Genomic DNA, 56,327 nt, shown 5'->3' on the forward strand with positions numbered 1-56,327 from the left:
CTGACCATGGACGGCGTGAAGGGGATCGCGACCGCCGCCGGCATGGGCCTGGTCTCGCTCGGCGCGGCCGGCGGCCTCATCGCGAACCGCCGCAAGCCGACCGCGGCCGGGGCCCCGGCCGCGGCCCGCCACCGGGCCTAGGACCTGTATGCGCCGTCTGCCAGGAGTTCGCCGACTCCCTGGGCGCGCTCCGCCGTCGTACTCCGCGGCGCCGACACCGACCCGAGCGACCAGGTCCGCCGGCCACGGTGAAGATCCGGTCTTCCGCGCACCGGATGGGCCGCCCGTCTAGGTTATGGGGTGACATCCGCCCAACTCGGAGAGATCCCATGTCAATTGAGCGCCCGGTCATCAACAGCGGCGTGCCGCACTCCGCCCGGATCTGGAACTACTGGCTCGGCGGGAAGGACTGCTACGAGATAGACCGGGAGGTCGGCGACCAGATCGCGAGCGCCAATCCGGCGATCCTCGACATCGCCCTGGCGCAGCGGGCGTTTCTGGTCCGGACGGTGGAGTACCTCGTCGGCGAGGCCGGCATCCGCCAGTTCCTCGACGTGGGTACCGGCCTGCCCACCGCGAACAACACCCACGAAGTCGCGCAGCGACTCGTCCCCGAGGCCCGGATCGCCTACGTCGACCACGACCCGGTCGTCCTGGTCCACGCCGAGGCGCTCCTCACCAGCACACCTGAAGGGGCCACGGACTACATCGACGCCGACCTGCGCGATCCTGAGTCCATCCTGGAACAAGCCGCAAAGACAGTCGACTTCACCCAGCCGATCGCTCTGATACTGCTGGGCATCACCGCGCACATCACCGACGACTCCGTCTACGACATCGTCGGCCGCCTGGTGGACGCTCTCCCCTCCGGCAGCTATCTCGTGCTCTGCGACGACACCGAGGTGCTCAACCCGCAGCAGATGCACGAAATGATCGAGCAGTGGAACGAGGCGAGCGACAACCCCCGCGTCAACCGCAGCCCGGAAGAACTCGCCCGCTTCTTCGACGGCCTGGAGCTGCTGGAGCCCGGTCTGGTCTCCGTCTCCCGGTGGCGCCCCGGCGGGTCCGGCGAGCAGGCGGCCGAGGTCGACGACTTCGGCGGCGTGGCGCGCAAGCGGTAGGACCGAGGTCTGGCCGGGGGCCGGCCAGACCTCGATGGCGACAGGGCCGCTCTAGACCGCGCAGGCCCTCACGAACGCGTCGGCCAGTTCGGCGGGGCGGGTGAAGAGGGCCTCGTGGCTGCCCGGGGTCTCGATGACCAGCGGGTCCTTGAGCCGTGGCAGGAAGCGGTTGGCCCAGGCCCACTCGCCGGGAAGAGCAAGGTCTTCGGTGGCCAGGATGTAGGCGGTGGGGATGTCGAGTGCGGCGAACGCCGTCGTGTCCGGCTTCTCGGTGAAGGTGCCCAGGGGCTGCGGGACGAGCAGGGAGTGGACCAGGCGCTGGGTCTCCTCACTGGCGTCCTGCATGAACGCCTGCTGAAAGACCTCAAAGGGAAACGTCACCGTGTCGTTGCCGGAGGCCGCCGCCACGGCGTGGAACATCTCGCCGTAGTGCGGCGGGCACGCGTCGATCAGGGACTCGCCGTCCTGCGGGACGAACGCGTTCCAGAAGACCAGGCGCCGAATCCGGGCGGCGAGCCTCGGCGCCGCGCCGGCCAGGACGTATCCGCCCCAGCTGTGGCCGACCAGGGTGATGTCGGTCAGCCCGGCCCGTTCGACGTAGTCCACGAGGCTGTTCACGCAGTCGGTGAGGGTCACGCCGCGCGGGTCGTCATCGGCGCCCAGCCCGGCCAGGGTAGGGGTGTGCACCTGGTGCCCAGCGGCTCTCAGCTCTGTCGCGACCGGGCGCCAGGCCCATCCGCCGTGACAGGCTCCGGTCACCAGGACGAAGGTCTCGCTCATGTCGATCTCCTTTGATCGATAGGTCATGTCGGTTGTCACAACCAGCGTGGAATGTCGGGGAGTTCACCCGTCACATGCAGCTTCTCGGTGCCGCCCCGGCCGGTGAGCCAGGCGGCAAGGGCGTACGGCGGTCCGGTGACCGTGACACCGGGGGCGGGCGCGCCGAGTACGGCGGTGCCGTGGCCGTCCGCCACCAGTTCGGCGCCGGCGCCGATCCGTGGCGTCATCCACCCGGCGACATCCCGCACCAGAGCCCAGGCGAAGTCGGGTGGCAGGACGTCCACATCAACGCCGACGCGCAGGTCCACCAGGTGGATCCACACCTCGCGCGCCCTCAGCCACAGCACCTCGGACGCCGGGATCTCCCGGCCCTGAGCGCTGGTGACGGTGGCCGACCAGTCGTCGACGGTCAGCGCCCCGGCGGCTTCCAGGAAACGGGCGGCGGACTCTCGTACATCCGCCAGTTGTTCGGCGAGCGGCCGCCCCGCACCCTCCTCGATGTCCAGGGCACGCTGGTCCGGCGAGGCGTACATGGGCGTACGGATCCCCGTCCGGGCCCAGTTCAGCAGGTTGACCAGGGCGTCGGCGTTGCGGGCGAGGTGGGTGAGCAGATGGCCGCGGGTCCAGCCGGGCAGGGCGGACGGCTCGGTCACCGCATCGGCAGGCAGCACGTCGACCGCCCGCTGCAGCGCGAGCTGCCCCTCTTCCACCCAGTTCAGGACCTTCACGGCTTGTCCTCGACAACGGTGTTCACGCACTCCCCGACGCCCTCGACCACGGTCCGTACGACCTGACCGGGCTTCAGGAACACCTTGGGATCGCGGGCCGCGCCGACCCCGCCCGGCGTACCGGTGAGCACGAGGTCGCCCGGCTCCAGCGTCGTGAACGTGCTGAGGTACGCGGCGATGTCCGCCGGGCTGAACAGCAGGTCGGAGGTGCGCGAGCGTTGCATGACCTCGCCGTCCACCTCGAGGCGGATCTCCAGGTCGGCGGCGTCGTCGATCTCGTCCCCGGTCACCAGCCAGGGCCCGGCCGGGGTGCTGGCCTCCCACGCCTTGCCCTGCAGCCACTGCGGGGTACGCCACTGCCAGTCCCGCATGGAGATGTCGTTGACGACGGTGTAGCCGGCGATCGCGGCCGCCGCCTCCTCCTTGGTCGCCCGGCGGCGCAGCTGCGAGCCGATGACGAAGCCGAGTTCGGCCTCCCAGTCCAGCTCCTCCGTCTCGCCGGGGTGGACGATGTCGTCGCGGGCGCCGAGCAGGACGTTGGCGAACTTGCCGAAGAGGGCGGGGTACGAGGGCATCTCGCGGCCCATCTCCGCGATGTGGGTGCGGTAGTTGTGGCCCACGCAGAAGATCTTGGACGGGGTCGTGACGACCGGGGCGAGGTCGAGGGCGGCCACGTCGTGCGTCGGCCCCTCGGCGGCGGCCGCGTACGTACGCCAGTCGGGGCGGCGCAGGAGGGCGGCGACGTCGGCGGCACCGGTCTCCACGGCCCGGTCGCCGTCGAGACGGACGGCCGCCGTGCCGTCGGCGGTGCGGATGGTGGCGAGCTTCATGCGAGGGTGCTCCCGGTGTTCCCAGCCGTTTCCGGCTTCTCGGTCGTTTCGGTGCGGGCGAGGTTGAGCGCCTCGTACAGGGGCGCGTCGCTGAAGGTGAACAGGTCGAGCTGCGTGTGCGCGGCGATGGTCAGCGCACACCAGGAGGGGACGGCGATCAGGTCGCCGGCGGTCACCTCGATCACGCGGTCGTCGAGGGTGACGGTGCCGCTGCCTCGGAAGACCTGCCAGACCGAGGAGCCCACCGTGCGGCGGGTGGCGGTGGCCGTGCGCGGGCGCAGGCGGTGCATCTCGGTGCGCAGGCTGGCCAGCGCGTCGCGGCCGGTGGCGGGGTGGGTGAAGCGGATGCCCGCGTGACCGGGCTCGATGACACCGGGGTGCCCCTCGTCCGCCAACTCCAGCTGGGCGGTGAGGGCGTCGTCGGTGTCGGCCCAACGGTAGGCCATCAGCGGGGAGTTGACGCTGTCCGGCGCCCCGATCGGGCGCAGCCCCGGGTGCCCCCACAGCCGCTCGTTGCGCGACCGGGACGGAGTCGAACGGTCCGACACCCCGTCCTCCCCGAACTCGAAGAACCCGGCGTCCAGGCGGTGCACGAGCGGGATGTCGAGGCCGTCGAGCCAGACCATCGGCTCGTCGCCGACGTGGTGGTGGCCGTGCCAGTGCATCGACGGGGTGAGCAGCAGGTCGCCCGGCCGCATCTCCACCGCGTCGCCGTTGACGACCGTCCACACGCCCTCGCCCTCCAGGATGAACCGGAAGGCGCCCTGCGAGTGCCGGTGCGCGGGAGCGACCTCGCGCGGGCCGAGGTACTGAATCGCCGCCCACAGATTGGGAGTTGCGTACGGCCGTCCGGGCAGACCGGGGTTGGCGATCGCGATCGCACGGCGTTCACCGCCGCGCCCGACCGGCACCAGGTCTCCGGACCGGCGGGCGAGCGGCAGGAGCGTGTCCCACTGCCAGACATGCGGGACGGCCTCGGGCTGCGGGGTGAGCGGCATGAGGTTGCCGATCTCGGTCCACAGGGGGATGAGGCCGGCCGCCGCGAAGCCGTCGTAGAGCTTGCGGAGTTCGGGGTCCGTCTCCTCCGGGGCTATGACGGGCGCCATGCCGTCGGTGTCACTGGTCATCGGGGGTTCCTTCGGCGTCGAGGCGGCGCGCGATGTCGGCGCGCAGGGCCTTCTTGTCGATCTTTCCGACCTTGGTGGCGGCGAGTTCGGGGACCGTCACCAACCGGTCCGGGAATTTGAAGCGGGCGATGCCCTCACGGTCCATGACGTGGTGGACGTCGTCGAGGGTGACCGTGTGCCCCGGTTCCGGTACGACGTAGAGGCAGACCCGCTCGCCGAGTTGAGCGTCGGGCATGGCCACGGCGGCGGCGCGGGCGACGCCGGGGACCTGGTAGGTGAAGTTCTCGATCTCCTCGGCGGAGATGTTCTCCCCGCCCCGGATGATCATGTCCTTGTCGCGGCCCTCGACGACGAGATTGCCGTCGGGCAGCAGCCGCACGATGTCACCGGTGCGATACCAGCCGTCCTCGGTGAAGGCACGGGCGTTCTGCTCCTCGGCGCGGTAGTAGCCGCGCGGGGTGTACGGGCCGCGGGTGAGCAGCACGCCGGGTGTTCCGTCGGGGACCGGGTTGCCCAGTTCGTCGACGACGAGGAGTTCGTCGTCCTCGCACATGGGGCGGCCCTGCGTCGTACAGATGACGTCTTCGGAGTCGTCCAGGCGCGTGTAGTTGAGCAGGCCCTCGGCCATCCCGAACACCTGCTGGAGGGTGCAGCCCAGTTCGGGGCGGACGCGGCGGGCGACGTGGTCGGCGAGCCGGGAGCCGCCGACCTGGAGGACGCGCAACGAGCTCAGGTCGGCCCCCGGGTGTTCCCGGTGGTGGTCCAGCCAGCGCTGGGCGACGGCCGGGACCAGGGCCGAGGCGGTGACGCCCTCGCGCTCGACGATCGCGAACGCCTTCTCCGGGTTGGGCGAGCCGAGGACCACCCGGCCGCCGTTCAGCAGCACACCCAGCAGGCCCGGGCAGGCGAGCGGGAAGTTGTGGCCGAGCGGGAGAGCGGCGAAGTAGACGGTGTCGGGGCCGAATTCACAGACCTCGGCGCTGCGGCGGGCGTTGTAGACGTAGTCGTCGTGCGTGCGGGCGATGAGCTTGGGCAGCCCGGTGGTGCCGCCGGAGAGCAGGAAGACGGCGATCGAGCGGCTGTCGGGGCGGTACGCGTCCACGGCGGCCCGGTCCGCCGGCGTGCCGGGAGCCGCGCACAACTCCCGCAGGTCCACGGCGTCGTCGCCGACCTTGTCGCCAAGGACCAGGATGTGCTGGAGAGTCGGCGATTCCTCGGCGATCTCGAACGCCATCGTCTGGTGATCGTGGTCCTTGAGGAAATCCGGCACCGCGATGCCCACGGCCTCGCTGTGCTCGACCAGGTACCCGACCTCGTGCCTGCGGTGCCCGGGCAGCGCCATCACCGGGATGACGCCGAGGCGCAGACAGCCGTAGGCCAGGATCACGAACTCGGCGGTGTTGGGCAGCTGTACCACGAGCCGGTCGTCCGGACGGAGGCCGAGCGCGGCCAGGCGCAGGGCCACGGCGTCCGCGTGCTCGGCGAGTTGACGGTACGTCAGCCGCCGTTCGCCGTCGACGAGTGCGACAGCGTTGGGAGTCGCGTCGGCGACGGCGTGGAGCCGGTCGCCGATGGCATGGCCTTCCCAGTAGCCCTTCGCGGTGTAGCGCTCGGCGTGGTCCGCGGGCCAGGGCACAGCGCCATTGCTGCTCGGCCTAGGCATGGTCGGTCTCCTTGGTGGTGGGCACGATCACGGCGTCCAGGGCGATGAGCCCGTCGGCGGTGAGCCGCAAGGGGTTGATCTCGATCTCGGCGGTGTCCGGACTCGCGGCCAGGGCGGCGGCGAGTGCCGAGACGACCCGCCCGAACTCGGCGCGGTCGAGCACCGGCCCGCCGCGCCAGCCGTCGAGCAGGGCACGGGCGGCCAGGTCGTCGGGCATCCCGGCGGCCTCCGCCGCGGACAGCGGGGCGAGCCGGATCGCCACGTCCGCGAGGGCCTCGGCGGCGGTGCCGCCCAGCCCGGCGAGGACGATCGGCCCGAACACGGGGTCCCGTCGCACACCGAGCACGAGGTCGACTCCGGCCGGGGCCATGGCCTCGACCAGGTACCGGCGGTCGGAGCCGATGGCGTCCAGCGCCGCGTCGAGTTCGTCGGGGGTGCGCACGCCCAGGTGGACTCCGCCGATCTCCGTCTTGTGGAGGATCGCGGCGTCGAGCACCTTGACGGCGACGGGCCCGCCCAGCAGGCGCAGGGCGTAGTGGGCGTCGGCGCGGGTGTCGCAGGCGACGCGGTTCGGGGTGCGGATGCCGAGCGAGGCGAGGAGGGTCTTGGCGGCGTCCTCGTCCAGCGGGCCGGACGGCACGGAGGCGGCCGTCTCTTGCACAGACCCGTCGGTGTGCAAGGCCCGCTGTCGCGCATGCGTCACCAGCGCCCGTACGGCATTGGCGGCCGAGGCAGGTCCGGTCAGCGCCGGAATCCCCGCCTTGTGCAGCCGCGCCCGCTGTTCGGCGACGTCCTCGGGCAGGCCCCCGACGACCACCACGGCCGGGGAGTCGGCCCCGAGGCCGGCGTCCTGCGCAGCCGAGGCGAGGTCGACACTGTCGGGCTCGGTGAGGGCGTAGACGGCGAGCAGGTCCACCTCGGGATCGGTGGCCGTCGTGTCCAGCACGCGCGCGAAGGTCTCGGCGGGCCGGCCGGTGTCGACCGGGTTGCGCTGGTACGTGAGCGGGGGCAGCAGTTCGCCGAGCGCCCGCTGCGTGCTCCCGGCCAGCTCCGGCATCCGGATGCCGTCGGCGCCGGCCCGGTCCGCGAGCAGCAGCCCCGGTCCGGCCTGGGCGGTCACGATGGCGAGTCCCGGGTCCGGGGCGGGGCGCAGCTGGATGCGGGAGAGCGCGGTGAGTGCGTCCACCATCTCCCGTTCGTCGTCCACGACCACCGCACCGGCCTGCCGGAGCGCGGCACGCGTCGTACGCCAGGAGGTGGCGAGCGCGCCGGTGTGGGACCGGGCGAAGTCACCGACGTCGCTGCGGCCGACGACCAGTGCCGCGACCGGTTTAACGGCGGCCAACAGGCGCACGGCCTCGACCAGCCGTGGTCCGTCCGGCACCGTCTCCAGATGCAGTGCGACGGCTGTCGTACGGCCGTCCCCCGCGAGGTGTTCCAGAACGTCCGCGGCGGTGACGTCGAGGCCTGCCCCGATGCCGACACCGAGGCTGATGCCGTTCCCGGCGGCGACCAGGTCGAAGGAGAGCGCGTGGTTGACGCCGCCGCTGGCCGCGACCACCGCGATGTCACCGGCGGGCAGTTGACCGGCCGCGGGCACGAAGCTGGCCGTGAGTCCGAGATGGGGAGCGAAGAAGCCGGAGGTGTTGGGGCCGAGCAGGCGGATCCCCGTTTCCTGGGCGACGCGGAGCAGTGCCTCCGCGTGCTCCTCGCCCTCCGGGCCCGCCTCTCCGAAACCACCGGCGCAGACCAGTGCGGCACGGCAGCCGGCGGCGGCCGCTTCGGCGAGCGCGTCCGCGCAGCCGGCCGCGGGCACGCACAGGACGGCCAGATCGAGTCGTCCGTCGGTGTGCGCGGCGGCTTCGGCGACCGAGGCGCACACGCCCTCGTCGGGTTCCGGGCGCCGTGAGTTGACCAGGGCGCGGGCGCCGGGGAAGGTCGCCAGCGAGCGGGCCATGGCGGCGCCCAGCTTGCCGCTCTGCCGCGAGGCGCCGATCACGACCACGCCCTCGGGCGCGAACATCGGCGTCAGGTCGGTGCTCATGCCTGCTCCCCCGCCACCAGGTCGGCCCGTCCGGACAGCAGCAGCGTCTCGGCCCGGTCGTCGTTCATCCCGTCCTCCACGATCAGCGCGGGCACGCCGTGCACCAGCCGGGCCTGTTCGGCTAGCAGCGACCGGGTGAGCGGGGTGCCGCCCTGTACGGCGACCAGGTCCGGGGGCGTGTCACCACTCAGGGCGTCGGCCAACTCGTCGTAGAACTCCGGCAGTTGAGCCTCGCCGTCCGGGGCGGTGAGCCACAGGCACCCTTCGGTGCGCAAGGCCGCGAGCTCCTCGGAGGTCAGCCGCCGTCCGCCGAACTCCCGGAAGGGAGTGGCCAAGGGATCGAGCCCCTCGTGTTCCGCCCGCCAGTCCCGTACGACCTGCTCGACGAAGTCCGGGTCGCGGCGCGCGATCCGTTCCTTGCCGATGCTGCGGGAGATGAAGTGGAAGGCGAACTGCGTCGGTTCGAAGGCGTCGTGGTAGCGCCCGAAGTGCTCCCACCAGGACAGGCTCGGCCGGGCGGAGCCCTGGATCTTCGCCACCGAGGGCTGCCGCACCGCCTCGTACGCGCCCAGGGCGGTCGGCAGGTCGTCGCGGTGGGCGAGGAGGCTGTCGGCGAGGGCGACGGCGTCCTCCATGGCCATCTTGGTCCCGGAGCCGACGGAGAAGTGCGCGGTGTGGGCGGAGTCGCCGAGCAGGACGACGTTGCCGCTGTGCCAGCGCTGGGTGCGGCGGGTGCGGAAGTTGCCCCAGCGGGAGTTGTTGACCAGCAGTTCGTGTCCGTCGATCTGCTCGGCGAAGAGCTTCTCCAGGTACGCCTTGGTCTTCTCGTCGCTCGGGCCCGGCGGCTGCGCGGTGTCGAAGTCGTCCAGCCCCGCCCGCCGCCAGGACTCCTCGTCGGTCTCGACGATGAACGTGCTGACGCTGTCGTCGATCGGGTAGCCGTGCACGGCGAAGGTGCCGTGCGGGCCGTGTTCGTGCACGAAGGTCAGTCCGTCGAAGAGGTAGTCCGTGCCGAACCAGATGAACTTGGCGGTCGCGACCTCCACCTCCGGCACGAGCACGTCGGCGAGTCGGTCGCGGAACCGGGAGTTCGCCCCGTCGGCGGCCACGATCAGGTCGTAGTCGGCCAACTCGGCGGGATCCGCGGGGACTTCGTGGCTGAACCGGAGTTCGACCCCGACCTCCTCGGCCCGCTCGTGCAGCAACTGGAGCAGGGTCTTGCGGGTGATGGCGGCCATGCCGTTGCCGCCGCAGCGGATCCGCTGCCCCTTCAGCCGCACCTCGATGTCGTCCCAGTGCCGGCCATGGTCCGCGAGCGCGGTGCGCAGGACGGGATCCGCCTCGTGGATGACGGCCAGCGTCGCGTCCGAGAACACCACACCGAAGCCGAAGGTGTCCTCCGCGCGGTTCCGCTCGAAGACCGTCACCTCGACCGACGGATCGGCCTGCTTGATGAGCGCCGCGAAGAACAGCCCACCGGGGCCGCCTCCCACAACAGCGATCCGAGAAACCATGGCTTCCGCCTCCACGTCGAGTACAGGCCCAGACTCAGGCCCGGACGCATCCTGTGTCAATAGATACACGGGCGTCAATAATTTGTTGCGCTTTATCGAAGTCGCTTATCCAGCAGGGCCATGAGTTTTCTCGGCCCAATGGCTCATCCTCACGACGGCCGTCCGTGTGACATAGTCGATTCCGTGAAGCCTCGATCGATCGTCTTCGACCTGTTCGGCGACTACGTCCGCTACCGCGGCGGCGCCGCCCGGCTGCGCACCCTCAGCACACTGATGGGCTGCTTCGGTGTCGGCGAGAGCACGGTGCGGGTGGTCCTCGCGCGGCTGCGCAAAGAGGGCTGGTTCGACGTCCGGCGCGAGGGCAGGGAGACGCTCTACGCGCTCAACAAGCGCAGTCTCCAGTTGCTCGACGAGGGCCGCTCACGCATCTTCGACCGGGCCCCGTCCGAGTGGGACCGGCACTGGTACATGGTCATCTACTCGGTCCCCGAGACCGAGCGAGGCGTCCGCGACCGCATCCGCAAGGATCTGGCCTGGCTGGGCTTCGGCCCCCTGGCCCCGTCCACCTACGTCTCCCCGCACGACCGGCTCCAGCAGGTGAGGGAGAAGTTCGCGGACGAGCCAGCCATCCGCCTGCACACCCTGCGCTGCCAGTCCGGAGGGCTGCCCGTCGACCGCGAGATGGCGGCGCGGAGCTGGGACCTGGCTGCTCTCAACGAGGACTACCGGGAGCTGCTGCGCACCTATCGCAGCCGTATGCCGTCGTACCGGGCCGGGCACCTCAGCCCCGAGGAAGCGCTGGTCGAGCGCATGCGGCTGACGTACGACTACCGCAAGTTCCCCTTCCGCGACCCGGACCTGCCGACCGAACTGCTCCCGGCGGGCTGGGTGGGCCATGAGGCGCACGAGATGTTCCTGGAGGCCCACGAGATCCTCGGCCCGTCGGCCGAGACCCACTTCGACGAGGTGGCCGGCCCGCGCCCCGTCGCGTAGGGCACCAAGCGCTCCGCCGGTTGTGCGGTTCGTCTACCGCGGGCCGGTGGGGGCTGGTCGCTCCCCCGCTCGTGGGGGTCCTCCATCGCGGCGGAGCCGCATATCGATACGGCCCCGCGCCCCGTCGCGCAGGGCGCTACGACAGGTAGCCCAGCTCGTGCGAGGCCGCGGCCACGGTGTCGTGCAGTTCGCGGGTGACCTCGGCGAGGTGGTCCGGGGTGCCGAGGCTCTCGGGCAGGACGACGGAGACGGCGAGCGGCAGCGGGTCGTTGGCCGCGAAGACGGGCGCGGCGACCGAGATGATGCCCGGGATGACGCCGCTGTGCGTCACGACGTGCCCCTCCTCGCGGATCTGCGCCCTGGTGGCCGCGAGGCGCGCGCTCGTCCACTCCGTCTCCTTGCCTCGGAGCTCGCCGCCGAGCACCTCGTCGGTGAGGCTCTCGGGCAGGTGGGCCAGGAAGACCTGGCCCACGGACGACGTGAGCAGCGGAAGTGTGGCGCCGACGCGCACCGTCAGGGGCAGCGGGCGGGTGCCGTACGCCCAGCTCACGACGATCGGGCCGCGGTCGCCCCAGACCGCGAGGTTCACGGAGTGGCCGGTGCGGTCGCGGAGCTGCGTCGCATGGCCGCTCACCACCGCCACCTCGTTGGTGCGGCGCAGCGACTCGGCACCCAGGCGGCGCATCGCGGCCCCGAAGTCGTAGAGGCCCGAGACGGGATCCTGCGAGGTCAGGCCGATGCGACCGAGGCTGACGAGGTAGCGGTGCACCTTGCTGGGCTGCATTCCGCTCGCCTGCGCGATCGCCGACAGGCTCAGCGCACCGCCGCCGCTCTCCAGCGCCAGCAGGACCCGCATCGCCATCTCGACGGACTGGATGCCCTGCCGTTCCCCGTTCTCCTTGGGGTCGGTCTCGGTCACAGCGCAGCTCTCTTCCCGCAGGTGAATGACGGTGCTCAGCCTATCGACGGGCCGAGGGCCGGCCGCCGATCAGGAACAGATCTTACATTCACTATTGCGGAACGCGTTACGTTCTGGTGAACTGCGAGAGCGGTGGCGCTCTCCTCCCCGGACTGCCCCGCCCCCCGGCGGCCCGCTTCACGACCGCCCCGAGCCGCTCGTCCTTCGGCGCACACACCCGCGCATCTCATCCGCTCCGGCCACTCACACCGAGCCGGGCATCGCCGCACCCTCGCACACGAGACATCACGTGTGAAAGCACATAAATCCCCCGAGGAGCACTCCGCAATGAAGCTGATAGGCCTCGAAGAGCACTTCGTGACCCCCGACCTGGTGGGCCATGGCGCGTCGACCGCGTCCATCGCCCAGCCCGGCGCCTGGGCCGAAGCCTCCCGCCGCCTCCTCGACCTCACCGAGGAACGCCTCGACGACATGGACGCGGCCGGCCTGGACATGCAGGTCCTGTCGCTCAACTCCCCCGGCCTCCAGGCGGAGAAGGACCCGGCCGCCGCCGTACGCCAGGCGATCACGGTCAACGACTTCCTCACCGGCGTCATCGCCGAGCACCCCGACCGCTTCTCCGGTTTCGCCGCCCTGCCCCTGCAGGACCCGAAGGCGGCGGCCGACGAGCTGGAGCGCGCGGTGACCCAGCTCGGCCTGCGCGGCGCCCTCGTCAACGCGCACACGCACGGCAGGTACCTGGACGACCCCGAGCTGCGGGTCGTCTGGGAGCGCGCCGAACACCTCGACGTGCCGCTCTATCTGCACCCGGCCAACGGCGTCGACACCGCGCACGTGCTGTCCGGGCATCCCGAGCTCGTCGGGCCGATGTGGAGCTGGGGCGTCGACACCGCCACCCACGTCCTGCGCCTGATCTTCGGCGGTGTCTTCGACGACTTCCCGAACGCCAAGCTGCTCCTCGGCCACATGGGAGAAGGCCTGCCGTACGTGATGTGGCGCATGGACTCCCGCTGGGACTTCCACGCGCACCACGGCATCGAGCTCAAGCGCGGGCGGCCCTCGGAGTACATCCGCCACAACCTCTACATCACGACCAGCGGCGTCTGCTCCCCCGCCCCGCTGCTCACCGCCCTGCTCTCGATGGGCGCCGACCACATCCTGTTCGGCACCGACTACCCCTTCGAGGACATCGAGACGGCCACGAAGTTCCTGCGGAACGCCCCGATCAGCGAGGCCGACCGGCTCAAGATCGGCCACCAGAACGCCGAGAAGCTGCTCGGCCTCGCCACCGCACCCGCGTTCGCGGGTGTCTGAGCGGAAGGGCACGCACGTGTACGACGTCGCCGTCATCGGGTACGGGCCCGTGGGCATGGTCACCGCGGCGCTGCTCGGACAGGCAGGCCACGACGTGGTCGTCCTTGAGCGCTACCCCACCCTCTACAACCTTCCGCGCGCCGCCATCTTCGACGACGAGACGATGCGGACCTTCGACCGTCTCGGCATCTCCACCGCCCTGCTGCCCACCCTGCACGTCCAGCGGAACTACGAGTGGCGCAACAGCGCGGGCGAGCTCCTCATCGAGCACGACTTCGCGGCCGTCGGCGGCCAGGGCTGGGCGGAGTGGTACATGATGTACCAGCCCTACCTCGAGGACACCCTCGATGGCCTGGTCCGCGGTCTCGGGAACGTCGAGATCCGCATGGACGCCCGGGTCACCGGCCTGCAGAACACCCACCACGGCGTGGACATCCAGGTCGAGGGAAGCGACCAGGTCGTCTCGGCCCGGTACGTCGTGGCCTGCGACGGCGGCAACAGCTTCACCCGCGGCTGGCTCGGCGTCGGGCAGGAGGACTACGGGTTCTCCGAGCCGTGGATGGTCTGCGACTTCCGGCTGACCGGTCCCTCGGACGTCCCGAAGGCCCGCCAGGTCTGTGACCCCGAGCAGCCGATCTCGATCATCTCGCTGGGCCCCGAGCACCACCGGTTCAGCTTCATGCTCGACTCGGAGGACGCCTTTCCCGTCGAGCGGGAGCCCGACCGGGTGTGGGCACGGGTCGCCGCCTATCTCGACCGCGGGCAGGCCGAGCTCATCCGCGTCGCCACCTACACGTTCCGCTCGCTCGTCGCGAAGCGCTGGCGCAGCGGCCGGATCCTGCTCGCCGGGGACGCGGCCCACCAGATGCCGCCCTTCCTGGGACAGGGCATGTGCTCGGGCATCCGGGACGCCCAGAACTTCGCGTTCAAGCTGGACGCCGTGCTGCGGGGTGCCGACGACGCGCTCCTCGACACGTACCAGAGCGAACGCGAGCCGCATGTGCGCGCCATCATCGCCAAGGGCATCGAGCTCGGCCGCGTCCAGACGATGCGCGACCCGGTGGCCGCCGCCGAGCGCGACGCGCGGCTCATCGCCCAGCGCGGGGCGAACGGACGCCCCGACAAGATGCGCTTCCCGGGTCTCGGCCCGGGCCTGCACGACGCGTCCCCGCAGGCAGGACACCTGATGCCGCACGGCCGGGTGGAGTCGGACGGCACGGAGGGACTCTTCGACGAGGTCCTCGGCCGCGGATTCGTGCTCCTCGTCGACGGCCGTGAGGGCGCCTCGCTCGCCCCCGCGACCACGGAACTCGCCGCCGGGCTCGGCGTCGCTGTCCACCACCTCACCGACCGCCGCCTCACCACCGAGGGGCTCACCGATGTCGGCGGCGTCTACGGGCGCTGGTTCGACGAGACCGGCCGCGCGGCCGTTCTGTGGCGGCCCGACTTCTACGTCCTCGGCACCGCGGGAGTCCTCTCGGACATCCCGGCACTTCTCACCACACTTGCCACAGCAGTCGAGCCGGTGCAGGCTCCTGCCACAGTCGGAGAAGGGATCCGGCCATGACCACTCAGTCCGCTCAGGCCGCTCAGACCGCCCAGTCAGCCATCCGCCCGAAGGCGCGCAGAATCTCCCCGAGCGCGTTCATGCTGCTCGCCGCCTGGGTCGTCGCGTCCCTCGAGGGCTACGACCTCGCCGTGTACGGCGTCACCGTGCCCGCGATCCTCGGCGACCCCTCGCTCGGCATCGACAAGGCCGAGGCCGGCACCATCGGCTCGCTCGTCGGCATCGGGATGCTGATCGGCGCGGCCCTGGCGGGGGCGCTGGTCCACCGCACCGGCCCACGCCGGCTCCTGCTCGTCGGCACCACGGTGTTCTCGCTCGGGATGGTGGTCTGTACGTTCGCCGGTGGCGTCCCGTCGTTCGGAGCCGGACGTCTCGTGGTCGGCCTCGGTCTCGGTGTCGTCCTGCCGACGATCAACGCGTACGTCGCCGACCTCAGCGACCCCGGCCGCCGCAGCCGAAACGTCGCCCTGATCATGAGCGGTTACGCGGCCGGCGCCCTGCTCTCCCCGCTGCTCGGCACCGCCCTGCTGCCCGACGTCTCGTACCGCTGGCTGTACGTGATCGGCGTCCTCCCCGTGTTCCTGGCCATACCGCTCGTGCTGCGGCTCCCGGAGAGCCCCTTCCACCTCAGCCGTACGGGCCGGACCGCCGAAGCCCGAGTGGTCGAGGAGCAGCTGGGCCTCGGCCCGTCGGACGCGTCGCCGGCCTCGAACCCGGGCCGCTGGCTCGGCATCGGCTCGCTGCTGACGGGCGGGCTCGCGGTCTCGACGGTGCTCTTCTGGGCGATGTCCTTCTGCGGACTGCTCCTCGTCTTCGGCATCAGCACCTGGCTGCCCAGCATCATGCAGGCCGCGGGCTTCTCCCTCGGCTCGGCGCTGCTGCAGACGGCGGCGATGTGGCTCGGTGTCGGCGTCGGCGCCATCGTCGGCGGCCGGGTCGCGGACGCGCTGGGCGCCAAGCGCGTGGTGGTCGTCGCCTTCCTGGTCGGCACGCTGAGCCTGGTCGCGATGAGCACGCGCCCGCCGACGCCGGTCATGTTCGTGCTCATGTTCATCAGCGGCTTCGGCTTCATCGGCTCGCAGATCCTCGGCAACGCGTTCATCGTGACGCGCTACCCCGACGCCCTGCGCGGCAACGGCCTCGCCTGGGCCCTGTCGATCGGCCGCTTCGGCGCGATCGTCGGACCGTCCCTGGGCGCGTACGTCCTCAGCTCGGGTGCCGACGTCGAGTGGGCCTTCTACGCCTTCGCCGTACCGGCCCTCGTCGGGGCGATCGCGGCGGGCGCCGTACCTCGCGTCCGAGCGGTGACGGCATGACGAAGGTCGTCTACGAGTCCTGGGGGCAGCGGGTCGTCTTCGGCTCGGGTACCGCCCGCCAGGACGTGGCGGCCGAGGTCACCGGGCTCGGCGCGAGCCGGGTCCTGGTGATCGCGGCCGACGGGGAGCGGGCCCTGGCCGAGGACATCTGCAAGGACATCCCCGTGGTGGCGGTCTTCGGTGCCGTCCGTCCGCACGTGCCGGCCGAAGTGGCCGAGGCCGTGCGGGCGGCCGCCCGCGAGCACGACGCCGACCTGCTGCTGAGCGTCGGCGGCGGCTCCACGACGGGTACGGCCAAGGCGGCGGCACTCACCACCGGCCTGCCGATCCTCGCCGTCCCCACGACGTACGCCGGCTCCGAGGCGACCCCCGTCTGGGGCCTCACCGAGGACGGCCACAAGCGCATCGGCGTCGACCCGAAGGTGCTCCCCCGCGTCGTCGTCTACGACGCCACGCTGATGCTGTCGCTGCCGACGCGCCTGTCGGTGACGTCGGGACTCAACGCCCTCGCCCACTGCGTCGACGCGTGGTGGGCACCCCGGCACAACCCGATCAGCTCCGCCCTGGCCGTCGAGGGCGTCCGCTCGCTGGCCTCCGCACTGCCCCGCATCGTCGCCGACGGCCAGGACGTCGCGGCCCGCCGCGAGATCCTCTTCGGCACCTACCTCGGAGCGGTCGCCTTCGCGGGGGCCGGTTCCGGCCTGCACCACAAGGTGTGCCACGTCCTCGGCGGCGCGTACGACCTCGAACACGCCGCACTGCACTCGGTGGTCCTGCCGCACGTGGTCGGCCTCAACCTGGCCGCGGCACCCGAGGCGGAGCGGCACCTCGCCACCGCACTCGACTCGCCCAAGGACCCCTTCAGCGCACTGCTCGATCTCTACTCGCGCCTCGAACCACCGTGTTCCCTGGCGGAGTTGGGGCTTCCCGAGGAGGAACTCGACCGGGCCACGGACCTGGTCATGGCACAGGTGCCGGACACCAACCCGCGCCGGGTGACCCGCGACGAGATGCGCGAGCTGCTGGGGCGCGCATGGCGCGGGGACACACCGACCCCGTACGAAAGAGCAGCACGATGACTGAACAGGAGCTGACCGACAAGGTCGTCGCGAGCTTCGACTCCGCGAAGGACGACCGGTTCCGCGAGGTCATGCAGGCGCTCGTCCGGCACGCCCACGCCTTCGTGCGCGAGACGAGGCTCACCGACGACGAATGGACGGCGGCGATCGAGTTCCTGACCGCAGCCGGCCACATCACCACCGACACCCGCCAGGAGTTCGTCCTCCTCTCGGACGTCCTCGGCGTCTCCATGCTCACCGTGGCGGTGAACGAACCGGGTCTCGACGACTCGACGGAGTCCACGGTCCTCGGCCCGTTCTTCGTCCAGGACGCGCCCGAGATCGCACACGGCGGGGACATCGCGGGCGGCGCGAGCGGTGAGCCGTCGTGGGTCAGCGGCCGGGTCACGGACCCCGGCGGCAACCCGGTCGCCGGCGCCCGCGTCGAGGTGTGGGAGGCCGACGACGACGGCATGTACGACGTCCAGTACGACCGTGGCGAACTCGCGGGGCGCGCGCACCTGTTCACCGACGCCGAGGGCCGCTACCGGTTCTGGGGGCTCACCCCCACGCCGTACCCGATCCCCGACGACGGCCCCGTCGGCCGGCTCCTCGACCACGCCGGCCGCTCCCCGATGCGCGCGCCTCACCTGCACTTCATGGTGACGGCACCCGGCTTCCGGCGTCTCATCACCCACATTTTCGTCGCGGGCGATCCGTGGGTGGACAACGACTCCGTGTTCGGCGTGAAGGAGTCACTGATCCGCCCCTTCGACCGTCACGAGGCCGGGACACCGACGCCGGACGGCCGTCAGCTGCAGACCGCGTGGACCTCGACGACCTTCGACATCGTCCTGAGGAAGGAGTAGGGGCAGCGGCGCGCATCCGGTCAGGCGGTGGCCCAGCAGGTGCGCGTGTCGGTGAACTCGCGGATGTCGGCTGCGGCCGGATCTCGGCCGTAGCCGCTGCGCCCGGTCCCGCCGAGGGGCAGCCACGGGTCGGAGGCGACGATCGCGTTGACGAAGTCCGCTCCGCCGGTGATACGCCGGGCGAGGGCGACACCCCGGCCGGGTTCGGCCGTCCGGATACTCAGGCCGAGTCCGTACGGGGTGGCGTTCGCGAGTCGCACGGCGTCCTTGTCGTCCCGGGCGACGGCAAGGGCGGCGAGCGGGCCGACCTGGGTGTCCCCATCGCCCGGGTCGCCGACGTGCAGGGCTTCGCCGTCGTCCAGGACCACGAAGGCGTCCGAACCACTCGGTTCGTTCCGACCGTCGGAGGAGTACCTTTACCCCTAGGGGTATAGGTAAGGAGCGATGGTGGACCTGGAACTCGCGGGTGCGGAGCTGAAGTCCGTGCTGAACCGGCTGCGCAGGGCGCAGGGCCAGATCTCCGGAGTGATCCGGATGATCGAGGAGGGCCGGGACTGCGAGGACGTGGTGACGCAGTTGTCCGCGGCGTCCCGTGCTCTCGACCGGGCGGGGTTCGCCATCATCGCCACCGGTCTGCAGCAGTGCCTGACGGATGTCGACGGCGACGGGAAGTCCGACGAGAGCCGGGAGCAGATGCGCGCCCGCCTGGAGAAACTGTTCCTTTCACTGGCCTGAGGCCAGAAGCCCCGCACCGCGCGACCCAGCCGTCCTCAGTCGTGCGAGAAGCGGATCTTCGGCAGCACCCGGCGCAGCCAGGCCGGTGACCACCAGGCGGCCCGGCCGGTCAGGCGGAGCAGGACCGGGAGCAGCACGAGCCGGATGAGGAAGGCGTCGAGCAGGACGGCGACGCCGAGCACGATGCCCATCTCCTTGGGCGGCAGCGGGTCGGCCAGCGCGAAGGTGAAGAACACGGCGACCATGACCGCGGCGGCGGCGAAGACGACCCGGCCCGACTGGGCGAGGGCACCGACGACCGCCTGCCTGGGGTCTCCTGTCCGCTCGTAGTTCTCCTTGGCGGAGGAGAGCAGGAACACGGTGTAGTCCATGGCGATGGCGAAGATCATCGCGAAGAAGAACACCGGCCCCCACCCGTCGAGGAAACCCTGCGGTTCGAAGCCGAGCAGGTCGGAGAGGTGCCCGTCCTGGAAGATCAGCCGGGCGACGCCGAAGGCGGCCGCGGTGGCGAGGAGGTTCGTCAGCACGCCGATGGCGGCGACCAGCGGGGCCTGCAGGGCGACCAGCAGCAGGAGGAAGCCGAGCACCAGGATGACTCCGATGACCAGCGGTGCCTTGTCGTCCAGGGCCTGCTTGAGGTCGAGGTTCTCCACGGCCGCGCCGCCGACCAGCGCTTCGGCGGGGAGCTCCGCGCGCAGCGTGGTCACGGTCTTCGCCAGCGAGGGATCGGACGGATCGACGGACGGCACGGCCTGGATGAGGCTCCAGCCCGACCCGTCGGCCGCCTGCTGGGCCGGCAGGACGCCCGCGATGCCTTCGGCCGACGTGAGCGCCTCGACCGTGGCGGCGGCCCGAGCGTCCGGAACCGCGATCTGCAGCATGCCCGGCGCGCCCTTGCCGAAGCTCTCCTGCACCAGGGCGTAGCCCTGACGTGAGCTGTCGTCCTCGGGGACCACCTTGATGGACGGCATCGCCGTCTTCAGCCCGAACACCGGCACGGCCAGAGCGATGAGAACGGCCAATGCGAGAGCGCCGAAACGCAGCGGCTGCCGCCACAGGCGCTCGCCCCAGGCGCCGAAGCGCGGCGACTCGGTCCGGTCGGCGCGAGTGCGGGGCAGCGCCCACTTGTTGACGTTCGGCCCGAGCTTGGCGAGGACCGCGGGCAGCAGCGTCAGGGTGGCGGCGAGGACGAAGACGACAGAGAGCATGATGCCGACCGCCATGGTCCGCACGGCGGGCGCGGGCACCAGCATCACCGCGGACAGGCTGACGAGCACGGTCAGCCCCGACAGCAGGACCGCCTTCCCCGCGGTGTCCATGGTCTCCTGCACGGCCCGCCGTCGGTCACCGCTGCGCGCGAGGGCGGCCCGGAACCGGATCACCAGGAACAGCGCGTAGTCGATGCCCAGGGCGAGCGCGAACATCAGGGCGAAGTCCATGGCCCAGATGGAGATCGGCGTGACGTGACTGATGAGGACGAGCGAGCCGACCGAGGCCGCCAGTCCCGCCATCGTGAGCAGCAGCGGCAGTCCCGCGGCGACCAGCGACCCGAACGCCACGACGAGGACGGCGAGGGTCACCGGCCAGGACAGGATCTCCGCGTGGATCATCGCCTCGAGGTTGGCGGTGTTGAAGTCGCTCCACATGACCGAGGAGCCGGTGGCCCGGACGGTCACGTCGTCCGTGGACAGTTTGCGCAGCGGCTCTTTGAGGTCCTCCGCGGCGCGCACCATGTCGTCGGTGTTCGCCGCAGCACCGCCCAGGACGACAGCGGTCCTGCCGTCACGGCTGATGCTCGCGCCGGCCTGAGGCGCCGCGACCTCACTGATCCGGTCGTCGGCCTTCAGTTCCTCGGTGACCTCGGCGATCACCCGCTGCACCGCCGGATCGCCGACCTGGTGGCTCTTGGAGGACACGACCACCTGGATCGCGGAGGAGCCGGTGCCGCCGAAGTGCTTCTCGGCCAGCTCGCGGACCTGCACCGACTCCGAGCCGTTGCTCTGCCAGCCCGCACCGGAGAGCACCGAGGTCACTTGCGGGGCGAACGCCCCCAGGACGGCGACGACGACCAGCCAGCCGATGAGCACCTGCTTGAAATGCCCCGCGGTCCAGGCGCCGAGCCGCCCCAGCGGACCGGCCGGGCCCGGCGGTGAGGGGTCCTCGGCGTTGCGGCCGGGTGTGTCGGTGGTGGTTGTGGACATGCTTCCTCCTTCGGAACCGAATACCCCACGGGGTATTCACGGAGAAGGATAATACCCCTGGGGGTATATTGGAGTATGTCGGAGACCAACACGACAGCCCGAAGGGATCCACGCAATGCGCTACGACCGCACTGTCCACCTCGAGACCGACTTCGCCACCGCCGTCGCGGCGGTCCGCGAGGCCCTCGCCGAGCAGGGGTTCGGCATCCTCACCGAGATCGACGTCACCGCGACCCTCAAGGCCAAGCTCGGCCACGACATGGAGGACTACGTGATCCTCGGCGCCTGCAACCCGCCCCTGGCCCACCGGGCCCTGGAGATCGACCGCACCATCGGCCTGCTCCTGCCCTGCAACGTCGTCGTACGCGCCGACGGCGACCACACCGTCGTACAGGCGATCGACCCGGGCACCATGACCGCTCTCACCGGACTCGAAGCGCTGCGCCCCGTGGCCGAGGAGGCGGCAAGCCGGCTCGACGCGGCCCTGGCCGCACTCGCTTCACACCGTGCGTGAGTCGTCGTCCTGAACCAGCCCCGCGATATGCGCGGTGACCGTGTCGAGGATGTCCTTCCAGGCGGCCGCGTCGCCGAGGACGAGGTAGTTGAGGGTCAGGCCGTCGGTCATCGCGGCCAGATAGCGGGCCAGGACGGAGACGGGCACGCGGAGCCGGAGGTCCATGCTCCGGGCCAACTGGCCGATGAGATCGGCGTACGCCTCGCCGTAGAGCTCGTACTGACGACGCGCCAGATGCTCGAACCCCGGCTGGCGCAGGGCGTATTGGGTGAGTTCGTAGGTGAGCATGTGCTCGTCGGGGTGGGCACGGACGTGGTCCCAGTACGCCTGGAAGCCGGCGGCGACCGTCTCCTCCAGCGTGGCCCTGGGTTGCAGGGCCTTCTTCACCACGGTCACCGACTGGTCGGTGAGGGCCGTGATGACGGACTCGATCAGGGCCTGCTTGGAGTCGAAGCAGTAGTGGAAGACGCTCAGGGACACGTCGGCCTCGGCCGCGATGGACCGGGTCGTCGTCCTCGCGACGCCGTCCCGGGCCATCGCCCTGATCGCGGCTTCCGTCAGCTGCCGGCGTCGTTCGGCCGACGGTCTGCGTGCCATGCGTGTCCCCTGCCGTCAGCCGCTGTGGACGCCCACCTCGTAGAGCGAGTATCCCCAGTCGGTGCCGCGGTCGAGGCCGTGGACACGGACGTAACGGGCCGGTGTGCCCGTGAACTTGGCCGTGTCGAGGCCGCCGTCGCCGGTCGTCGTGGACCAGGCCGTCTGCCAGTTGGTGCCGTCCGTGGAGAGTTCGATGCGGTACGACTTCCCGTACGCCTTCTCCCAGTCGAGGGTGACGCGGGAGACCAGGTTGGTGGAGCCCAGGTCGACCTGCCATGACTGGTCGTCGCTCCAGTCGCTGGCCCAGCGAGTGCCGTCGTCACCGTCCACGGCCCGGCCCGGCTGATAGCTGGTGAACGGGTTGGACTCGGACGAACTGGCCGTGGCGGAAGCGCCCTTGGCGAGGTTGACCGACGCCTGGTGCTGTTCGGACGCCCCCCAGGTGTCGAGGTAGGACTCGGCTCCCCGGAACAGGTCGTCCACCACGTCCTGCCCGCCGACGAGCCGGATGTCCTCGATCCAGTCCGGGATCATGCCGACATGGGCGGCGCCGTCGGTGTTGAAGTCGAAGGTGCGCGCGCCGGATGTCTGCTTGTCGATGACGGAGCCGCCGTCGACGCTCCTGAAGGGGTACGTCACCGGATTCGACGTGTCCGCGCCGCGCGGGGCGGGGTGGTCGCCGATGCCGTTGAAGTCGGTGCCGTAGCCGTAGCCCACGTCGTACTTGTCGCGCAGCGCGTCCGTGCGCTCGGCCTCCGTGGCGAAGTCCTCGGAGCCGTGCATGTACTGGGCGACGAAACCGCCGAGGGAGTAGACCCGCTCGGTCCAGTTGAGGTCCATCCAGCTGTGCGAGGAGAGCACGCCGGGGTAGGACGCGGCCTCGAAGATGTCGAGGGCCTGGCCGGTGGCCTTGACGCTCATGTGGTCGATCTCGAGCATCATCTTGCGTTTCATCATGCCCTTGACGGCGTACTCGCCGAGGTCGGTGAGCCCGCGGACGTTGCACTGCGCGTCCTCGTCGTACGACGGAACCTCGGTGCCCGCCGGCAGGTCCTCCTCGGCCTCGGACGCGGCCGTGCCGATGGGGTTGTCGTGCTGCGGGCCGGTGCACTTCTCGGTCTGCCAGAAGGTGCCGGTGGAGAGGAACTGCCCGACGTTGATGGCCGTTCCGAGACCGCCCTCGTCGAAGCGGACGCCGCACAGGGCGTTGTCGAACTTGTGGCACAGGAACATGCTGCGCACGCCCAGCGCGTACAACTCGTCGAGACCGGCGTCGATGTCGGCCTTGCTGCACTGCGCGATGTCCAGGATCTGCTTGCAGCCGAACGGCTCGGAGGTCTCGACACCCAGGATCACCGCCAGCTTGCCCTGCTCGATGACCTCACGCGCCTGCGCGCTGTCGGTGACGATCCGGAACCAGCCCTTGCCGGTGCCGCCGTACTGCTTGTCGATGTAGGCCTGGAGGTCGTACGTCAGCTTGGCCTGCAGCCGGATCGACGTCATCTCGTCGCAGCTGCGGTCCTTGAACGGGTAGATCGAGCAGATCATGCCGTTGGTGACGAGGTCGTTGACGAGGACCCGCTGGCCGCCGCGCCAGGCGCGCTCGACCCAGGCGTAGTAGTTCGCCTGGTGGGTCATCGAGTCGTACGCCGGCCAGTCCGCGAACGTCGGCCAGCCGACCGGGTCGTGCCTGCCGTCACCGCCGTGGGTGATGTAGTCGAAGATCGCGAGCGTGCCGTCGGGATAGTGCTCGGGACAGTCCTTGAGCGCGTCCGCGACGCCCGCCTCGGAGAACACCTTGCCGCAGATCAGCCGCCCGCCGAAGGCCTCGTTGGAGAACAGGTGGTTGTGGGCGTCGACGAAGCCGCTGACCTCACCTGCGGAGTTGGTGCCGGTGAACGGCTCACCGGTGACGTTGATCTGCGCGTCCGGCGTGGGGCGTGCGGTCGGGGTCCACCAGTCGGTGGCGGCCGAACTCGGCGTGGGGCCGAGGACCGTGGCCAGCACGAGGAGGAGCAGCGAGACGACGGTGACGTCTTTGCGTCTGCGGTACGGGCGTCCGGTCACGGTCACGGTCACTGCCCACGTCCCTCGGTCGGCGGGAAGCCCGGTCGACAAGGGCATTTTGACTGCCCATGGGGTTGTCATGACCGGCGCAAGATACGACGAGGATCGCTACTGGCGCGTACCGAGTCAAGAGTCCGGGACGCTTGACCTGATGACCGGGAGGTACCTGCGCGGACCGGCGGGCCATCACCGGTCCGCACAGACGATCGCTCAACCGGTCGCGCAGGTGGCGCCGTTGAGGGTGAACGCGGTCGGCGCCGTGTTGGTCGCGCCCTTGCTCGCGATGAACCCGACGGTGACCGAGCCGCCGGCCGCGATGGTGTTGGTGTAGGACGCGGGGGCGACACTCACCGTGCCGCCGCTCTGGGTCGCGGTCCCGCCCCACATGTTGGAGATGGTCTGGCCGTCGGCGAAGGCGAAGCCGAGCTTCCAGCCGCTGACGGCGGCGGTACCGGTGTTGCGGATGGCGAGTTCGCCCTGGAAGCCGCCCTGCCACTCGCCGACGACCTTGTAGCCGACGGAGCAACTCCCCGCGGGTGTGTCGGCGGTGGTGACGTTCACCGTGGCCGACCGGGCCGAGCGGTTCCCGGCCGCGTCGCGGGCGTACACGGCGAAGGTGTACGTCGTGGCGGCGGTGAGGCCGGACACGGTCACGGAGTTGGTGGTGGAGGCGGCGACCGTGGTCTCGGAGGTGCCGCCGACGCGGACCACGTCATAGCCGGCGACGCCAACGTTGTCAGTGGCGGCGGTCCAGCTCAGGTTGGCCGAAGTGGCCGTCACCGCGGAGGCGGTCGGGGTGCCGGGGGTGGTCGGCGCCTGGGTGTCGCCCGGGGTGCCGCCGCCGTAGATCGTGGCCTCCTTGGCGGTCTGGGCGATGCCGTTGGTGCCGTTGAAGATGCGCTGGCCCCACGAGCTGAGCCGGCTCGGGTCGAAGTCGATCGCCAGGTCGAGGATCGGGTCGGTGTTGCCGCTCCAGGACCAGGCCAGATAGCCGAGGTCGAGCTGCACGGCGGTGGCCATCATGGTGTCCTCGTCCGGGTCGCCCCACTGGTCGGCAGGCCCTCCGAACTCCCCGATGAGGATGGGCAGTCCGGCGTTGACGAAGGCGTTGAGGTAGTCGGTGATCTCCGCGGCGGTGTCGAAGACGCTGTACATGTGGATCGAGAAGATCAGGTTGCCGGTGGTGTCGGCGTCGTAGACGGACTGGGCGTTGGCGCGCATGACGCCCTGCCAGTCCTGGCCCCAGTTGGGCGCGTCCACCATGATCGTGTGCTCGAAGCCGGCACCCCGCAGTTTCTGGATCGCGGCGATCGTCGGGGCGGTCCAGCCCTCGGGGCTGGTGTTGCCCCAGGGCTCGTTGCCGATGTTGATGACGATGTGGTTCTCCTGGCCGGCGAGCACGTCCTTCAGGCCGATCCAGTAGTCGGCGGCCTGGTCGAGCGTGCCGGCGGCGGTGTCCTCGCCGTAGCCGGTGGTGTCGTGCACCTCCAGTACGCAGATGAGCCGGTTGGCCTTGCACTGGGCGATCACGTTGGCCACGTCGGCGGCGCTGTTCGCGGTCCAGCGGTGGCCGTCGGCGAGGACGACGCGGACGGTGTTGGCGCCGAGCGCCTTGATGTCGGCCAGCGACTGCGTCTCGTTCGGGTACCAGGTGTGGGCGTGGTTGACGCCGCGCATGACGAAGTCGTTGCCGTTGCCTTCGAGCAGGCGGCCGTTGCTGATGTGGAGGCCGGTGGCCCGGGTGCCGGGTTCCTCGGCGGCCTGAGCGGCGGCCGGGAGGAAGGCGCCGAGCAGCACCAGTCCGAGAAGGGCCACCAGAGTGGCTAAGGGGCTCTTTCGTGTCGTGCTTCTTGTTCTTCTCACTGCGACTCCAGGGAGTGAGCGCCAAGAAACTCAGGCATCAGGAATATCATGGGAGCGCTCCCATCAAGCCACCATGCCAAGTACACGTCAAGACGGGTGGAGGAGAAACTCCTTTAGGGTCCGAGACCTCGACCGCCACATCTGGGAGACACATTGGTGGAGCAGTTCGACTGGGGCCCCGGCCCCGCCGAGATCCTCGGTGAGCTACGCGGGCGGCGCGTCCTGGTCCTCAGCTGCGGCCCGGCCCGGCACGCGGCGCATCTCGTGCGTGCGCACGGCGCCTCGGTGGACACGGTCGACTCGGCGGACGCGGTCGAGCATCTGCGCGCCACGACGGAGCCGTACGACGTCATCTACTCCGTCAATGCCGTCCCGTACACGGATCCCCGGCAACTGCTCCCCGCCCTCGCCCCGGCGCTCCGGCCGGGCGGCACGCTGTGCTTGACCGTGCCGCACACCGACTCCCGAGGGGACGGGCCCTCTTCCACTGTCGAGGCCCGGCCGTTCGCCGGTGACGGCGAGAGAACCGTCCGGATGTGGATGCTCGCCCCGGAGCTCTGGACGGATCTGCTCGCCGAGCACGGACTGCGTGTCGAGCACATCGACGTCCTCGACGCGCCGGACGCGGACGACCACGCCTCGTACCGGATCTTCCGGGTGACCCGCCCCGTCCGGGTCTCCTCGCGCCCGCGCACCAGCCGGGCGCCGGTTCCGCACGCGGCGATCGGTGTCGGCGCCATCCTGTACGGGCCCCGCGGGCTGCTCCTGGGCCGCCACCGGCGCGGGACCTGGGAGCTGCCCGGCGGGACGGTGGAACCCGGCGAGTCGCTCCCGGAGACGGTCGTGCGCGAGCTGCGCGAGGAGACCGGGATCGAGGCCCGGCCGGCCGATGTACGGCTCCTGGGCACGCTCGTCGATCACGTCGACGGTGTCGTACGGATGACCGTGGCGTCCCAGGTGACGGCCTGGCGCGGCGAGGCCGCGGACCAGCCCGGCGAGCGCGTCGGCGACTGGCGCTGGTTCGCCCTGGACCGACTGCCGGAGAACCTGTTCGTGTGCAGCGCCCAGGGCCTCACCGCCTGGCGCCCGGACCTGCCGATCGACCACACGCCGGCCCACTTCACCCCGTACCGCACCTGACCTCCGAGCCGGGTGCAACCCTCTCGCAACCTTCCCCGTGCTGCACTCGGTGACCATGGACCAGGAATCCGCACGCGTCGAACTGACCCCCGCGGCCGCCGAGTTGTTGCGTCGGCTGCGTGAGGCGCACGGCCCGCTGATGTTCCACCAGTCGGGCGGCTGCTGCGACGGCAGCGCACCCATGTGCTATCCGGCGGGCGAGTTCCGCACCGGCGGCTCGGACGTGCTGCTCGCGGAGCTGGACGTGGCGGGGGTCGAGGAGCCGGTGACGTTCTGGATGTCGCGGAGCCAGTACGAGGTGTGGAGCCACACCCGGCTGATCGTCGATGTCGTCGAGGGCCGGGGCAGCGGGTTCTCGCTGGAGGCACCCGAGGGGGTGCGTTTCCTCATCCGTTCGCGTGTGGTCGGTGCGTAGACATTCCGCCGGCCATCGCCGTCTGGTGCACTTCTCCTGAGTCCAGGGACAGTTGACGAGCCCTCAGGGAGAGCTGTGACGCACCGTCAAAGACGCCTCGGAACAGGCAGAACGACACTTTCGTTACTCGCGACACTCGGCACGCTGGCCGGTGCGGCCCTGGTGGGGGCGGCACCGGCCGGCGCCGCGCAGAGCAGGGTGCAGGTCGCGCCGGGCGTCCAGTACGAGCAGTTCGACATCCAGGCGGCCAAGGGTCCGACGCACGCGCATGTGCTGAGCGTCGACCTGCGCAACCCGCGCGTGCGGGTGGGCCTGCTCTATCCGGGGGTGGTGGCCGCGCGGGCCACGGTCTCCCGGCTGGCCACCGCGCAGGGCGCCGTCGCGGGTGTCAACGGCGACTTCTTCAACATCACGGAGACCCAGCACCCCGGCGTCGAGGCCACCGGCGCGAGCGTGGGCCCGGCGATCGCGAACGGCCGTGCCCTCAAGGCCGCGGTGCCGGACGGCCAGCGCTTCGGCCCCGCCCTCCCGCCCGGCACCAGCACACAGGACGTGCTCGGCGTGGGGTCCGACCGACGGGCCCGCGTCGACGGTCTGGCCCTCGACGGCTCGATCAGCACGCCCGAGGCGAAGCTTCCGCTCGGGGGACTCAACCAGTACGCGCTGCCGGTCGGTTCGATCGGGGCGTTCACCAAGGACTGGGGCAGCGTCTCCCGGGTGCGCGCGACCTGCGGCACGGACACGAACCGGGCCGCGCCCTGCAGCACGGACACCTACGAGGTGACCATCAGCGGCGGCCGGGTCGTGTCCGCCTCCGACACCCCGGGCAGCGGGCCCATCGCCGCCGGGGCGACCGTGCTGGTGGGCCGGGAGGCGGGCGCGCAGCAGCTGCGGAAGTTCTTCACCGGCGAGCAGGTGGTGGTCAAGCACCGGCTGGTGGCGGCCTCGTCCTGGATCCCGTACCGGTTCGCGATCGGCGGCTATCCGGTCCTCGACGACGGACAGCCACTGGCCGGCCTCGACAACGCGACCTCGGCCGTGCGTACCGCGGTGGGCATCGCGAACGGCGGGCGGCGGCTGATCCTGCTCGCGGTGGACGGAGCGGCCGAGTACCGCACCGGCCTGACCATCGCCGAAGTGGCGGACGTCATGCGGGAGTTGGGCTCGGTCGACGCCTTCAGCCTGGACGGCGGCGGTTCGTCGACGCTGGTCGCCGGCGCACCGGGCGCGAGCGCCGTCACCGTACGCAACAACCCCTCCGGCGGCGCGGAACGCCCGGTGCCGAACGGCATCGGGGTGTTCACCACCGGGTGAGGTCAGGGCCTCAGACCGCTGACGATGTCCGCCGTCGCCGTGAGGCCGCTGTGGATGGTGGGCGCGATGCTCGTGCTGGCCAGATAGAAGCCGAGCAGCGCGCACACCAGCGCGTGGGAGACCTTGAGTCCGCCGCTGCGCAGGAAGATCACCGCCAGGATCAGCAGCAGCATCACCACAGAGATGGAAATCGCCATCGTCAGCCTCCTCCGCCACGCCGCATGTCCGGTTCACGGCGTTCGGCCGTAAGTGTGGCCTAGCGGAGGGTTCGTCCGGGCGGCTGACCTGTACTCCGAACGTGTGGTGTCTACTGCGACCGGTGCGCGTCCAGGAAGGCCTCCAGGCCGGCCAGGTCGTCGGTGTTGAAGTAGTCGACGTCGGCGGCGAGCAGTTCGGTCCACAGCGCGTCCCGGGCGGGGCCCGCCACGTCCGGCGTGGCCCAGAACCGCACCTTCTGCCCGCGTGCGTGCGCCTGCTGGATGATGCCCCGCAGCTTCTGCCGCTCGGCGTCCGGGAAGGCGCCCACGCCGAGCCAGGTGAAGTTGAGCGTCCAGTTGTCGGAGATCAGCGGGACGAAGGAGGCCGGGGCCGAGGTGCCGAGGTCGGTGAGCCGGCCGTCGTAGAAGGCCCGCCGGACGGTCTGCGCCTCCATGGGCGTGCGGGCGGCGCGGTCGCCGGAGATGACGGCGGTGACCGGACCCGGGAACACCCGGCCGTGGGCGTAGGTCGTGAACAGGTGCTTGTAGCGCTGGAGGTGGCGGTCGAGTTCGAGGTACGTCGAGGAGCCCTCTGTCTTGATGTCGATCAGGAGTTGCAGCGGCTGGCGGTAACCCCGGTACACGGAACCGTGGTTGGCCTTCACGATCGCGGCCAGCGGGTCGAGGTAGAGGGACTCCAGCGTGCGGGTCGGGTCGAGCTCGGTCGCGTCGTGGGCGATGAGGAGCTGGTCGCCGACGAGGAAGATGTCGGCCTCGACGCTGCCGAAGCGGTGGTCGAGGGCGTCGAAGAGGGGGCGCGGGTGGTCGTAGTCGTTGTGGGCGTGGGCGCGCCACAACGGCTTGGGGCGGTGCTTCTGTCCGTCGGCGAACGCGCTGCCGGCGGGCGGGGCGAGCACCGCGGCAACGGCGGCGCCGAACGTGGTGAGCGCTCTGCGACGGGTGATGAGGGACATGTTCTGCCTCCCTGTGGGGCGGGTCCAAACCACAGGGAGTATGAGGCCGGCCGGGCTCCAATGAACCTGTACATGCCAGGAGTTGGCCGGACTGCCGCTGCTTGTTCACTCCTTCCGCGGGGGCGCACGAAGAAGCCCGCCCCAGGTGGGGCGGGCTTCACCAAGTGACGGTCAGGGGGCCGGCAGGTCGACGAGTTCGGCCAAGGCCTCCCGGTGGGCGCCCGCCGTGCCGTACGCGATCGAGTCGGCCTTGGCCCGCTTCAGGTACAGATGGGCCGGGTGCTCCCAGGTCATCCCGATGCCGGCGTGCAACTGGACCGCCTCCTCGGCGGCGTGGACGGCGACGGCTGCCGCGTAGGCCTGGGCGACGGCGACCGCCACCTCGACGTCCGCACCGGTCGCGAGCGCGTCGGCCGCGTTGCGTGCGGCTGCGCGGAGGCTGACGACCTCCAGCCACAGCTGGGCGAGCCGGTGCTTGAGCGCCTGGAAGCCGCCGACGGGCCGGTTGAACTGCTTGCGCTCCTTCAGGTAGCGCACGGTCTCCGTCAACGTCCACTCCGCGACGCCGAGTTGCTCGGAGGCGAGCAGACCGGCTCCGGCGCGCAGGGCTCGCCGTACGGCCGGTTCGGCGTCGCCCAGGAGACGACCGGGCGCGCCGTTCAGGGTCACGGTCGCCAGGGGCCGGGTCAGGTCCAGGGAGACCTGTGGAGTGACGGTCGCCGCGTCCGCGTCCACCGCGTACAGCCCGCCGTCGTCCGCGGGAACCAGCAGCACGTCCGCGGCCGCCGCGTCCGCGATGCCGGTCAACTCCCCGTGCAGGGAGCCGTTTTCATGGCGTACGACCTTGTAGGCGCCGCCCGCGGCGATGTTCAGCGCGACGGCGAGGGCGCCGATCCTCCGCCCCGACGCCAGCTCGGCGAGCAGGTCCTCGGTGCCACAGGCCAGCAGTGCCTCGGTGGCGACGACGGCGCTGGTGAGGTACGGCACCGGGGCGACCGAGCGCCCCAACTCCTCCAGGACGACGGCGACTTCGCGATGCGTGGCACCCTGACCGCCCTGCGCCTCCGGCACCAGGAGGCCGGCGAGACCCATGCCGTCCGCAAGGGCCTTCCAGGCGGCGAGGTCGTGCGGGGCGTCGGACTCGGTGCGCGCGATGACACCGGGCGCGTCGCAGTGGTCGGCGAGCAGGTCCCGTACGGCGGAGCGGAGGGCCTCTTCCTCCTCGGAGTACAGCAGGTCGGTCATCGGGCGAGGTCCTTCCAGGCGACGTCCTTGTCGGTGCGCGGCTCGGACGGCAGGCCCAGGACGCGCTCGGCGACGATGTTCAGCAGGACCTCGCTGGTCCCGCCCTCGATGCTGTTGCCCTTGGAGCGGAGGTAGCGGTAGCCGGCGTCCCGGCCGACGAAGTCCACCAGCTCGGGCCGGCGCATGGTCCAGTCGTCGTACAACAGGCCCTCCTCGCCGCGGAGTTCGACCTCGAGGCCGCTGATCTCCTGGTTGAGGCGGGCGAACGCGAGCTTCATGCCGGCGCCCTCGGGGCCGGGCTGGCCGGCGACGAGCTGCTGTCGCAGACGTTCACCGGCGAGCCGGGCGACCTCGGCCTCCACCCACAGCTTCAGCAGCCGCTGATGCAGGTCATGGGTGCGCAGTTCGGGCCGCTCGCGCCAGGTCTTGGAGACCGGGCCGATCATGCCGCCCTCGCGGGGCAGCCGCATGCCGCCGATGGCGACGCGTTCGTTGTTCAACGTGGTCTGCGCGACCCGCCAGCCGTCGCCGACCTCGCCGAGGCGGCGCGAGTCCGGGATGCGGACGTCCGTGAGGAAGACCTCGTTGAACTCGGCCTCGCCGGTGATCTGGCGCAGCGGACGGACCTCGACGCCGGGGTCGGTCATGTCGCAGAGGAAGTACGTGATGCCCGCGTGCTTGGGCACGTCCGGGTCGGTGCGGGCGATGAGGATGGCCCAGCGGGCGAGGTGCGCGCTGGAGGTCCACACCTTCTGCCCGTTGACGACCCAGTCGCCGCCCTCACGGACTGCGCGGGTGCCGAGAGCGGCGAGGTCGGAGCCGGCACCCGGCTCACTGAACAGCTGGCACCAGACCTCCTCCCCCGTCCACAGCGGCCGCAGGAGACGCTGCTTCTGCTCCTCGGTGCCGTACTTCAGGATCGTCGGCGCGGCCATCCCGAGGCCGATGCCGATGCGCCGCGGGTCGTTGTCGGGGGCGCCCGCGGCCTCCAACTCGGTGTCCACGACGACCTGGAGGGAGCGCGGGGCGCCGAGTCCGCCGAGGCCCTCGGGGTAGTGCACCCAGGCCAGTCCCGCATCGAAGCGGGCCTTCAGGAAGTCCATCCGGTCCGTCGTGGCGGGCGGATGGACGGCCAGCAACTCCGCCGTACGGCGCTTGAGTTCGGCTGCGTCGGTCATGCGGCGGCTCCGTTCTCCAGGGAGGGCACGATGGTGACCCGGCCGGTGGTGACACCGTCGGCCACCCGCTGGACCGCGGCGGCGGCCCCGGCCAGCGGTACGCGCTCGCTCACCAGCGGCTTGATCGCGCCCCGGGCGGTCAGCTCGGTGAGCTGCTCGTGGCAGTGCTGGACGAGCTTCGGGTTCTTGGTGTTGTACAGGCCCCAGTGCAGGCCGAGGATCGCGTAGTTCTTCACGAGGGCGTGGTTGAGCCCCGGGCTGGGGATCGTGCCGCTCGCGAAGCCGACGACGACGATCCGGCCCTCGAAGGCGACGACCTTGGTGGACTGCGTGTAGGCCTCGCCGCCGACGGGGTCGTAGATGACGTCGGCGCCCCGGCCGCCGGTGGCCTCCTTCACGGCGGCGACGACGTCCTCGCTCCGCCGGTCGATCACCACGTCACAGCCCAACTCCCGGGCGACGGCGACCTTTTCGGCACCTCCGACGACACCGATGACCGTCGCCCCCGCCGCCTTTCCGAGCTGTACGGCCGCGCTGCCGACCCCTCCCGCGGCAGCGTGGACGAGCAGCGTCTCGCCGGCCTCCAGGTGGGCCCGCCGGTGCAGGCCGAACCAGCCGGTCTGGTAGCCGATGTGCAGGGCGGCGGCCTCGGCGTCGTCCAGCGAGTCGGGCGCGGGCAGGAGAGCGGCGGCGTCCGCGACGGCGTACTCGGCGAAACCGCCGTACGGCAGCGCGGGGTTGGCGATCACGCGGCGGCCGTCCTCGGTCTCGCCGCAGATCTCGACGCCCGGCGTGAACGGGAGCGGCGGCCGGACCTGGTAGTGGCCCCGGACCATGAGGACGTCCGGGAAGTTGATGTTCGCGGCGCGCACCTTCAGCAGGACCTGGCCGTCGCCGGGCGTAGGCTGCGCCACGTCCGCGAGGCGCATCGCCTCGCTCGGCTCGCCGTTCTCGTGCACTTGCCATGCCTGCATGCGGTGCCTCCACGCGACATCGTCGTCCGACCGGGGTCCCTCGCATACTAAGCGGTCGCTTGTATTGGTGGGAACAGCTCTGCCGGGAACGTCACATCTCATCCGAGTGCGGCGGCTCACGCCGGGTTCGACGAACGTCAGGCACGAACGTCGACCAAGCGACCTACGTGCAGGGCGGGGCGTCGTGTGATTCCGGCACGACAGCCTCCGGCACACCGCCGGGCGACACCGGCGGGCCGTCCTGCACCTTGGCGACGGCCGCCGCCATCTGTTGCCGTACCGCCTCGGACAGCGGGGCTCCGTCGACGGTGCCCATCAGGTCCCGGGCGAGATGATGCAGCTTGGTGTTGGTGTTCTGGGAGGCCGTGACGAGCACGGTCCAGGCGGCCTCGGCGCTCAGGCCGAAAGTGGCCATCAGGATGCCGCGGGCCAGATCGATGTCCGGCCGGGTCCGCATCGCCCGGCGCAGCTGGGCGACCTCCGTGCGCAGCTCCTGATCGACACCCTTGTGCCGACTCCGGCCTTCCGGGACGGAGCCGGGCACGGCGTCCAGACGGTCAGGGCCCGAGCCTCGTACGACGTCCGGGCCGTCGGAGGCGGGGGGCGCGAACAGCTCCCGGGTGCCGGTCAGGTCCAGCAGTCGTTCGACCACCGGGCTGCAGGCCCGGACGGCGACCGTCTTACCCTGGGCGAAGGCCCGCCTCCTCAGGTCGAGCAGGACGTTGAGGCCGCCGCAGTCGCAGAATCCGACCGCGGTCAGATCCAGGTCGAGTCCGGTCGCCGAGCGGCCGAGGACGTCATGGAGCGCGGGCCGGAGCCGTCGGCCACCGAAGTCGAGCTCGCCACGCACCGTGACGATCATCCGGTCGCCGTCTGCCACGGAGTCGATCGCGGCCAGACACGGTGGACCCGGATCGGGGCTCCCGTCGACCACACGGTCTTCGACGTCCTGCGCGGTGAGGGGCTGTGCCGAGTGCAGAGGTTCCGACATGACCCTTCTCCCTCGTGTGCTCGCCTGCCTTCCTCCTTCAGATTCCCCTCCCCGACCCACAGACGTCAACCAATACATGAAACCAAGTTCTGGTTTTTGAATGCGCGAATGTCTGGTCGCTAGAGTTGGTGCATGGATGGAGTGCCCGAGCCACACACCGGATGGACGTTTCTCACCAATCACGCACGAGTGCTGGCCGTGATCGCCGACAATCACAGCGCCCGGATCCGCGACATCGCCGCGCACTGCCGACTCACGGAACGCGCCGTCCAGAAGATCATTTCCGATCTGGAACGGGACGGCTACCTCTCCCACGTCCGGGAGGGGCGCACCAACACCTACCGCATCGAGCCCGGCAAGGTCCTGCGCCACCCCGCCGAAGCGGGACTGTCCGTGGCGTCGCTGCTGTCCCTGCTCGCCGAGGCCGAGGCCGGCCACACCGCGCCCGACAACCGGCGCCACAGCCCGGCCTGATCTCTCACGCCGCGGCATCGGCGAGACTCGAGCAGCCACGCAGCCCCTGCGTGCGTCACGCCCGCTTCGGCCGCGCCCGTACGTGCATCCGCTCCCCCTGCGCCCCGAACAGGCTCAGGAACTCCGCCGGCCCCTCCCCCGTCGACCCGAACCAGTGCGGCACCCGTGTGTCGAACTCGGCTGCCTCCCCGGCCGTGAGCACCACGTCGTGCTCGGCCAGCACGACCCGGAGCCGCCCGGACAGCACGTACAGCCACTCGTAGCCCTCATGGGTGCGCAGTTCGGGCTCCTCATTGGCCTGCGGCACCAGCACCTTGAAGGCCTGGAGGCCGCCGGGCTGCCGGGTGAGCGGCCAGAAGGTGCGTCCGTGTCGCACGAGCGGCTTGAGCCGGACCCGCGGATCGCCGACCGGCGGGGCGCCGACCAGTTCGTCGAGTGGCACCTGGTGGGCCTGGGCGATCGGCAGCAGCAGTTCGAGGCTGGGCTTGCGCAGGCCGGACTCCAGTCGCGACAGGGTGCTGACGGAGATGCCGGTCGTCTCCGACAGCGACGCGAGCGTCACCTCCCGGTCCTTCCGGAGCCGCCGCAGTCTCGGCCCGACCTCCGCGAGAACGTCATCGGTAGTCATGGGACGTATTGCAGAATCGGCAAAGAAGTTTGTCAATACCGCACCCCCGGGACGACCGTGACGGCATGACCGAGACATACGAAGTGATCGTGATCGGTGGCGGCGCGGCGGGCCTGTCCGCGGCCCTCGTCCTGGGCCGGGCCCGGCGCCGCACGCTGGTGGTCGACGCGGGCGAGCCGCGCAACGCACCCGCCGCCCACATGCAGGGCTATCTGTCGCGCGACGGCATGCCTCCCGCCGAGTTCCTGGCCGTGGGCCGCGAGGAGATCGCGCGGTACGGCGTCGAACTCGTCCGGGACCGGGCGGTGGACGTCACCCAGGACTTCGCCATCACCCTGGCCAGCGGCAGCGTCGTGCACGCCCGTCGCCTCGTGATCGCGACCGGCCTCAAGGACGAGCTCCCGGCCGTGTCCGGCGTCGCGGAACGCTTCGGCCGGGATGTACTGCACTGCCCGTACTGCCACGGCTGGGAGGTCCGCGACCGGGCCTTCGGTGTGCTCGCCACGACGCCGATGAGCGTGCACCAGGCCCTGATCGTGTCCCAGTGGTCGAAGGACGTGACGTTCTTCCTGCACACGGTCGCCGAGGCCGACCTGTCGGACGACGACCGGCGCAGGCTCTCAGCGGCCGGGGTCAGGGTGGTGCCGGGCGAGGTCGAGGGGTTGGTGATCGAGGACGACCGGCTCACCGGCGTCCGCCTCGCCGGAGGTACCCCCTCCGGGGGAGGCACGACGTACGACCGTGAGGTGCTGTTCGTCGCGCCGCGCGCCGTCCCGCAGAACGAGCTGCTCGAACAGCTGGGTGCGGAGCTGCGCGAGACGCCGTTCGGCGCGTACCCCGTGCTCGACGAGACCGGGCAGACGACCGTGCCGGGCGTGTGGGCGGCGGGCAACGCGGCCGGCTTCGCCGAGCAGGTCATCAATGCGGCCGGCGCCGGGTACCGAGCCGCGGCCACGATCAACGGGGAACTGCTCATGACCGACCTCGACGCCGCCGTCCGGGTGTAGACCGCGCGCCTCCGGTGCACCCTGGATGCATGCTGCTTGCCCGGCTGGCCCGCGTGTCCCAGGAGGTCGCCGCGACCTCGGCCCGTTCCCGGAAGACCGCGCTCCTCGCCGAGCTCTTCCGGGACGCCGAGGCGGACGACGTGCCGATCGTCATCCCGTACCTCGCGGGACGACTGCCGCAGGGGCGGCTCGGCGTCGGCTGGAAGGTGCTGAGCCGTCCGGTCGCCCCGGCCGCCGAGCCGACCCTGACCGTGCGCGAGGTGGACGCCCTGCTGAGCGAGCTGGGCAAGGTCGCGGGCGCGGGCTCGCAGGCCGAACGGGCCCGGCTGGTCGGGAAGTTGATGGGCGCGGCGACGGAGGACGAGCAGCGGTTCCTGTTCGGTCTGATCAGCGGAGAGGTACGACAGGGCGCACTGGACGCGGTCGCCACGGAGGGGCTCGCTCAGGCGACGGAGGCACCGCCGGCGGACGTACGGCGGGCCGTGATGCTCGCGGGCTCCCTCCAGACCGTCGCCGAGGCCCTGCTCACGGACGGCCCCGCCGCCCTGGACCGCTTCCGGCTCACCGTCGGCCGCCCGGTCCTGCCGATGCTGGCGCACAGCGCCTCCTCGGTGGCCGAGGCGGTCGACAAGCTGGGCGCCTGCGCGGTCGAGGAGAAGCTGGACGGCATCCGCGTCCAGGTCCACCGCGACGGCGACACGGTGCGGCTGTACACCCGCACCCTCGACGACATCACCGACCGCCTGCCCGAACTCAGCTCCGCAGCGCTGGAGTTGAGGGGCGAGCGGTTCATCCTGGACGGCGAGGTCATCGCCTTCGACGGGGACGGGCGCCCCCGCTCCTTCCAGGAGATCGCCGGCCGCGTCGGCTCCCGCGTGGACGTGACGACGGCGGCCGAGGCGGTCCCCGTCTCCCCCGTCTTCTTCGACGCCCTGTCCGTCGACGACCGCGACCTGCTCGACCTGCCGTTCGCCGAACGGCACGCGGAACTGGCCCGGCTCGTGCCCGAGCCGATGCGGGTACGGCGCACGCTGGTGTCCGGTCCCGAGGACGCCGGCGAGGCGGAGACGTTCCTCGCCGAGACGCTGAAGCGCGGCCACGAGGGCGTCGTACTGAAGTCCCTGGACGCCCCCTACAGCGCGGGCCGGCGCGGTGCGTCCTGGCTGAAGGTCAAGCCGGTCCACACGCTCGACCTGGTGATCCTCGCCGCCGAATGGGGCCACGGCCGCCGCACCGGCAAGCTCTCCAACCTCCACCTGGGAGCACGCGACGCCGACGGCACCTTCGCCATGCTCGGCAAGACCTTCAAGGGCATGACCGACGCGATGCTGACCTGGCAGACGGAGCGGCTCCAGGAGCTGGCCGTGGACACCGACGGGTACGTGGTGACCGTACGCCCCGAACTCGTCGTCGAGATCGCCTACGACGGACTGCAGAAGTCCACCCGTTACCCGGCCGGCGTCACCCTGCGCTTCGCCCGTGTGGTCCGCTATCGCGAGGACAAACGGCCGGAGGACGCCGACACGGTGGAGACCCTGCTGGCCGCACACCCCGAGGTGACGCCGTGAAGACGAGCGCCGGCCTGTTGTTGTTCCGGCACACGGACGACGGCCTGCAGGTGTTGCTCGGCCATATGGGCGGCCCGTTCTTCGCCCGCCGCGACGCCGGAGCGTGGACCGTCCCGAAGGGCGAGTACGAACCCGACGAGGAACCCGCCTGGGACGCCGCCCGCCGCGAGTTCCAGGAGGAGCTCGGGCTGCCACCGCCCGACGGTGAGGCCGTACCGCTCGGCGAGGTCCGGCAGACAGGCGGCAAGGTCGTCACGGCGTGGGCGATCGAGGCGGACCTCGACCCGGCGACGATCGCCCCGGGCACCTTCCGGATGGAGTGGCCGCCGAAGTCCGGGCAGCTCCAGGAGTTCCCGGAGCTGGACCGCGTGGAGTGGTTCGGCCTGGACCGGGCCCGGGCCGTGATCGTGAAGGCGCAGGCCGCGTTTCTGGACCGGCTGGCGGAGCACTCGCCCTGAGGAGCCGCCCACGCGTTGCGGTCGTCGCCGCCGCGCGGGAAGGTCGAAGCACAGTCCGTCCGCTTCCAGGAGGTCGGTCATGCCCATCGCGACGGTGAACCCGGCGAACGGCGAGACGCTCAAGACGTACGAGGCCATGGGCGCCGAGGAGATCGAGCGCCGGCTCCAGCTCGCGCAGGCGACGTTCCGCACGTACCGGACGACGTCGTTCGCCGACCGCGCCGCGCTCATGCACAAGGCGGCCGGCCTCCTCGGCGACATCCAGCAGGACATCGGCCGGGTCATGACCACCGAGATGGGCAAGCCGGTCAAGCAGGCCCGCGCGGAGGCCACGAAGTGCGCCAAGGCGATGCGCTGGTACGCCGACCACGCCGAATCGCTGTTGGCCGACGAGGAACCCGCGGAGTTCGACGTCAAGGACTCCGGTGCGTCTCGGGTCCGCGTGCAGTATCGGCCGCTCGGCCCCGTGCTCGCGGTGATGCCGTGGAACTTCCCGCTGTGGCAGGTGATCCGCTTCGCCGCTCCCGCCCTCATGGCCGGCAACGTGGGCCTGCTCAAGCACGCCTCGAACGTGCCCCAGACCGCCCTCTTCCTGGAGGATCTCTTCCACCAGGCCGGCTACTCGGAGGGCGTCTTCCAGACCCTGCTCGTCGGCTCCGACGCCGTCGACGACATCCTGCGCGACGAACGCGTCAAGGCGGCCACGCTCACGGGGAGTGAGCCCGCGGGGCGGGCGGTCGCGTCCACCGCGGGGAACATGGTCAAGAAGACGGTGCTGGAGCTCGGCGGCAGTGACCCGTACATCGTCATGCCGTCCGCCGACATCGACCGGGCCGCGCAGATCGCGGTGACCGCGCGTGTGCAGAACAACGGACAGTCGTGCATCGCGGCGAAGCGGTTCATCGTTCACACGGACGTGTACGACGCCTTCGCCGAGCGGTTCGTCGAGGGCATGAAGGCGTTGAAGGTCGGCGATCCGATGGAGGAGGACACGGACGTCGGGCCGCTGTCGACCGAGCAGGGGCGGGCCGACGTGGAGGAGCTGGTCGACGACGCGAAGCGGAGTGGGGCGGCGGTGCTGTGCGGCGGCCACCGGCTCCGTCGGCCCGAGCTCCCCGGCTGGTACTACCCGCCGACCGTTCTCGCCGACATCACGCGTGAGATGCGCATCCATCGCGAGGAGGCCTTCGGGCCCGTGGCCACGCTGTATCGAGCGGCCGACCTCGACGAGGCCGTGCTCATCGCCAACGACTCGCCGTTCGGGCTGAGTTCCAACGTGTGGACGCGGGACGGGGCCGAGGTGGATCGTTTCGTACGGGACCTGGAGGCGGGTGGGGTGTTCTTCAACGGCATGACCGCCTCCCATCCGGCGTTCCCGTTCGGCGGGGTCAAGCGGTCCGGGTACGGGCGTGAGCTGTCCGGGCACGGAATCCGCGAGTTCTGCAACATCACGACGGTTTGGCACGGTGCGTGAGCGCTGCGCGGCTAACATCCCGGTTGTGAACCGCGAAGTGACTCTGCCTCTGATCGTCGACGACCGCGGGACCTTGCAGGTGTCTGCGGCCGATGTGAGCAAGCTGCTCCGCACGGTGGGTGGGCGTTGGCTGCACCTTGTGGAGGCCGGGGAGGACGGGCTTGATGAGGACACGGTTGCTGCGCTGACGATCGAGCTCGCGAAGCTGGCCGACCGGATCGACGTCGCGTGCATTGCGCACAGCAGCGGTGGGGCGCCGTAGGAGTTCCTGTTGTGTGCCAGTGCGGGTTCGTCGTGGTTGCTCGCGCCCACGCGGAGGAGCCGCATACCGATACAGCCCCGCGCCCCTTTGGGGCGCATGCGGGCGTCCCGCGTTTGGAGTAATCCGGCGCGAGATCGTCTCCGCCTCAGGTGATCGTGGACTGGACCACCCTCTGAGGCGAAAGCAGGCACGGTTCATGGCGACTTTGTGCAGACCCTCGGTGTCCGTTCCAGAGCACGTGATCACCATGGAGGAGACGCTGGAGCTGGCGCGCTCCCGCCACGCCGACCATCCCCAACTGCCGTTGGCCCTCCGGCTGATCGAGAACACCGGCGTACGCACCCGGCACATCGTGCAGCCCATCGAGGAGACCCTGAAGCATCCCGGCTTCGAGGAGCGCAACAAGGTCTACGTCGCCGAGGCGAAGGCCCGGGTCCCGGCCGTCGTCCAGCGGGCGCTCGACGACGCGGAGCTGCTGACCAGCGACATCGACGTGATCATCTACGTGTCGTGCACGGGCTTCATGATGCCTTCGCTGACGGCATGGCTGATCAACGAGATGGCCTTCGAGAACACCACCCGCCAGATACCCATCGCCCAGCTGGGCTGCGCGGCCGGCGGCGCCGCGATCAACCGCGCGCACGACTTCTGCTCGGCCTACCCCGAGGCCAACGCGTTGATCGTCGCCTGCGAGTTCTGCTCGCTGTGCTACCAGCCCACCGACCTGGGCATCGGAAACCTGCTGTCCAACGGACTGTTCGGCGACGGCATCGCGGCCGCCGTGATGCGGGGCAAGGGCGGTGAGGGCATCTCGCTGGAGCGCAACGGGTCGTACCTGATCCCCAAGACCGAGGAGTGGATCATGTACGACGTCCGGGCAACCGGCTTCCACTTCCAGCTGGACAAGCGGGTGCCCGCGACCATGGAGCCCCTGGCACCGGCGTTGCAGGACCTCGCGGGCCTGCACGGCTGGGACGCCGCCGACCTGGACTTCTACATCGTGCACGCCGGCGGTCCCCGAATACTCGACGACCTCAGCAAGTTCCTGCAGGTCGACCCGCACGCCTTCCGGTTCAGCCGGGCGACCCTCACCGAGTACGGCAACATCGCCAGCGCCGTCGTCCTGGACGCGCTGCGCCGGCTGTTCGACGAGGGCGGAGCCAAGCACCGGGCACGCGGGCTGCTCGCCGGGTTCGGGCCCGGCATCACCGCGGAAATGTCCCTGGGCCGCTGGCAGAGCATGGATGAGACAGCCTGAGATGACCGAAGAGACGCTCACCGAGACCCTTCCCCCGGTGCGGGACTGGCCCGCGCTCGATCTGACCGGCGTGGACTTCGACCCGGTCCTCCAGCAGCTGATGCGCGAGGGGCCGGTCACTCGCATCAAGCTGCCCAACGGCGAGGGCTGGGCCTGGCTGGTCACCCGCCACGACGACGTGCGCATGGTGGCCAACGACCCCCGGTTCAGCCGCGAGGCCGTCATGGACCGGCCCGTCACCCGGCTCGCCCCGCACTTCATCCCGGCGCGCGGCGCGGTCGGCTTCCTGGACCCGCCCGACCACACCCGGCTGCGCCGATCGGTGGCCGCCGCGTTCACGGCGCGTGGGGTGGAGCGGGTACGGGAGAAGTCCCGCCGCATGCTCGACGAGCTGGTCGACGAGCTGCTGCAGGACGGGCCGCCCGCCGATCTCGGTGCGACCGTGCTGAGCCCCTTCCCCATCGCCGTGATCTGCGAGCTGATGGGCGTCCCGGCCGCCGACCGGCACGGCATGCACACCTGGACCCAGCTGATCCTGTCCTCCTCGCACGGCGCGAAGGTCAGTGAGAAGGCCAAGCACGAGATGGGCGCCTACTTCGCCGACCTGATCGGTCTCCGGGAGGGCAGTGCGGACGAGGACGTGGCGTCCCTGCTGGGTGCCGCCGTGGGCCGGGGCGAGGTGACGCTGGAGGAGGCCGTGGGGCTCGCGGTGCTCCTGCAGATCGGCGGAGAGGCGGTCACCAACAACAGCGGCCAGATGTTCTACCTGCTGCTGACCCGCCCGGACCTGGCCGAACGCCTGCGCGCCGAACCGTCGCTGCGCCCCCGAGCCATCGACGAACTGCTGCGCTACATCCCGCACCGCAACGCGGTCGGCCTGTCCCGCATCGCCCTGGAGGACGTGGAGGTCAGGGGTGTACGAATCCGGGCGGGCGACGCGGTCTACGTGTCCTACCTGGCCGCGAACCGCGACCCGGACGTCTTCCCCGACCCCGAGATGATCGACTTCTCACGCAGCCCGAACCCGCACGTCTCCTTCGGCTTCGGCCCGCACTTCTGTCCCGGCAACATGCTGGCACGGCTGGAGTCCGAGCTCCTGGTGGACGCCCTGCTGGACCGGGTGCCTGGCCTGAGACTCGCCGTACCGCCAGAGGAAGTGCCTTTCAAGAAGGGCGCGTTGATCCGCGGGCCCGAGGCACTGCCGGTGACGTGGTGACGGCTCCTGAGGGGCTCTTGGTACCCCCGGGGCACGGCCGGGTCGTCCAGACGCCCGCCCAGCACGTCACCTTCAAGGTGACCGGCTCCCACTCCCGCATGGCGTCCACCTTCGAGGTGATCGTGCCGCCCGGCTTCGACGTCGGCGCCCATGTCCACACCCGCAGCGAGGAGTTGTTCTACGTCCTCGAGGGCGAACTGGACGTCCTGGCCTTCGAGCCGCGGATACGAACCCCCGACAACTGGCAGCGCTGGGAGTCGGGTTCGGGCAACCGGGTGGTACGGGCGACCCCGGGCACGGTGATCGTCGTACCGCCGGGGTGCCCGCACGCATTCGCCAACCCGACGGACACCCCGGCGAAGATGTTCTTCCAGGCGTCCCCACCACCGGATCACGAACGGTACTTCGAGGAGCTGCTGGAGATCCTGGGAAACGGGGGCCCACCGGACCACGAGGCGATCGAGGAACTGCGCAGGCGGTACGACATCGAGCAGCTCACGCCGCTGAAACACCGTTGAACGGTTCTTCGGTATCGGCCAGGCTGTCCCCGTGATCGAGCGCGCGGACGCGGTCCGGATCGTCGAGGAGCATCTGGAACCGGGCCTGGTCGTGGTCCAGGCCCGCGAACACGAGCTGGTGTGGATCGTCGACTGGCAGTCCGAGGAGTTCGTGCGCACGCGAAACCCGGGGTCCATGCTGATCGGCAACGGCCCGTACCTGGTCGACCGCGTCGACGGCGGGCTGCACCAGGTCGGCGTCGTCTCCGCGGTGACCGGGGCATGGGAGGACGACTATCGGACCCGCATCCGGGCGCAGGTCGTACGCACCGCAGTGGACGACCTGCACGACGAGCTACGCGACATCGCGGCCGCGCGGGGGCGCATCCATGCCATGCACGCCCTGCGGGCCACAGTGCCGGCACTGTCCCACGGGCAGGTCATCGAGTACGTGACCGCTCTTCAGAACGGGGACGCTCCGGCTCACCTCGTGGCCCTCGCCTCCAGGGAACTCGCGCCGCCCTTCGACCCGGTACTCGCCGTGACCACGATCTCCAGGCGATGAGCATCCCCACGGCGCTACCGAATCGACATCCCCGAAAGCGTCCTGGCGATCACCAGCCGCTGAATCTCGCTCGTGCCCTCGAAGATCGTGTAGATCGCCGCATCGCGATGCATCCGCTCCACCGGGTACTCCCGCGTGTAGCCGTTGCCGCCGAGGATCTGGATCGCCTGGGCCGTGACCTTCTTCGCCGTCTCGCTCGCGAACAGCTTGGACATGGAGCCCTCGGCGGCGGTGAACGGCTTGCCGTTGATCGCCATCCAGGAGGCGCGCCAGACCAGAAGGCGAGCCGCGTCGATGGACGTCCGCATGTCCGCGAGCTGGAAGGCCACACCCTGGTTGTCGATGATCGGGCGGCCGAACTGCTCGCGCGTCTTGGCATAGTCGAGGGCGACCTCGTACGCGGCCCGGGCGGTGCCGACCGCCATCGCGCCGACGGCCGGGCGGGACGCCTCGAACGTGGCCATCGCCGCGTTCTTCACGCGCTCGCCGCCCGCCTTGGCGCGCTCACGGGCCCTGGCGAGGCGCTGGTCCAGCTTCTCCTTGCCGCCGAGCAGGCAGTGGCCGGGGACGCGGACGTTCTCCAGGACGACCTCGGCGGTGTGCGAGGCACGGATGCCGTGCTTCTTGAACTTCTGGCCCTGGGACAGGCCGAGCGTGTTCGGCGGGATGATGAAGGAGGCGTGGCCCTTGGAGCCGAGCTCCGGGTCGACGACCGCGACGACCACGTGGACGTTGGCTATGCCGCCGTTGGTCGCCCAGGTCTTCGTGCCGTTGAGCACCCACTCGCCCTTGGCCTCGTCGTACACCGCACGGGTGCGCATCGAGGCCACGTCCGAACCGGCATCCGGCTCGGAGGAGCAGAACGCGGCGACCTTGACGTCGTTCGCGTCGCCGTACATCTGCGGGATCCAGGTGCCGATCTGCTCCTCGGTGCCGTTGGCGAGAACGCCCACGGCGGCGAGACCGGTGCCCACGATCGACAGCCCGATGCCCGCGTCGCCCCAGAACAGCTCCTCCATCGCCATGGGGATGCCGAGGCCCGTCGGGTCGAAGTACTGCTGGGCGTAGAAGTCGAGGGAGTAGATGCCGACCTTCGCGGCCTCCTGGATGACCGGCCAGGGAGTCTCCTCGCGCTCGTCCCATTCGGCGGCCGCGGGGCGGATGACGTCGGCCGCGAAGCCGTGCAGCCAGTCCCGGACCTCCTTCTGTTCGTCGTTGAGCTCCATGGTGAACTCGGCCATGTCCCCTCCAGCGGCACACTTGCCTTGCATGTTACTTGCGGTAACTCGAGTGTGTTACCCGCGGGTAGGAAAAGTCAACTCCCGATGACCTCTCGGCAGCCCGTTCGATGTTTGAGGCATGGTGAGTGTTAGTTTGCGCAGGCATTACCGATTCAGCACGGGCGGGGAGAGCTCATGGACACCACACAGCGGACCGATCAGCAACGGTCCGCCGACCGCCGCCGGCGAGAGTTGCTGGAGGCCGCGGACAGGGTGGTGCTGCGTGACGGCCCACAGGCCTCCATGAACGCCATCGCCGCGGAAGCCGGTATCACGAAGCCGATCCTCTACCGGCACTTCGGTGACAAGGGGGGACTTTACGCGGCGCTTGCCAAGCGGCATACGGATGCGTTGCTGGATTCGCTGCGGGCCGCGCTCGACGCTCCCGCGGATCGACGGGAGCGCGTCGAGGCCACGTTGGACACGTACCTCGCGGCGATCGAGGCGCGGCCTCAGGTGTACCGGTTCCTGATGCATCCTGCCGACGGGGGTCAGGTCGGGGACCAGGGGTTCGATGTCGGGAAGCACTCTGTTCCGCTGTTGCGGCGGATGGGCGAGGAGCTGGCTCAGGTCATCGAGGACCGGGTGGATCTGGGGCCCGGGAGTCAGCAGTTGGCCCGTGTGTGGGGGCATGGGATCGTCGGGATGATGCATGCGGCCGGGGACTGGTGGCTGGGGGAACGGCCCTGCTCGCGTGCGGAGTTGGTGCGGAGTCTGGCTGATCTGTTGTGGGGGCGGCTCGCGGCGGCCGGGGACAAGGTCGGCGGTCCGGGGTTCTGAAGGTCGTATCCCGGGTGCGGGGCCGTGGGGGCCGGTCGCGCCCACGCGACGGAGCCGCACATCGATACAGCCCCGCGCCCCTGGGTGTATCCACCTCACCGGCGCCAAGAAGCTCGCGCCACCTGTCGCATCAGTTTGCGGTGACGCCGGCCCGTCAAGTGGTCGGCGTACACCTTCCCCTCCACGTGGTCGGCCTCGTGCTGCAAGCATCTGGCAAAGAAACCCGTGCCGTGGACCGTGATCGGCTCGCCCGTCGCCGTGAAACCCTCGACCACCGCGTGGTCGTAGCGCTCTGTTCCCGCCTCCAGGCCCGGTAGGGACAAGCAGCCCTCCGGGCCCCGGAACACCAGTCCGTCGACCTCCACCAGCCGCGGATTCACCACGTGGCCCAGGTGCCGGACTTCCTCGTCGTCCGGGCAGTCGTACACGAAGACCCTCAGCGACTCCCCCACCTGGTTCGCCGCCAGGCCCACGCCCTCCGCCGCGTACATCGTCGCGAACAAGTCCTCGACGAGGCGGGCCAGTTCGGGGCCGAAGTCGGTGACCTCTTTGCAGGGGGTGTGCAGCAGTGGGTCGCCGAGCAGGGTGAGTGGCCGGACGCGCCCGTGGGCGCCCGGGATCGGGGCTTGTCGCATGGCGGCAAGGGTACGGTCCTCACTGTCACGCGAATGTCGCGCGGGCGCCAGATTCGGGAGCGCGAATGGATCTCGATAGGCTGAGGTCCACACCACGTGGCCGGACGCAGGGGCGCGGCGTGTACGCAAGGAGGATCGAGAACTGATGACAGGCAACTCGGACCCGCTCTCGCCGCGGGCCAAGCTGGCCGTGACGGCGGGCAAGGCGGTCGCGGCGGCATCCCGAGCCGCAGGTCGCGGCAGCGGTTCGGTGATCGGCGGCCGGGTGGCCCTCAAACTCGACCCCGACCTCCTTGCCCGGCTCGCCCAGAACCTGGACGTCACCCTGGTCTCGGCGACCAACGGCAAGACCACCACCACCCGGCTCATCGCCGAGGCGCTGGGCGCCGCGGGGCCGGTCGTCTCCAACGCGCTCGGCGCCAACATGCCCGCCGGCATCACCTCGGCGCTCGCCGGAGGATCCGAGGCGCGGTACGGCGTCATCGAGGTCGACGAGAAGTACCTCGCGGGCGTGGCCCGGGACACCGACCCCAAGTGCATCGCCCTGCTCAACCTCTCCCGTGACCAGCTCGACCGCGCCGCCGAGACCCGCATGCTCGCGGAGAACTGGCGCGAGGGACTGGCCGGGTCCAAGGCCGTGATCGTGGCCAACGCCGACGACCCGCTCGTCGTGTGGGCCGCGTCCTCCTCCCCCAACGTGGTCTGGGTCGCCGCCGGGCAGATGTGGAAGGACGACGCCTGGTCCTGCCCGTCCTGCGGTGGCGTGATGCAGCGGCCGGGGGACGACTGGTTCTGCGGTGAGTGCGGTTTCCGTCGGCCCACGCCCAGCTGGGCGCTGTCCGGGGACCACGTGCTCGACCCGCACGGATCCGCCTGGCCGATCCACCTCCAGCTGCCCGGCCGCGCCAACAAGGCCAACGCCGCCAGCTCGGCCGCCGTCGCCGCCGTCTTCGGCGTGCCGCCGCAGGTCGCCCTGGAACGCATGTACCAGGTGCAGGCGGTCGCCGGGCGCTACGACGTGGTGCAGTTCCAGGAGCGCGATCTGCGGCTGCTGCTCGCGAAGAACCCGGCCGGCTGGCTCGAAACGTTCAGCCTGATCGATCCGCCGCCGACCCCGGTGATCCTCTCCGTGAACGCGCGCGGCGCCGACGGCACCGACACCTCCTGGCTGTGGGACGTCGACTACACGCGTCTGACCGGCCACCCGATCTGCGTGATCGGCGACCGCAAGCTGGACCTCGCGGTGCGTCTGGAGGTCGCGAACCAGCACTTCCAGGTCTGCGAGAACCTCGACCAGGCCGTGCAGATGAGCCCGCCGGGCCGCATCGAGGTCATCGCCAACTACACCGCCTTCCAGGACCTGCGCCGCCGCGTCGGCAACTGACACACAGGGGACTTTTGTGAGCGACAACAGCCTGCGGGTCGTCTGGATCTATCCCGACCTGCTCAGTACGTACGGCGACCAGGGCAACGTCCTCGTCGTGGAACGCCGGGCACGGCAGCGCGGCCTCGACGTGGCCCGCCTCGACGTGCGCAGCGACCAGCCGATCCCGACCTCCGGCGACATCTACCTGATCGGCGGCGGCGAGGACCGGCCGCAGCGGCTCGCGGCCGAGCGGCTGCGCCGGGACGGCGGCCTGCACCGGGCGGTCGGCAACGGCGCGATCGTCTTCTCGGTGTGCGCCGGCTACCAGATCCTCGGCCACGAGTTCATCAACGACCTCGGCCAGCGCGAGCCCGGCCTCGGCCTGCTCGACGTGGTCTCCACGCGCGGCGAGGGCGACCGGTGCGTCGGTGACGTCCTCGCGGACATCGACCCGCGCCTCGGCCTGCCCCCGCTGACCGGCTTCGAGAACCACCAGGGCATCACGCACCTCGGCCCCACCGCCCGGCCCTTCGCCAATGTCCGCCTGGGCAACGGCAACGGCACGGGTGACGGGACGGAGGGCGCGTACAACGACACGGTCTTCGGTACGTACATGCACGGTCCCGTGCTCGCGCGCAATCCGCAGATCGCCGACCTGCTGCTGAAGCTGGCGCTGGACGTGAACGCCCTGCCGCCGACCGACGACCGCTGGTACGAGGCACTGCGCAACGAGCGCATCGCATCCGCGCAGCAGCCCGCCTGACCTGCGGGTTCACCCGCGCGTCAGCCAGACTCAACCAGCCCGTCTGACGACGTGTCCGCACAGGTGAGCGGGCCCGTCCACCAGGCGGACGGACAGTGCTGCCCCGCCCCCTCCTGCCGCTAGGGTGGCGGGGTTCGAGCCGGACGACGTGGTCCGGACCCATGCCACGTTCAATCGCTGAGAAGGTTTTTCGGGCTATGCGCATTGGTGTCCTCACGTCCGGCGGCGACTGCCCCGGCCTGAACGCCGTCATCCGGTCCGTCGTGCACCGTGCCGTCGTCGACCACGGCGACGAGGTCATCGGTTTCCGGGACGGCTGGAAGGGCCTCCTGGAGTGCGACTACCTCAAGCTCGACCTGGACGCTGTGGGCGGCATCCTCGCCCGCGGCGGCACCATCCTCGGCTCCTCCCGGGTCCAGCCCTCCCAGCTGCGGGACGGTGTGGAACGGGCCAAGGGGCATCTCGCCGAACTCGGGCTCGACGCGATCATCCCGATCGGCGGTGAAGGCACGCTGAAGGCGGCCCGGCTGATGTCGGACGCCGGCCTGCCCGTCGTGGGCGTGCCCAAGACCATCGACAACGACATCGCGGTCACGGACGTCACCTTCGGCTTCGACACGGCCGTCGGCGTCGCGACCGAGGCGCTCGACCGGCTCAAGACCACCGCCGAGTCCCACCAGCGTGTCCTGGTCGTGGAGGTCATGGGCCGCCACACCGGCTGGATTGCGCTGCACTCCGGCATGGCGGCCGGCGCCCACGCCATCGTCGTACCGGAACGCCCCTTCGACATCGAGGAGTTGGCCGTCAAGGTCGGCGAGCGGTTCGAGGCGGGCAAGCGCTTCGCGATTGTGGTGGCGGCGGAGGGTGCCAAGCCTCGGCCCGGCACCATGGCCTTCGACGAGGGCGGCAAGGATGTCTACGGGCATGAGCGGTTCGCCGGGATCGCTCGACAGTTGTCCATCGAGCTGGAGCAGCGGCTCGGTAAGGAAGCGCGGCCTGTGATCCTCGGACATGTGCAGCGGGGTGGTACGCCTACCGCGTACGACCGAGTGCTGGCCACCAGGTTCGGCTGGCACGCCGTCGAGGCCGTGCACCGGGGTGAGTTCGGCAACATGACGGCTCTGCGGGGTACGGACATCGTGATGGTGTCTCTGGCTGAGGCTGTCGAGACGCTGAAGACTGTGCCTGATGAGCGGTACGCCGAAGCGGAGTGTGTGCTTTAGCCGTCTGGCGGTGCGGGTCCGCGCCCCTGGGTTGGCTGTCCTGCCCCCGGTCACGAGAGTGACCGGGGGCAGTTCTAGTCTGTGTGCGGACAGATCGCACAACCCCCCACGAATCAGGAGCCGACAGAATGGATCACGGCGGGCACGGCATGACCATGGATCTGCCGCCGTTCACGCTGGGACGGGGTCTTCAGTGGTCGGCGGACCCGTTCTTTCTCGTCGCCTGTCTGGTGGGGCTGGGGCTCTACGGCTGGGGGGTCGTGCGGCTGCGGCGGCGCGGGGACTCGTGGTCGTGGGGGCGGACCGTCTCGTACGTCCTCGGGGTGCTGTCCATCGGGCTCATGATGTGCACCAGGTTGAACGACTACGGCATGGTCATGTTCAGCGTGCACATGGTGCAGCACATGGTGATCAGCATGCTGTCGCCGATCCTGATCCTGCTCGGTGCCCCGGTCACGCTCGCGCTGCGCGCGCTGCCGGCGACGGGGCGCGGCCGCAAGGGGCCGCGTGAGCTGCTGCTGATGCTGCTGCACAGCCACTACATGCGGATCATCACCCACCCCGCGTTCACCATCCCGCTGTTCATCGCGAGCCTGTACGCGCTGTACTTCACCCCGATCTTCGACTTCCTGATGGGCTCCAAGACGGGGCACATCGCGATGATGGTGCACTTCCTCGCCGTCGGGGTGGTGTTCTTCTGGCCGATCATCGGCGTGGATCCGGGTCCGAACCGGCCGGGGTATCTGATGCGGATGCTGGAGCTGTTCGCGGGCATGCCGTTCCACGCGTTCTTCGGCATCGCGCTGATGATGGCGTCGACCCCGATGGTGGAGACGTTCAGGAACCCACCCGCCTCGCTCCACATCGACGCGCTGTCCGACCAGAACGCGGCCGGCGGCATCGCCTGGGCGTTCAGCGAGATTCCGTCCGTGCTGGTGCTGATCGCGCTGCTGTTCCAGTGGCACCGCTCCGAACAGCGGCAGGCCAAGCGCACGGACCGGGCCGCCGACCGGGACGGTGACAAGGAACTCGAGGCATACAACGCCTATTTGGCCTCATTGAACGCACGCGGGCGTTGAGGGCTTCTTCATTCAGTAGCATGAAGCGCGTTGGGGGAACCGCCGGGGGGAGCGGTGATGACACTTCGCGCATTTATGCAGAGGCTCACGAAAAAGATTGCGTGTCTGCTTGTTCTCGTTCTCGCGCTGAGCGGCTGCGACAGAAACGCACCCTTGCTGGTGGTCAAGGCGGTCGCCGCGGGCGTGCCCGCTCTCGCACCGTTCTTCGACGAGAACATCGGGCTCGGCAAGGACGCCACGATCCGCTCGCAGCCCGCGCGCGGCAGCCTGCAGCAGGGTGACACGCCAGGTCTGTACGGGGGCACGAAGCAGCCGACGATCTGCGACGTGGACAAGCTCGAGCGATTCCTCACCGATCCCAGGAATCACAAGAAGGCACAGGCGTGGGCCGATGTGCTGGAAATCGGCACCGATGAGATCCCGGAATACCTGGATCGACTCACACCAGTCCTGCTGCGTCACGACACTCTCGTGAAGAACCACGACTACAAGAAGGAAAAGGCCGTCCCGTACAACTCCCTGCTCCAGGCGGGAATCGCGATTCTCGTCGACGAACAGGGACTTCCGGCTGTGAAGTGTTCGTGTGGAAATCCACTGCGGCCCTTCGAGGGTGACACGAGCCGGATTTCCGTCGAGTTCGAGGACGGCAACAAGAAGTGGACGGGATACGAGCGTTCCTCCGTGGTGGCCGTACGACCGGCTCCGCGGACACTGGCACGGATCGCTCTCGTCGACGTCCAGGATCCCGACCGCGGCATCAACCGTCCGGTCGGCACGACGGGCAAGGACGACTCCACCTTCGACACCCGTAAGCGGCGCGCGGTGCCGAACCTCGCCGGGACGACGTTCGGGAAGGCCAGCCGGCAGCTCGCCGATGCGGGGCTGGCGGCCGGCTTCGACGGGAAGGGGCTGCCGCCGGACGGCGCCAAGGTCACGGCGACCGATCCGCCGGCGGGGACCGAGCTGGAATTCGGGCAGTACGTGATGCTCAGCGTGGCCGGAGGTACGTCCACCTCCGGAGGGGGGACCACGACCACTCCCCCGCCGCCGTCGGGATCCTCGCGGCCGACGACGACCACTACACCACCGTCCTCGTCGTCGTCCTCGTCACCCTCGTCACCCTCGTCGCCCTCGCCTGCCACGCCTCCGTCCTCGTCGAGCACCAAGCCCGGGGCCTCGTCCTCCCCGCCTTCGTCGAGTACGGCGCCCACCTCGGAGTCGCCGCCGAAGTCGAGCAGCCCGTCCAGCTCGGAGCCGGACCCACCGAGTTCACCGCCCAGCACCGATCCCACGACCAGCTCGCCTCCTCCGGAGGTGACCAGCACACCGCCGGAGGTCACGAGTCCGCCTCCGTCCAGCGAACCGGTCACCACCAGCGCGCCGCCGCCGACCAGCGAACCCGCGACCGGCGAACCGAGCACCAGCGCCACCACGTAGCGCCCCCGCAGAACCCGGGAGTCACCGGATGCCTTCAGGATCACCGACGTCGGGAGTGGGCCGGGTCATCGCCGGCCGTTACCTGCTGCTGAACCAGCTCGGCAGCGGAGGCATGGGCCATGTATGGCTCGCCCACGACCAGAGACTCGCCTGCGAGGTCGCGCTCAAGGAGATCGTGTTCCGTGATGCGGTCGAGGCGGACCACGAGCGGGAGCCCCGGGTCGCCCGCGCCCGCGCGGAGGCCCGGCACGCGGCCGGACTGCGCGGTCACCCCCATGTGGTGACCGTGCACGACGTGCTGGAGCACGAGGGGCTGCCGTGGATCGTCATGGAGTACGTGGCGGGCGCCATCGACCTGAAGGAGCTCGTCGAGACGCGCGGCCCGCTCGCGCCCGCGGAGTGCGCCCGCATCGGGCTCGCCGTACTGGACGCACTGACCGCCGGGCACGACCGGGGCGTCATGCACCGGGACGTGAAGCCGGCGAACATCCTGCTCGCGCCGGACCGCACCGGATCGCCGTACGGACGCGTCCTGCTCACCGACTACGGCATCTCCGTGCAGCCGGACGCCGGTGAGACGCGGTACACGCTGGCGTCCGTACTGGTGGGCACGGCGGGCTATCTGGCCCCGGAGCGGGCCACGGGCGGGTCGCCCACTCCGGCCGCCGACCTGTTCTCGCTGGGCTGCACGCTGTACCACTCCGTCGAGGGCCTGAGCCCCTTCGAGCGCGCGTCGCACCTCGCCGAGGTGACCGCGGTGGTCATGGAGGAGCCGCGGCCCGCCGTGCGCGCCGGTGCCCTGGGGCCCGTCTTACAGGCGCTGCTCGCGAAGGATCCGGGGCAACGGCTGTCGGCGGTGGAGGCGGAGGCCGCGCTGTCGCGGATCATCACGCCGCAGCCCGAGGCGTACGCCCGGACACAGACGGACATCGGATCGCAGCCGCCCTGGGCGGGGATGCAGGCGCCACCGCCTCCGAGCCCGCAGGGATTCGGGCCGGCCCAGGTTCCCCACGGATTCGGGCCGCCGCCGCAGCCCGCGCCGCCCGCACCCGGTCGACGGCGGCGCGAACGCCCCCATGCCCTGCGGGCCGCCATCGCCTGCGGTCTCGGGCTGGTGCTCGCCCTGGGTGGCGTCTGGTACGCCATGGCCAACCGGTCGACGGAGGAGACGGAGGGGAGCGAGGAGCAGCCGTACGGCGACACGATCGGGCTCGCCAAGCCGCTCAAGGACGGCGACTGCGTCCTCGCCGACTGGCCCGGCACCCGGTTCGAGGGCACGCCCCGGCTGTCGCTGGACCCCACCTGCGGGGTGGACAGGGCACCGGACGGGCAGGTCATGGCGTTCGTCGAGACCGCGTCGGCTGACGAGGCGCGGCGGCTGGGGCCGGGCCTGTGCGAGGAGCGGACGCGGGACATCCGGGACCGGCTCGCGGATGTGCACAGCTTCGCCGTCGCGCCCGGAGACGGCGGGTTCGAGGCCGCGGGACGGCGTACGGCCTGTCTGGTGCTGGGCAGGAACGGGCCGGTGTACGGGCCGCTCGGCACCCACCGCAAGCTCGGTTCGGGCTTCGCGGACACGGCGACCATGCAGCGGCGGGACTGTCTGGACGTCCGCACGAACAGGGACGCCCGGCTGGCCTCCTGCGAGGGTTCGTACGACGAGCAGGTGCTCGGATTCACCCAACTGGACGAGGACGCCACGCTCGCCGAGGCGCGCACCGAGTCGGACACGGCGTGCGGCCGTGAGGTGCCCCCGGGCGACTACGGCTTCGATCCGTCCGTCTACACGGCGGGCTCCTGGACGAGCGCCGGCCCCTGGAAGAACGGCACGCATTTCGTCGTGTGCACCGTCCGGAGGCAGAACGGGGGCACCATGGAGGGGGACGAACCATGAGGAGGGTGTTGCGATGCCCGGTTCTACGGACAGTTCTACCAAGGCGATGGGGGTGCTCACCGTCGGCGGACTCGTCGCGGTGACGGCCTACACGGTGGCGCTCGGCAGCAATGGCTGGCTGTGGTTCGGCTGGGTCGTGCTGGGACTGCTCACCCTCGGGATGGTGGCCACACGCAGCACATGACGCCTAGGGCCGGTCGGTGAGGCGGCCCGCCGAGTGCACCCCCGGCTGGTACTTCGGCAGCCGGGCGGTGATCTTCATGCCCGCTCCTACGGCGGTCTCGATGACGAGGCCGTAGTCGTCGCCGTAGACCTGGCGCAGCCGGTCGTCGACGTTGGACAGGCCGATGCCGCCCGACGGGCTGACCTCACCGGCGAGGATGCGGCGCAGCACGGCGGGGTCCATTCCCGCGCCGTCGTCCTCGATCACGACCAGTGCCTCGGCACCCGCGTCCTGTGCGGTGATGCTGATGCGGCTCTTGCCTGTCACGACCGCCTTGCCCTCCAGGCCGTGCTTGACGGCGTTCTCGACGAGCGGCTGGAGGCAGAGGAAGGGCAGGGTGACCGGCAGCACCTCGGGGGCGATCTGCAGGGTGACGGAGAGGCGGTCGCCGAAGCGTGCGCGGACCAGCGCCAGGTAGTGGTCGATGGCGTGGAGTTCGTCGGCGAGGGTGGTGAAGTCGCCGTGCCGGCGGAACGAGTAGCGGGTGAAGTCGGCGAACTCCAGGAGCAGTTCGCGGGCGCGCTCGGGGTCGGTGCGGACGAACGAGGCGATCACCGCCAGCGAGTTGAAGATGAAGTGCGGGGAGATCTGGGCGCGCAAGGCCTTGATCTCGGCCTCGATGAGGCGGGTGCGGGACTGGTCGAGGTCCGCCAACTCCAGCTGGACGCTCACCCAGCGAGCGACCTCCCCGGCGGCCCGGACCAGGACGGCGGACTCACGGGGTGCGCAGGCGACCAGGGCGCCGTGGACGCGTTCGTCGACGGTGAGCGGGGCGACGACGGCCCAGCGCACCGGGCAGTCGGGGGTGTCGCACTCCAGCCGGAAAGCCTCGCCACGGCCGGTCTCCAGGGGGCCGGCGAGGCGATCCATGATCTCGGTGCGGTGATGACCGCCGACGCCGTCCCAGACCAGGACCTCCTTCTGGTCGGTCAGGCACAGCGCGTCCGTGCCGAGCAGCGTGCGCAGCCGTCGGGCCGACTTGCGGGCCGTCTCCTCCGTCAGGCCCGCCCTGAGTGGAGGCGCGGCGAGAGAGGCCGTGTGCAGGGTCTCGAAGGTCGCGTGTTCGACGGGCGTGCCGAGTCCGCCGAGGCTCTCCGGACGCGCCGTACGCCTGCCGAGCCAGAAGCCCGCCGCCAGCAGCGGAAGGATCGCCACGCACAGCCCGGCCAGGAATCCGCTCATGCCTTCACCTCCGCCCGCAGCTCCTCCGGCAGATGGAAGCGGGCCAGGATGGCCGCCGTCCCCGCCGGTACGCGCCCCGCGGTCGCCAGGGACACCAGCATCATGGTGAGGAAGCCCAGCGGCACCGACCAGAGCGCCGGCCAGGCGAGCAGGGCGTGCAGAGCGCCCGTCCTCGGGAAGCCCGCCATGGTGGCGGCCACGGCCACGAACGCGGAGCCGCCGCCGACCAGCATCCCGGCGGCCGCGCCCGGCGGGGTCAGCCGCCGCCACCAGATGCCGAGCACCAGCAACGGGCAGAAGGAGGAGGCGGAGACGGCGAAGGCCAGTCCGACGGCGTCCGCGACCGGCAGTCCGCCGACGATGACACTCGCGGCCAGCGGTACGGCCATGGCCAGCACGGTGCCGAGTCTGAAGTGCCGTACGCCGCGCGAGGGCAGGACGTCCTGCGTCAGCACGCCCGCCACGGCCATGGTCAGCCCCGAGGCCGTGGAGAGGAACGCGGCGAAGGCCCCGCCCGCCACCAGTGCGCCGAGCAGGTCGCCGCCGAGGCCGCCGATCATCCGCTCGGGCAGCAGCAGCACGGCGGCGTCCGCGTCGCCGGTGATGGTGAGTTCGGGGGCGTAGAGCCTGCCGAGGGCGCCGTAGACGGGCGGCAGGAGGTAGAAGCAGCCGATGAGGGCGAGCACGGCGACCGTGGTGCGGCGGGCGGCGACGCCGTGCGGGCTGGTGTAGAAGCGGACGACGACGTGTGGCAGACCCATGGTGCCGAGGAAGGTGGCGAGGATCAGTCCGTACGTCGCGTAGAGCGGG

At 70.6% G+C, this 56,327-nt stretch carries 54 protein-coding genes (1 of these 54 running past the window's edge); 30 read left to right on the top strand and 24 right to left on the bottom strand.

Annotated features, from left to right (window positions below; genetic code table 11):
- The first annotated feature begins 329 nt into the window (after window positions 1-329).
- The gene (locus IG08_RS0136480) at window positions 330-1,121 is read left to right on the top strand and encodes an SAM-dependent methyltransferase (RefSeq protein WP_030612958.1); all 792 of its coding nucleotides are present in this window, start codon (window positions 330-332) and stop codon (window positions 1,119-1,121) included.
- A 51-nt stretch (window positions 1,122-1,172) separates the two neighbouring features.
- On the opposite strand, the gene IG08_RS0136485 is transcribed toward IG08_RS0136480, so the two are convergent.
- The 7 genes from IG08_RS0136485 to IG08_RS0136515 are packed head-to-tail and all read right to left on the bottom strand — an operon-like array spanning window position 1,173 to window position 9,807.
- A complete protein-coding gene (locus tag IG08_RS0136485) occupies window positions 1,173-1,901 on the bottom strand; it encodes an alpha/beta fold hydrolase (protein ID WP_030612960.1) in 729 nt (242 codons plus the stop codon).
- Between the two features lie 35 nt (window positions 1,902-1,936).
- Complete coding sequence (locus IG08_RS0136490; protein ID WP_052425010.1) at window positions 1,937-2,629, bottom strand: maleylpyruvate isomerase family mycothiol-dependent enzyme; 693 nt, start codon at window positions 2,627-2,629, stop codon at window positions 1,937-1,939.
- A complete protein-coding gene (locus tag IG08_RS0136495; RefSeq protein WP_030612966.1) occupies window positions 2,626-3,459 on the bottom strand; it encodes a fumarylacetoacetate hydrolase family protein in 834 nt (277 codons plus the stop codon). The genes IG08_RS0136490 and IG08_RS0136495 overlap by 4 nt, the downstream gene beginning before the upstream one ends.
- Window positions 3,456-4,586, bottom strand: coding sequence for a cupin domain-containing protein (locus IG08_RS0136500; RefSeq protein ID WP_030612969.1), 1,131 nt, complete (start codon window positions 4,584-4,586; stop codon window positions 3,456-3,458). The genes IG08_RS0136495 and IG08_RS0136500 overlap by 4 nt, the downstream gene beginning before the upstream one ends.
- A complete protein-coding gene (locus IG08_RS0136505; protein WP_030612972.1) occupies window positions 4,576-6,249 on the bottom strand; it encodes a (2,3-dihydroxybenzoyl)adenylate synthase in 1,674 nt (557 codons plus the stop codon). The genes IG08_RS0136500 and IG08_RS0136505 overlap by 11 nt, the downstream gene beginning before the upstream one ends.
- Window positions 6,242-8,293, bottom strand: a complete 2,052-nt coding sequence (locus IG08_RS0136510; protein WP_030612975.1) for an acetate--CoA ligase family protein — start codon at window positions 8,291-8,293, stop codon at window positions 6,242-6,244. The genes IG08_RS0136505 and IG08_RS0136510 overlap by 8 nt, the downstream gene beginning before the upstream one ends.
- On the bottom strand, window positions 8,290-9,807 hold the full coding sequence (locus tag IG08_RS0136515; RefSeq protein ID WP_030612978.1) for an FAD-dependent monooxygenase: 1,518 nt from the start codon (window positions 9,805-9,807) through the stop codon (window positions 8,290-8,292). Before IG08_RS0136515 ends, IG08_RS0136510 begins: the two co-directional genes overlap by 4 nt.
- 183 nt (window positions 9,808-9,990) lie before the next feature.
- On the opposite strand from IG08_RS0136515, the gene IG08_RS0136520 reads away from it, so the two are divergent.
- Window positions 9,991-10,800 carry a PaaX family transcriptional regulator gene (locus IG08_RS0136520; protein WP_043456144.1) on the top strand — a complete coding sequence of 270 codons (810 nt, stop codon included), beginning with the start codon at window positions 9,991-9,993 and terminating at the stop codon, window positions 10,798-10,800.
- A 136-nt stretch (window positions 10,801-10,936) separates the two neighbouring features.
- Here the strand turns inward: IG08_RS0136520 and IG08_RS0136525 are convergent, their stop codons facing one another.
- On the bottom strand, window positions 10,937-11,719 hold the full coding sequence (locus tag IG08_RS0136525) for an IclR family transcriptional regulator (protein ID WP_199820968.1): 783 nt from the start codon (window positions 11,717-11,719) through the stop codon (window positions 10,937-10,939).
- A 327-nt stretch (window positions 11,720-12,046) separates the two neighbouring features.
- Here IG08_RS0136525 and IG08_RS0136530 point away from each other — a divergent pair, with 327 nt between their 5' ends.
- Genes IG08_RS0136530 through IG08_RS0136550 form a run of 5 tightly spaced genes read left to right on the top strand, consistent with a single transcriptional unit; the run spans window position 12,047 to window position 17,843 of the window.
- Window positions 12,047-13,033, top strand: coding sequence for an amidohydrolase family protein (locus IG08_RS0136530; protein ID WP_030612987.1), 987 nt, complete (start codon window positions 12,047-12,049; stop codon window positions 13,031-13,033).
- Entirely contained in the window at window positions 13,026-14,600 is a 1,575-nt protein-coding gene (locus IG08_RS0136535) for a bifunctional 3-(3-hydroxy-phenyl)propionate/3-hydroxycinnamic acid hydroxylase (RefSeq protein ID WP_030612990.1), read from the top strand. The genes IG08_RS0136530 and IG08_RS0136535 overlap by 8 nt, the downstream gene beginning before the upstream one ends.
- Window positions 14,597-15,916 carry an MFS transporter gene (locus IG08_RS0136540; protein ID WP_043456148.1) on the top strand — a complete coding sequence of 440 codons (1,320 nt, stop codon included), beginning with the start codon at window positions 14,597-14,599 and terminating at the stop codon, window positions 15,914-15,916. Before IG08_RS0136535 ends, IG08_RS0136540 begins: the two co-directional genes overlap by 4 nt.
- Window positions 15,913-16,995, top strand: a complete 1,083-nt coding sequence (locus IG08_RS0136545; RefSeq protein ID WP_030612995.1) for a maleylacetate reductase — start codon at window positions 15,913-15,915, stop codon at window positions 16,993-16,995. Before IG08_RS0136540 ends, IG08_RS0136545 begins: the two co-directional genes overlap by 4 nt.
- Window positions 16,992-17,843, top strand: a complete 852-nt coding sequence (locus IG08_RS0136550; RefSeq protein WP_043456151.1) for a dioxygenase family protein — start codon at window positions 16,992-16,994, stop codon at window positions 17,841-17,843. The genes IG08_RS0136545 and IG08_RS0136550 overlap by 4 nt, the downstream gene beginning before the upstream one ends.
- A 20-nt stretch (window positions 17,844-17,863) precedes the next feature.
- On the opposite strand, the gene IG08_RS0136555 is transcribed toward IG08_RS0136550, so the two are convergent.
- Complete coding sequence (locus IG08_RS0136555) at window positions 17,864-18,211, bottom strand: aldehyde dehydrogenase family protein (RefSeq protein WP_030613000.1); 348 nt, start codon at window positions 18,209-18,211, stop codon at window positions 17,864-17,866.
- 79 nt (window positions 18,212-18,290) lie between these two features.
- On the opposite strand from IG08_RS0136555, the gene IG08_RS0136560 reads away from it, so the two are divergent.
- A complete protein-coding gene (locus IG08_RS0136560; RefSeq protein ID WP_030613003.1) occupies window positions 18,291-18,578 on the top strand; it encodes a metal-sensitive transcriptional regulator in 288 nt (95 codons plus the stop codon).
- Window positions 18,579-18,613: 35 nt separating this feature from the next.
- On the opposite strand, the gene IG08_RS0136565 is transcribed toward IG08_RS0136560, so the two are convergent.
- The gene (locus tag IG08_RS0136565) at window positions 18,614-20,779 is read right to left on the bottom strand and encodes an MMPL family transporter (protein ID WP_030613007.1); all 2,166 of its coding nucleotides are present in this window, start codon (window positions 20,777-20,779) and stop codon (window positions 18,614-18,616) included.
- A gap of 115 nt (window positions 20,780-20,894) precedes the next feature.
- Here IG08_RS0136565 and IG08_RS0136570 point away from each other — a divergent pair, with 115 nt between their 5' ends.
- On the top strand, window positions 20,895-21,293 hold the full coding sequence (locus tag IG08_RS0136570; RefSeq protein ID WP_030613010.1) for a DUF302 domain-containing protein: 399 nt from the start codon (window positions 20,895-20,897) through the stop codon (window positions 21,291-21,293).
- On the opposite strand, the gene IG08_RS0136575 is transcribed toward IG08_RS0136570, so the two are convergent.
- The 3 genes from IG08_RS0136575 to IG08_RS0136585 form a co-directional block, all read right to left on the bottom strand.
- Complete coding sequence (locus IG08_RS0136575) at window positions 21,279-21,890, bottom strand: TetR/AcrR family transcriptional regulator (RefSeq protein WP_030613012.1); 612 nt, start codon at window positions 21,888-21,890, stop codon at window positions 21,279-21,281. The genes IG08_RS0136570 and IG08_RS0136575 overlap by 15 nt on opposite strands.
- A gap of 15 nt (window positions 21,891-21,905) precedes the next feature.
- Window positions 21,906-23,963 (bottom strand): galactose-binding domain-containing protein, encoded by a 2,058-nt coding sequence (locus IG08_RS0136580; RefSeq protein WP_030613015.1) that lies wholly within the window; start codon window positions 23,961-23,963, stop codon window positions 21,906-21,908.
- A 204-nt stretch (window positions 23,964-24,167) separates the two neighbouring features.
- Complete coding sequence (locus IG08_RS0136585; RefSeq protein WP_030613019.1) at window positions 24,168-25,820, bottom strand: cellulase family glycosylhydrolase; 1,653 nt, start codon at window positions 25,818-25,820, stop codon at window positions 24,168-24,170.
- A 156-nt stretch (window positions 25,821-25,976) separates the two neighbouring features.
- Between IG08_RS0136585 and IG08_RS62740 the strand changes: the two genes are divergently transcribed.
- The 3 genes from IG08_RS62740 to IG08_RS0136600 all read left to right on the top strand — a co-directional run bounded on the left by IG08_RS62740 (window position 25,977) and on the right by IG08_RS0136600 (window position 28,689).
- Window positions 25,977-26,960: an NUDIX domain-containing protein gene (locus IG08_RS62740; protein ID WP_234343049.1), complete on the top strand. Its 984-nt coding sequence runs from the start codon at window positions 25,977-25,979 to the stop codon at window positions 26,958-26,960.
- 55 nt (window positions 26,961-27,015) lie between these two features.
- On the top strand, window positions 27,016-27,375 hold the full coding sequence (locus IG08_RS0136595) for a DUF779 domain-containing protein (RefSeq protein ID WP_030613023.1): 360 nt from the start codon (window positions 27,016-27,018) through the stop codon (window positions 27,373-27,375).
- Window positions 27,376-27,450: 75 nt separating this feature from the next.
- On the top strand, window positions 27,451-28,689 hold the full coding sequence (locus IG08_RS0136600; RefSeq protein ID WP_030613025.1) for a phosphodiester glycosidase family protein: 1,239 nt from the start codon (window positions 27,451-27,453) through the stop codon (window positions 28,687-28,689).
- A 2-nt stretch (window positions 28,690-28,691) separates the two neighbouring features.
- On the opposite strand, the gene IG08_RS0136605 is transcribed toward IG08_RS0136600, so the two are convergent.
- From IG08_RS0136605 to IG08_RS0136630, 6 genes are all read right to left on the bottom strand, one after another.
- Complete coding sequence (locus IG08_RS0136605) at window positions 28,692-28,886, bottom strand: hypothetical protein (protein ID WP_030613028.1); 195 nt, start codon at window positions 28,884-28,886, stop codon at window positions 28,692-28,694.
- 110 nt (window positions 28,887-28,996) lie between these two features.
- A complete protein-coding gene (locus tag IG08_RS0136610) occupies window positions 28,997-29,860 on the bottom strand; it encodes a phosphatidylinositol-specific phospholipase C/glycerophosphodiester phosphodiesterase family protein (RefSeq protein WP_030613030.1) in 864 nt (287 codons plus the stop codon).
- 171 nt (window positions 29,861-30,031) lie between these two features.
- On the bottom strand, window positions 30,032-31,105 hold the full coding sequence (locus IG08_RS0136615) for an acyl-CoA dehydrogenase family protein (protein ID WP_030613032.1): 1,074 nt from the start codon (window positions 31,103-31,105) through the stop codon (window positions 30,032-30,034).
- Window positions 31,102-32,283 carry an acyl-CoA dehydrogenase family protein gene (locus tag IG08_RS0136620; RefSeq protein ID WP_030613035.1) on the bottom strand — a complete coding sequence of 394 codons (1,182 nt, stop codon included), beginning with the start codon at window positions 32,281-32,283 and terminating at the stop codon, window positions 31,102-31,104. The genes IG08_RS0136615 and IG08_RS0136620 overlap by 4 nt, the downstream gene beginning before the upstream one ends.
- Entirely contained in the window at window positions 32,280-33,257 is a 978-nt protein-coding gene (locus IG08_RS0136625) for an NADPH:quinone oxidoreductase family protein (protein ID WP_030613037.1), read from the bottom strand. Before IG08_RS0136625 ends, IG08_RS0136620 begins: the two co-directional genes overlap by 4 nt.
- Before the next feature lie 163 nt (window positions 33,258-33,420).
- Entirely contained in the window at window positions 33,421-34,248 is an 828-nt protein-coding gene (locus IG08_RS0136630; RefSeq protein ID WP_063757809.1) for an ANTAR domain-containing protein, read from the bottom strand.
- Between the two features lie 132 nt (window positions 34,249-34,380).
- Between IG08_RS0136630 and IG08_RS0136635 the strand changes: the two genes are divergently transcribed.
- Window positions 34,381-34,722: a helix-turn-helix transcriptional regulator gene (locus tag IG08_RS0136635; protein WP_030613043.1), complete on the top strand. Its 342-nt coding sequence runs from the start codon at window positions 34,381-34,383 to the stop codon at window positions 34,720-34,722.
- Between the two features lie 55 nt (window positions 34,723-34,777).
- Here IG08_RS0136635 and IG08_RS0136640 read toward each other — a convergent pair whose 3' ends face one another.
- The gene (locus tag IG08_RS0136640) at window positions 34,778-35,350 is read right to left on the bottom strand and encodes a helix-turn-helix domain-containing protein (RefSeq protein ID WP_030613046.1); all 573 of its coding nucleotides are present in this window, start codon (window positions 35,348-35,350) and stop codon (window positions 34,778-34,780) included.
- A gap of 65 nt (window positions 35,351-35,415) precedes the next feature.
- Between IG08_RS0136640 and IG08_RS0136645 the strand changes: the two genes are divergently transcribed.
- From IG08_RS0136645 to IG08_RS0136685, 9 genes are all read left to right on the top strand, one after another.
- Entirely contained in the window at window positions 35,416-36,357 is a 942-nt protein-coding gene (locus IG08_RS0136645; protein ID WP_030613049.1) for an NAD(P)/FAD-dependent oxidoreductase, read from the top strand.
- Between the two features lie 29 nt (window positions 36,358-36,386).
- A complete protein-coding gene (locus IG08_RS0136650; RefSeq protein ID WP_030613052.1) occupies window positions 36,387-37,925 on the top strand; it encodes an ATP-dependent DNA ligase in 1,539 nt (512 codons plus the stop codon).
- Window positions 37,922-38,383, top strand: a complete 462-nt coding sequence (locus tag IG08_RS0136655) for an NUDIX hydrolase (protein WP_030613055.1) — start codon at window positions 37,922-37,924, stop codon at window positions 38,381-38,383. Before IG08_RS0136650 ends, IG08_RS0136655 begins: the two co-directional genes overlap by 4 nt.
- Window positions 38,384-38,462: 79 nt before the next feature.
- Window positions 38,463-39,857 (top strand): NADP-dependent succinic semialdehyde dehydrogenase, encoded by a 1,395-nt coding sequence (locus tag IG08_RS0136660; protein ID WP_030613058.1) that lies wholly within the window; start codon window positions 38,463-38,465, stop codon window positions 39,855-39,857.
- A 25-nt stretch (window positions 39,858-39,882) separates the two neighbouring features.
- Complete coding sequence (locus IG08_RS0136665) at window positions 39,883-40,119, top strand: DUF6213 family protein (RefSeq protein ID WP_030613061.1); 237 nt, start codon at window positions 39,883-39,885, stop codon at window positions 40,117-40,119.
- A gap of 172 nt (window positions 40,120-40,291) precedes the next feature.
- Complete coding sequence (locus IG08_RS0136670) at window positions 40,292-41,377, top strand: type III polyketide synthase (RefSeq protein ID WP_261723336.1); 1,086 nt, start codon at window positions 40,292-40,294, stop codon at window positions 41,375-41,377.
- A gap of 1 nt (window position 41,378) precedes the next feature.
- Window positions 41,379-42,593 (top strand): cytochrome P450, encoded by a 1,215-nt coding sequence (locus tag IG08_RS0136675; RefSeq protein ID WP_030613067.1) that lies wholly within the window; start codon window positions 41,379-41,381, stop codon window positions 42,591-42,593.
- Window positions 42,590-43,111: a cupin domain-containing protein gene (locus IG08_RS0136680; protein ID WP_030613070.1), complete on the top strand. Its 522-nt coding sequence runs from the start codon at window positions 42,590-42,592 to the stop codon at window positions 43,109-43,111. The genes IG08_RS0136675 and IG08_RS0136680 overlap by 4 nt, the downstream gene beginning before the upstream one ends.
- A gap of 31 nt (window positions 43,112-43,142) precedes the next feature.
- On the top strand, window positions 43,143-43,655 hold the full coding sequence (locus IG08_RS0136685; protein WP_030613073.1) for a YrhB domain-containing protein: 513 nt from the start codon (window positions 43,143-43,145) through the stop codon (window positions 43,653-43,655).
- Window positions 43,656-43,669: 14 nt separating this feature from the next.
- Here IG08_RS0136685 and IG08_RS0136690 read toward each other — a convergent pair whose 3' ends face one another.
- Window positions 43,670-44,896: an acyl-CoA dehydrogenase family protein gene (locus IG08_RS0136690; protein ID WP_030613076.1), complete on the bottom strand. Its 1,227-nt coding sequence runs from the start codon at window positions 44,894-44,896 to the stop codon at window positions 43,670-43,672.
- A gap of 174 nt (window positions 44,897-45,070) precedes the next feature.
- Between IG08_RS0136690 and IG08_RS0136695 the strand changes: the two genes are divergently transcribed.
- Window positions 45,071-45,715, top strand: a complete 645-nt coding sequence (locus IG08_RS0136695) for a TetR/AcrR family transcriptional regulator (RefSeq protein WP_030613079.1) — start codon at window positions 45,071-45,073, stop codon at window positions 45,713-45,715.
- Between the two features lie 95 nt (window positions 45,716-45,810).
- Here IG08_RS0136695 and def read toward each other — a convergent pair whose 3' ends face one another.
- Window positions 45,811-46,350 (bottom strand): peptide deformylase, encoded by a 540-nt coding sequence (gene def / locus IG08_RS0136700; protein ID WP_030613083.1) that lies wholly within the window; start codon window positions 46,348-46,350, stop codon window positions 45,811-45,813.
- Between the two features lie 145 nt (window positions 46,351-46,495).
- Between def and IG08_RS0136705 the strand changes: the two genes are divergently transcribed.
- The 7 genes from IG08_RS0136705 (at window position 46,496) to IG08_RS59385 (ending at window position 54,296) form a co-directional block, all read left to right on the top strand.
- Window positions 46,496-47,734, top strand: coding sequence for a Mur ligase family protein (locus tag IG08_RS0136705; RefSeq protein ID WP_030613086.1), 1,239 nt, complete (start codon window positions 46,496-46,498; stop codon window positions 47,732-47,734).
- A 16-nt stretch (window positions 47,735-47,750) separates the two neighbouring features.
- Entirely contained in the window at window positions 47,751-48,479 is a 729-nt protein-coding gene (locus IG08_RS0136710; RefSeq protein ID WP_030613089.1) for a type 1 glutamine amidotransferase, read from the top strand.
- Between the two features lie 197 nt (window positions 48,480-48,676).
- Complete coding sequence (locus tag IG08_RS0136715; protein ID WP_030613092.1) at window positions 48,677-49,702, top strand: 6-phosphofructokinase; 1,026 nt, start codon at window positions 48,677-48,679, stop codon at window positions 49,700-49,702.
- A gap of 128 nt (window positions 49,703-49,830) precedes the next feature.
- Entirely contained in the window at window positions 49,831-50,781 is a 951-nt protein-coding gene (locus tag IG08_RS0136720) for a cytochrome c oxidase assembly protein (protein WP_030613095.1), read from the top strand.
- Between the two features lie 159 nt (window positions 50,782-50,940).
- Complete coding sequence (locus tag IG08_RS0136725; RefSeq protein ID WP_338060174.1) at window positions 50,941-52,218, top strand: DUF6777 domain-containing protein; 1,278 nt, start codon at window positions 50,941-50,943, stop codon at window positions 52,216-52,218.
- 28 nt (window positions 52,219-52,246) lie between these two features.
- Window positions 52,247-54,112, top strand: coding sequence for a serine/threonine-protein kinase (locus IG08_RS0136730; RefSeq protein ID WP_030613101.1), 1,866 nt, complete (start codon window positions 52,247-52,249; stop codon window positions 54,110-54,112).
- 13 nt (window positions 54,113-54,125) lie between these two features.
- Entirely contained in the window at window positions 54,126-54,296 is a 171-nt protein-coding gene (locus IG08_RS59385; protein ID WP_030613104.1) for a hypothetical protein, read from the top strand.
- 3 nt (window positions 54,297-54,299) lie between these two features.
- Here IG08_RS59385 and IG08_RS0136740 read toward each other — a convergent pair whose 3' ends face one another.
- Window positions 54,300-55,517, bottom strand: coding sequence for a sensor histidine kinase (locus IG08_RS0136740; RefSeq protein ID WP_030613107.1), 1,218 nt, complete (start codon window positions 55,515-55,517; stop codon window positions 54,300-54,302).
- On the bottom strand, window positions 55,514-56,327 hold the 3' portion of the coding sequence (locus IG08_RS0136745) for a sodium/solute symporter (RefSeq protein ID WP_030613110.1). It continues 899 nt past the right edge of the window; the window shows 814 of its 1,713 coding nt (coding positions 900-1,713); the start codon falls outside the window, past its right edge; its stop codon occupies window positions 55,514-55,516. The genes IG08_RS0136740 and IG08_RS0136745 overlap by 4 nt, the downstream gene beginning before the upstream one ends.

It is taken from the genome of Streptomyces fulvoviolaceus, assembly GCF_000718165.1.
Lineage (GTDB): Bacteria > Actinomycetota > Actinomycetes > Streptomycetales > Streptomycetaceae > Streptomyces > Streptomyces fulvoviolaceus.

Excerpts from the sequence above, each read along its gene's own strand:
- IG08_RS0136505 (WP_030612972.1), bottom strand. The coding sequence starts at position 6,249 with ATGCCTAGGCCGAGCAGCAATGGCGCTGTGCCCTGGCCCGCGGACCAC.
- IG08_RS0136705 (WP_030613086.1), top strand. The coding sequence starts at position 46,496 with ATGACAGGCAACTCGGACCCGCTCTCGCCGCGGGCCAAGCTGGCCGTG.
- IG08_RS0136690 (WP_030613076.1), bottom strand. The coding sequence starts at position 44,896 with ATGGCCGAGTTCACCATGGAGCTCAACGACGAACAGAAGGAGGTCCGG.
- IG08_RS0136500 (WP_030612969.1), bottom strand. The coding sequence starts at position 4,586 with ATGACCAGTGACACCGACGGCATGGCGCCCGTCATAGCCCCGGAGGAG.
- IG08_RS0136740 (WP_030613107.1), bottom strand. The coding sequence starts at position 55,517 with ATGAGCGGATTCCTGGCCGGGCTGTGCGTGGCGATCCTTCCGCTGCTG.
- IG08_RS0136615 (WP_030613032.1), bottom strand. The coding sequence starts at position 31,105 with ATGACCGACCTGCTGTACTCCGAGGAGGAAGAGGCCCTCCGCTCCGCC.
- IG08_RS0136640 (WP_030613046.1), bottom strand. The coding sequence starts at position 35,350 with ATGACTACCGATGACGTTCTCGCGGAGGTCGGGCCGAGACTGCGGCGG.
- IG08_RS0136660 (WP_030613058.1), top strand. The coding sequence starts at position 38,463 with ATGCCCATCGCGACGGTGAACCCGGCGAACGGCGAGACGCTCAAGACG.
- IG08_RS0136515 (WP_030612978.1), bottom strand. The coding sequence starts at position 9,807 with ATGGTTTCTCGGATCGCTGTTGTGGGAGGCGGCCCCGGTGGGCTGTTC.
- IG08_RS0136630 (WP_063757809.1), bottom strand. The coding sequence starts at position 34,248 with ATGTCGGAACCTCTGCACTCGGCACAGCCCCTCACCGCGCAGGACGTC.
- IG08_RS0136625 (WP_030613037.1), bottom strand. The coding sequence starts at position 33,257 with ATGCAGGCATGGCAAGTGCACGAGAACGGCGAGCCGAGCGAGGCGATG.
- IG08_RS0136480 (WP_030612958.1), top strand. The coding sequence starts at position 330 with ATGTCAATTGAGCGCCCGGTCATCAACAGCGGCGTGCCGCACTCCGCC.
- IG08_RS0136650 (WP_030613052.1), top strand. The coding sequence starts at position 36,387 with ATGCTGCTTGCCCGGCTGGCCCGCGTGTCCCAGGAGGTCGCCGCGACC.
- IG08_RS0136540 (WP_043456148.1), top strand. The coding sequence starts at position 14,597 with ATGACCACTCAGTCCGCTCAGGCCGCTCAGACCGCCCAGTCAGCCATC.
- IG08_RS0136575 (WP_030613012.1), bottom strand. The coding sequence starts at position 21,890 with ATGGCACGCAGACCGTCGGCCGAACGACGCCGGCAGCTGACGGAAGCC.
- IG08_RS0136570 (WP_030613010.1), top strand. The coding sequence starts at position 20,895 with ATGCGCTACGACCGCACTGTCCACCTCGAGACCGACTTCGCCACCGCC.
- IG08_RS0136545 (WP_030612995.1), top strand. The coding sequence starts at position 15,913 with ATGACGAAGGTCGTCTACGAGTCCTGGGGGCAGCGGGTCGTCTTCGGC.
- IG08_RS0136620 (WP_030613035.1), bottom strand. The coding sequence starts at position 32,283 with ATGACCGACGCAGCCGAACTCAAGCGCCGTACGGCGGAGTTGCTGGCC.
- IG08_RS0136510 (WP_030612975.1), bottom strand. The coding sequence starts at position 8,293 with ATGAGCACCGACCTGACGCCGATGTTCGCGCCCGAGGGCGTGGTCGTG.
- IG08_RS0136530 (WP_030612987.1), top strand. The coding sequence starts at position 12,047 with ATGAAGCTGATAGGCCTCGAAGAGCACTTCGTGACCCCCGACCTGGTG.
- IG08_RS0136610 (WP_030613030.1), bottom strand. The coding sequence starts at position 29,860 with ATGTCCCTCATCACCCGTCGCAGAGCGCTCACCACGTTCGGCGCCGCC.
- IG08_RS0136485 (WP_030612960.1), bottom strand. The coding sequence starts at position 1,901 with ATGAGCGAGACCTTCGTCCTGGTGACCGGAGCCTGTCACGGCGGATGG.
- IG08_RS0136565 (WP_030613007.1), bottom strand. The coding sequence starts at position 20,779 with ATGTCCACAACCACCACCGACACACCCGGCCGCAACGCCGAGGACCCC.
- IG08_RS0136595 (WP_030613023.1), top strand. The coding sequence starts at position 27,016 with ATGGACCAGGAATCCGCACGCGTCGAACTGACCCCCGCGGCCGCCGAG.
- IG08_RS0136720 (WP_030613095.1), top strand. The coding sequence starts at position 49,831 with ATGGATCACGGCGGGCACGGCATGACCATGGATCTGCCGCCGTTCACG.
- IG08_RS0136645 (WP_030613049.1), top strand. The coding sequence starts at position 35,416 with ATGACCGAGACATACGAAGTGATCGTGATCGGTGGCGGCGCGGCGGGC.
- IG08_RS0136495 (WP_030612966.1), bottom strand. The coding sequence starts at position 3,459 with ATGAAGCTCGCCACCATCCGCACCGCCGACGGCACGGCGGCCGTCCGT.
- IG08_RS0136635 (WP_030613043.1), top strand. The coding sequence starts at position 34,381 with ATGGATGGAGTGCCCGAGCCACACACCGGATGGACGTTTCTCACCAAT.
- IG08_RS0136675 (WP_030613067.1), top strand. The coding sequence starts at position 41,379 with ATGACCGAAGAGACGCTCACCGAGACCCTTCCCCCGGTGCGGGACTGG.
- IG08_RS0136605 (WP_030613028.1), bottom strand. The coding sequence starts at position 28,886 with ATGGCGATTTCCATCTCTGTGGTGATGCTGCTGCTGATCCTGGCGGTG.
- IG08_RS59385 (WP_030613104.1), top strand. The coding sequence starts at position 54,126 with ATGCCCGGTTCTACGGACAGTTCTACCAAGGCGATGGGGGTGCTCACC.
- IG08_RS0136550 (WP_043456151.1), top strand. The coding sequence starts at position 16,992 with ATGACTGAACAGGAGCTGACCGACAAGGTCGTCGCGAGCTTCGACTCC.
- def (WP_030613083.1), bottom strand. The coding sequence starts at position 46,350 with ATGCGACAAGCCCCGATCCCGGGCGCCCACGGGCGCGTCCGGCCACTC.
- IG08_RS0136730 (WP_030613101.1), top strand. The coding sequence starts at position 52,247 with ATGCCTTCAGGATCACCGACGTCGGGAGTGGGCCGGGTCATCGCCGGC.
- IG08_RS0136695 (WP_030613079.1), top strand. The coding sequence starts at position 45,071 with ATGGACACCACACAGCGGACCGATCAGCAACGGTCCGCCGACCGCCGC.
- IG08_RS0136715 (WP_030613092.1), top strand. The coding sequence starts at position 48,677 with ATGCGCATTGGTGTCCTCACGTCCGGCGGCGACTGCCCCGGCCTGAAC.